The sequence below is a fragment of the Plantimonas leprariae genome, assembly GCF_008802405.1.
In the GTDB taxonomy this organism is placed as follows: Bacteria; Pseudomonadota; Alphaproteobacteria; order Rhizobiales; family Rhizobiaceae; genus Plantimonas; species Plantimonas leprariae.
In genome coordinates, this window is sequence record NZ_VZDO01000019.1 from 1 (window position 1) to 53,675 (window position 53,675).

The window sequence follows — 53,675 nt, forward strand, 5'->3', positions numbered from 1 at the left end:
GCGGCCGTCCTGTTCGCGACCGTGACCAACCAGGCCGCCCTGACCGCCGCAGACTTCTTCGTGATCTGACGTGACGATCCCGCTGTCGCCGGAGAACCGATCGGCCCCGCTTCGGCGGGGCTTTTCGTGCGCGGCCGCACTTTCGCGCCTTGGTCTTTCGCGGCTCCGGTCCGTTCCCGGCATGGCCGGAGACGCTGCTTTCGACAGATCGCACGACGGGATGGAGGCTGGGTTGCCGGCCGTCCCGGCCATGCCGGCGCTTGGATCGGCAGATCATCCGAAATCTACGGCCATCGACGCCGGAACAGGCTTCGCGAAAACTTCTCGGGGCCTCGGGGAATAATTCGCCGCTGCCGCCGGTTCCGTGCCCGTGGAACGGTGGGGCGGCAATCCGCCTCCCGCCGCTCCGCGGCAGCCGGTGAGCGGGCGGGTCTTCCACAGCCGGGACATCGTCGAGGGCGGACCGATAGCCGGCGTCGCGCGTAGCGGGCGCATGTCGGCGCGCAGCGTTGGCGGCCGGGTTCAGCTATTGCGAGGGGAGTTTTCCATGTCGAATGTCCATAGCGGCGCAACGGCCGGCGCCGGCGGAAGCGAGAGCGTTCCGCCCTCGGGCAAGGCGAACATCGACGCGCTGCTTGCCGGAACGCGCTGGACGGATACCGACCTCACCTACAGCTTCCCGACGCAGGGCGCGCTCTATTCCTATTATCCGAAGGGCGGCTTCGAATATTCGACCGTGCGGGGGCCGTGGCATGCCCAGCATGTCACCTTCACCGCCGCGCAGGCGGAGGCGGTGCGCTCGACCCTCGACATGGTCGCCTCCGCCACCGGCCTGTCCTTCACCGAGGTCGCGGAGTCGGCGACGAACCACGCGACACTGCGGTTCAGCCAGTTGAAGACCGTCTACGACAGCGACGCCCCGCCGATCCAGGACTTCGACTCGACCATGTTCCACGGTCCGGGCGCCAAGCCGGAATCCGGCGACGCCTGGTTCGACCAGGACAGCTTCTTCTTCGGCCCCCCGAACGGCGGCAACTTCGGCACGCTCACCATCATGCGCGGCGTCGCCGAAGGGCTCGGCCTCGCTCACAGCGGCCAAAGCTTCGACTTCTCGATCCTTTCCGGCTCGGCGCACTGGTTCGACTACGGCTCGACCGACCGGATGCCCCAGACCCTGATGCAGAACGACATCGCCGCCCTGCAGCACCTCTACGGCGCCGACTACACCACCCATGCCGGCGACACGACCTATTCCTGGAGCCAGGCCACGGGCGAGAGCTTCGTCGACGGCGTCGGCCAGGGCGCGCCGGGACGGAACTTCATCTACGGCACGGTCTGGGACGGCGGTGGCACCGATACCTACGACCTGTCGAACTACACGAGCGACCTCGACGTCGATCTCGCCCCCGGCGCCTTCTCGACCTTCTCCGCCGGCCAGCTCGGCGGCAGGTCGGGCTTCACGGCCGCCGGCAACGTCGCCAACGCGCTGCTCCACGACGACGACCCGCGCTCGCTGATCGAGAACGCGGTCGGCGGCTCCGGCAACGACCGCATCGCCGGCAACGTCGCCGCCAACGTGCTGACCGGCAACGCCGGCAGCGACACGCTGTCCGGCCGGGAGGGCAACGACACGCTGGACGGCGGCAGCGGCAACGACGCGCTCCTCGGCGGGGCCGGCAACGACACGCTGAAGGGCGGCTCCGGCAACGACATCCTCATCGGCGACAACCAGCCGGCGGGCATCGGCTTCGGCAGCGGCTCGATCGCGTGGAAGGTCGATACCAACGCGACCGCGTTCGAGCGGGCCCTCGACATCTCGAACAGCTTCTCGATCACCGACGATCCGTTCGTCACCGATTCCGGTACGGTACCGCACGTCACCATCCACTATTCCGCCGAGAAGACGGCCTGGACGCCCGATTACTACAAGGTCCACCTGAACGCCGGCACCACGCTGATCATGGACGTGGACGGCCTCGGTAACGCCTACAACAACATCGCGTTCTACGACGCGGCGAAGACGCAGCTTGCATATACCTACACCTATTCGCGCCTGGATCCCGGCACGACCGCCTATGGCGACAGTTTCCTGATCTATACGGTCGAAAAGACCGGCGATTACTATATCCAGCACGGCTCCATCGGAAAGCACGACCTCCACATCTCGGCGGAGGGTCCGGCGCCGCAGATCGGCCTGGGCAGCGGCACCGTCGACAAGCCGGCGAGCCTCGTTCTGTCGGGGCCCGATCTCAACTTCGACAGCAACAAGGTGCTGGACCTCACCAGCAGTTTCAGCCTCGCGGCGAACGCCGACATCGCCGACTCGACGACGGTACCGCACGTCACGGTGAACGCCTCGACCGGCGAGAACGGCGTCGACTTCTACCATGTCCGTCTTACCGCGGGCTCGGTGCTGACGCTCGACATCGACGCGACCGGCGGCCGGGCCACCAACACCAACCTGCGGCTCTACGATCTCTGGGCGAAGACCGGAGACGGCTTCGGCTTCGCCTACAACGACGACATGGGCGGGCCGCTCGATCCGGGCTCGGCGAGCGCGAGCGACTCGTTCCTGACCTATACGATCAAGCACAGCGGCGACTACTACATCCGCGTCGACAACTACTACAACACTGCCTACACGTACCAATTGCACGTCTCCGTCAAGGAGCCGGCCTTCGGGCCCGGCGGCGCGGGCGACGATACGCTTCAGGGCGGTGCGGGCGACGACACGCTCGTCGGCGGCGCGGGCCGGGACACGGCGGTCTACGATGGGAACCGTGCCGACTACGTCATCTCGCAGCGGCAGGCCGACGGCTCGATCACGGTGACGGGGAAAGGTTCCAGCGCCGGCGACGGCACCGACCGGCTGTTCGGCGTCGAGGCGGCACGTTTCAAGGACGGCACCGTCGATCTCGCCGCCGGCAAGTTCACGCCGACCGATCCCAGCTACGACGCGCCGAAGCTGGTGCTGTCGGGCGTGGCGGCGGGTGGGTCCGGCGGTGTCGTGGTGACGCTGGGCGGGCAGGCTCTGGCGGGCAAGACGGTGGAGTTCTTCGACGGCGCGGCGAAGCTCGGCTCGACCTCGGTCGACAACAGCGGCCGCTTCGCTCTGACCCTGTCCGAGCTGAAGCTGCCGGCCGGCGCCGCAACGGCGGAGCTGCGGCTCACCGCCAGGATCGCCGATGGCTCCGGCACGAGCAGCCCCGCGTCCGATCCTGTTGTAGTGGAGGTTGGCACGGGTGCGGGCCTCGCCGCCAAGCTGTCGAGCTATGCGGCGACGGGCGGGCTGGCGGCGGTGTTCATCACCGACGGCTCGAACCTTGTCTTCGGCTCGAAGGCGGCGCTGGATACGGCGCGCGGCGACTACGCCGCGGTCTTGGCGAAGGTGGTCGGCCCCTATACGCTGAGCGTCGAGACCACCGACGCCGCCGGCCAGCACTCCGACCTCTACCTCGCCGACGGCACGCTGAGGAAGAGCGTGCTGGTCGCCCCCGACGGCGCGCTGAAGGCGGCAGGCTACGCGGCGGACGGCAAAACCAAGATCACCGAATACGCGGTGCACGACGGGGTGCGCGAGGAGAAGCACTTCGCCGTCACCGGCAAGCCCTACGCCCGCGAAGACGCGGTCTACGACGCGGCGACCAACAAGCCGCTCGCGATCGACCGCTACGACGCGAACGGCCGGCACGTCTTCAGCGACGTCTTCGCGGCCGACCGCAGTCACGCCGTCACGGAATGGCTGGCGAACGGCGACACGCAGGTGCGCAACTACGACGCCAAGAGCCGGCTGACGGCGGAAAGGCTCAGCGACGGCGACGGCACGCTGGTGCGCACTCAGGCGCTCGCGGCAAACGGCTCGGGCGAGACGCACCGCTTCGACCGCGACACGGGGGTGGAAAGGAGCGCGACGCTGACGGCGGCGGACGGGAGCCGGGTCGAGAAGCTGGTGAACGTCGCGAGCCAGGCCTATGTCGAGCGGGACAGCCACTACGGCGCAAACGGCAAGCTCCTGTTCATCGACCAGCGAACGGCGGACGGGAGCCATGCGCAGTTCGCCAAGGCGGCGGGCCAGGTGCTGGTCTCGCATGCGGGCGTGGCCGACGCGTTCACAGCGTTCAAGGGTGGGGCGGACGCGTTCGTGTTCGCGCAAGGGTCCGGCCGGGACACGGTGGCGGGCTTCCAGGCGGGCTCGGGCGCCAACCACGACGTGCTGCGGATCGACGACAGCTACGCCTCGAACTTCGCCGACCTCTCGGGTCGGATCACGAAGAGCGGCGCCGACACGCTGATCAGCCTCGCCGCCGGCGACACCATCCTCCTCAAGACCATCGCACCCGCCACGCTCACGACGGAGAACTTCCTCTTCCAACACCACGATACGATCGGATGATCAGGCCGCGGTCGCCGGTCGGTGGATGAGGTGGGACGCCCGCGCGAGCAGGCGTCCCGACCATGTCAGGCCGCCTTCCGCGTTGCTTTCGGCTTGGCGGCGGGGCGATCGGCGTCCAGCTCGACGTCGACGTCGGGGCGCGAATAGCTGAGGCCATCGGCGATCTCGGTTAGAAGCGCGTCGGTCTTCTTCTCCTCCTCCAGCGTCTGGTCGAGCAGCGCGACGGCCTCGTCGTAGCCGAGCTTGCCGGCCCAGGTCTTCAAGAGGCCGTAGCGGGCGATCTCGTAGTGCTCGACGGCCTGCGCGCAGCCGATCAGGACCTGGTCGGCGGCGTCGGTCTCGCCGAAGTCCTCCAGGTCCTCCTCCATCTCGCCGACGATGCCCTGCATCGCCTCGCAGGTCTTCGCCCGCGCCGGCTTGCCGATGATCTCGAACACCTGCACGAGGCGCTCGACCTGCTCGGCGCTTTCCTCGGCATGGGTCAGGAACGCCTGCCGCAGTTCCTCCGACTCGGCCGCCTTCGCCGACTTCTTCAGCGCCTTCACCGATTGCTTCTCGGCATAGTAGACGTCCTTCAGGGTCTCGTGGAACGCGTCCGCGAGCGTCTTTTCGGTAGCCATGGGATTTCCCTGCATGCCCCGCCCGGCACCGCGCCGGGCGTCGTGTGGCAGAAGAAGCGAGCGCGGCCGGGAGTCGTTCCTGGGGAAACCGGGGATAACCCGGTTGCCGGCCACGCGAACATTCGGGGGAGGCGGCCTACTCCGCGACGCTCCTGACCTTCGCCGCCACGTCCTTCAGGCTGACCGTGCCCTTCTCGATGACCTTCGCGGCCGTCCTGAGCCGGTCGCGGTCGTCGGCCGTCAGTTCCCGGGCCGACAGGACGACGACCGGGATGTCGCGATGCGCCGGCCGGCTGCGCAGCGTCTGCAGGAAGGCGAAGCCGTCCATCACCGGCATCGTCAGATCGAGGATGATCGCGCGCGGCGGCGCGGCCTCGACCTTGTCCAGCGCTTCCCGGCCGTCGCCGGCTTCCGCCACCGTCCAGCCGTCGCGCTCCAGCGCCTGGCGCACGCGGGCGCGGGCATCCGGGTCGTCGTCGACCACCAGGACGTCGCCGCTCTCGTCGCGGAAACGGTCCATCACCTGCCGGAAGCTTTCCCACTTCACCGGCTTCGACACGTAGTCGTCGGCGCCGAGCGAGGAGGCGAGGGCGCGTTCGCTGACCAGCGTCACCATGATCACCGGGATCGCGGCGAGGTCGGGATCGGATTTCAGGCGGCCGAGCACCGTCCAGCCGTCCATGCCGGGCATCATGACGTCGAGGAGGATCGCGCGGGGACGCATCTCCTTCGCCAGCGCCAGGCCCGTCTCGCCATCGGCGGCGGTGATGGCCGCGAAGCCCTCGCGCGCCAGGAAGCGCGTCATCAATTCGCGCTGCACCGGGTCGTCGTCGACCACCAGCACGACCTTGCCCGGCTCGGCGACGGTTTCCATCGGCGGTTGGGCCGCGATGTCGGCTTCGACCGGCAGCTCCGGCTTCGCGTAGACCGCCGGCAGGCGCAGCGTGAACGTGCTGCCCCTGTTCTGCTCGCTCGTCACCGTGACGTCGCCGCCGAGCATGTCGCCGAAAGCCTTGGTTAGCGCGAGGCCGAGCCCGGTTCCGCCGAAGCGGCGGGTCGTCGAGGCGTCGGCCTGGCTGAAGCGCTGGAAGAGCTTGTCGAGCTGCTCGGGCGTCATGCCGATGCCGGTGTCGGCGACGCTGAAGCTGACGAGGTCCGCGCTGCGCTCGACGCCGAGGGTGATCGTGCCGCCTTCCGTGAACTTCGCCGCGTTGCTGAGAAGGTTCAGGAGGATCTGGCGCAGCTTGGTGATGTCGGTGGTCATCGTGCCCGCATCGTCGCCGACCTGGAGGACGAGGCGGTTGCGCTTCTTGTCGACCAGCGCGCCGGCGGTGGAGACAATGTCCCGGACGATCTCGGCGATGGCGAACGTTTCCGGATAGACGTCCATCTTGCCGCTCTCGACCTTCGACAGGTCGAGGACGTCGTTGATCAGGCCGAGGAGATGCCGCGCGTTGCTCTCGATCTTGCGAATGTCGACGGCGAGGTCCGCGCCTTCCGCGCCCTCCTCGACCTCCTCCTGCAGCAGTTCGGAATAGCCGATGATCGCCGAGAGCGGCGTGCGCAGCTCGTGGCTCATGTTGGCGAGGAACTGGCTCTTGGCGAGGTTCGCCTCCTCGGCGGCCTGCAGGGCCGTCGCCGCCGCCCGCTCCGCCATGATCTGCCCGGTCGTCTCGGCGCAGGGGCAGAACAGCCCGACGATGCTTCCCGCCTCGTCGTAGACGGGCGTGTAGGAGAAGGCGAAATGCGCCTCGTCGGTTCGGCCGTTGCGCTCGACGAACAGCGTGATGTCGTCCATGTGCACCGGCTCGCCGTCGAACACCTGGCGCACCAGCGGGTCGATGTCGGTCCAAATCTCGGCCCACACGTCGGCGAAGCGGCTGCCGAACGCCGCCGGGTGCTTGCTCTGCAGCATCGCCGCGTAGGCGTCGTTGTAGAGCATGATGCGCTCGTCGCCCCAGGCCATGAACATCGGCTGGCGGGCGTTCAGCATCAGTTCGACCAGGGTCTTCAGCGGACGCGGCCAGGCCGACGGCTGGCCGAGGGGAGACGAGGCCCAGTCGAAGCCGCGCATGCGGCCGGCCATCTCGCCAGCGCCGGCGAGGAAACGGGATGTCGTCATCGCGCGCACCCTTCCGAAGTCTGCTCCGCTCGCTTCATCGGGCGAGGATGGCGTCGATCTGGGTGACGAGTTTGGCGAAGTCGACGGGTTTGGGGTGGTAGTCGTCGCAGCCGGCGGCGAGCGTCTTCTCGCGGTCGCCGGACATGGCGTGAGCGGTGAGCGCGATGATCGGCATCCTCGGCAGAGAACTGTCCGAGCGCAGGGTGCGCGCCGCGGTCCAACCGTCCATCACCGGCAGGTTCATGTCGAGAAGGATGATGTCGGGGTTGGACGCCCGCGCCTTGTCCACCGCGTCCTGCCCGTCATGCGCCAGAACCACGTCGTAGCCCTTGCGCTTCAGCCGCCGCGACAGGAAATCCCAAATCTCCTCGTGATCCTCGACCAATAGTATCCGCGCCATCCGACAGCCCGATCCGGTTGAAGCTCCGGACCGGCGGCCGGAGCGCGATTCTTCTTCACACGGCAAAGCCGCCACCGGCGGGTGGCGGCTTCGATTTCGACTTTCGAGGCGCGGGATCAGCCCTGCAGCGGGCCGGCCGGGAAGGCATGACGCCGGCGGACCTCGCGCAGGCGCAGCTTGAGGGCCTGCACCGCGTCCTTGAACGACTGCATGACGATGCGTGCGCTGCGGTGCCCCTGGTGGTCGCCGCGCTCGAGGGCGCGCGCCAGCTTCAGCTTCTGGCGCTCGACATTGGCTTCGGCTTCGCGCACCCGGCGCTCGGCGCGTTCGATCCGGTTTTCCTGCAAACGCATGGCGGTCCCTTCCAGCGATGACATCGATCGTCAGGAGAAGGGCCGCGGCGCGCATTTGTTCCTTGAGCACTCTGCCGCAGTCGCGGGCGGCGTGTTTCGGGATGCGGCGCTATGCCCCGAACGCCGCGGCTCGAACATGCTACACCTCCGGAATGCCAGAGACATCCTTCGTACAGGTCTACGAATGTGCCGAAGGCAGGCGTCAGGCGTCGCACCGGGTGCCGATCGGCCTGTTCATGAACTACGCGCTGGAGCGCCTGTCGCCGGTCGAGATCATGCAGCTTCGGAACGACCTGGCGGTGCTCGGACGCTCGCGCATCGGCGGAACGAAGGGGCGCTGGCGCGAATACGAGATGGTCGGCAGCTAGCGCCGGCCGGAGCCTGTGGCGCGCCGCGAGACGAGCCCGGCGGGGGATGAATTAAAATCGCCGTCGGGGTTGTTATGATCGGCTTTCCGGTCCATCTTGCGAAAGTCGAAAGACGGCCGGATCATTTGGCCTCGCACCTTTGAAGGGTGCTTGTTCATCTTCTTTCCTTCGTTTTGTTCGATCTGGACGGTGCGCAAGTCGTGCGGGCCGCCGCTACAACTATGTTTCGAGAAAGGTTTCCCATGGCTACGGGAACCGTGAAGTGGTTCAACGCAACGAAGGGCTTCGGCTTCATCCAGCCGGATGACGGCGGTCAGGACGCCTTCGTGCACATCAGCGCTGTCGAGCGCGCGGGTCTCTCGACCCTCAACGACGGCCAGAAGGTCTCCTACGACCTCGTCCCCGATCGGCGCACCGGCAAGCAGTCGGCCGACAACCTTCAGGCGCTCTGATCGAGCGCCTTTTCCCATCGCGACCTCACCCGCATCGACCACGGATGTACTGGCGATAGCGGAGGGGTCGCACCGGTGCCGCGCGGGAAACGGCGCGGCATCACCCCACCCGGCGGCCGCGGCTGGCTTTTCGAGCCTTTCGCGCAGACCGCCCTATGTTTCGCATACGGGCGTCTTTTCGCCCTGCCGGGTTTCTCGCGCGACCGCGCGGCTTCGTCACGATTCCGGCCGACCGAAAGCGAACATCATGTTGCCCAACGATGCTGGCCGCGCCCGCGCCGAGGCCGTGTTCCGTCCCGACGACGGGCGGCACGAGAAGGGATCGGCGATGACGCTGATCGCCGAGCAGGCGCGAGCCACCGAAGACAAGACTGCGAGGCTGCGGGCGCTTCGCATGGAGCGCGAGGCGGCCGTCGTGCCGGAAGCGCCGAAACCCGCCCGCAAGACCGTGAAACGCGCCGCCCGCCGCTGAGGCGGCGACAGCGTTTTCCGAGAGCAGATTCATTCAGAGAAGGAGACCGCATGAAGGTGGACGTCCGCAACAACAACGTTGATCAGGCGCTGAAGGCGTTGAAGCGTAAGTTGCAGCGGGAGGGCGTCTTCCGGGAAATGCGGGCCCGACGCGCCTACGAGAAGCCGTCGGAGAAGCGCGTGCGGCAGAAGCAGGAAGCCATCCGGCGCGCCCGCAAGGCCGAGCGCAAGCAGGCGCAGCGCGAGGGGCTGCTGCCGATGCCGAAGAAGCGGGAATTGCCGGGTCGCGGCGGCAGGCCGCAGTTCGGCGCGCCGGCCCCGGCTGCCGGCCATTCCGACGCACCGAAGCAGGCCGAGTGAAGCGGCGGTGCGGCGCCTCTCCGGGTGCGACGACCTCCATCGCCGGCGCGTCGCCGGCATCGGATTGACGGAAACGACAGATGTCCAGACCTGAACTCGGCACCAAGCGTACCGATCCTGAAACGGGCCGGAAGTTCTACGACCTGAACAAGGATCCGATCGTCTCGCCCTATACCGGCACGTCCTACCCGCTGTCGTTCTTCGAGGCGCCGGCCCAGGCGCCGTCCCGGCGCACGGCCGCCGCGGATCGCCCCGTCCACCGCGAGGAGGTCGAGGTCGAGGACGAAAACGCGGACGAGCAGGACGAGGACGCCGACACCGTTTCGCTGAGCGACGTCGAGGACGACGAAGCCGAGGACACGAAGACGGAGTCCGTCGACATCGACGACGACGAGGACACCGGCAAGGACGACGATGACGACACGTTCCTCGCGCTCGACGAGGAAGACGATTCCGACGACGTCGAGGACCTCGTCGGCGAGCGCGACGAAGACGACCGATGACGGCATAGCCGTCGTCGACGCGCGACGGCACGTCCTTATGCTTCGCCTTCGAAATCGGCGAGCCGGTTGACGGCTCGCCCTGCGGCGTCGCGACGGCATTCCGTTGCCCGCTTCCGGCGTGTTTCTCCGACTGCGATCCCGTAGAACGCCGTGACCGGACGGATGTCGGCAACGCCCGCCGGACCGCGAGGTCTGGACGGCGGCGACGGCTTCGGCGAAGCTCCGGCCGGTCGAGGGAACGCAGCGAAGGCGCCGGCGATGAGGAACGATCCGCGCACGCACGGGCTCTGGGAGCGCTCCGCGCCGCCGGCACCGGCGACCGCGGCGCTCGAAGGCGACGTCACGGTGGATGTGGCGGTGGTCGGCGCGGGTTTCACCGGCCTCTCGGCGGCGCTGCATCTGGCGGAGGCGGGACGGGGCGTCGCGGTTCTGGAGGCGGAGGAGATCGGCTTCGGCGGCTCGGGGCGCAATGTCGGCCTCGTCAACGCCGGCATGTGGGTGATGCCCGACGAGGTGCCGGCGGCGCTGGGAGACGTCCACGGCGAGCGCCTGCTCGCGCTTCTCGGCGAAGCCCCGGCCGCGGTCTTCGAGCTCGTCGAAAAGCACGGCATCGACTGCGAGGCCGAGCGGCAGGGAACGCTGCATTGCGCCGTCGGCGAGAAGGGCCTTGCCGAACTGCGCGAGCGCGCCCGCCAATGGCAGCGGCGCGGCGCGGCGGTGCGTCTCTTGGGTGCCGAAGAGGCGGCGCGGCTGATCGGCACCACCGCCTATTCCGGTGCGCTTCTCGACATGCGCGCCGGCACGATCCAGCCGCTCGGCTATGCGCGCGGCCTTGCCCGGGCGGCGCTCGCGGCGGGCGCCGCGATCTTCACGCATAGTCCGGTTCGGACGGCGCGGGACGAAGATGGCGCCTGGACGCTTTCCGGCGACGCCGGCACGGTGCGCGCCCGGCACGTGGTGCTCGCGACCGACGCCTATGCGAGCGGGATCTGGCCGGAAATTCGGCAGGCGCAGGTGCATCTGCCCTATTTCAACCTCGCGACCGCGCCGCTTTCCGACAATCTCCGCCGTTCGATTCTGCCGGAACGGCAGGGCGCCTGGGACACGGCGGATATCCTTTCGTCCTTCCGCTTCGACCGGGCGGGCCGGCTCGTCTTCGGCTCGATCGGGGCGCTGCGCGGACCCGGCTCGACCGTCCATCGGAACTGGGGACGCCGGGCGATGGCGCGGCTCTTCCCGCAGCTCGACGGCGTCGGTTTCGAGCTGGAATGGTACGGCCAGATCGGCATGACCGAGAACAGCCTGCCGAGATTCTGTCGGCCGGCCCGCGACGTCGTCGCGTTCAGCGGCTACAACGGCCGCGGCATCGCGCCCGGCACGGTGTTCGGCCGCGCGCTGGCGCGGCTGGTCACGGGCGAGCTTGCCGTCGCGGACCTGCCGCTGCCGGAGACGGCGGCCCGGCCGGTGCGCTTCCGGGCCATGCGCGAAGCCTGGTACGAGATCGGCGCCGAGGTCGCACACGCGGCCGGTGCGAGGTTCTGAACGCTTGTCCCGGGCCGCTCCGTGCCCGGCACCGCATCGACGAGGAGACCGCATGCCCGACACCCTTTCCGCCGCATCGCTGCGGGACGAGACCGCCGCGATCCTGCGCCAGACGGCCGTCGCCGAAGCGGAGTTCGGCGGGGGAGGGCGCAGCGTCCGCTCGCCGATCACCGGCGAGGCGATCGCAAGCGTGCGGGACTCGACGGCGGACGAGGCGCGGGAGGCGATCGGCCGGGCCCATGCCGCCTTCCTCCGGTGGCGGCTGGTCCCGGCCCCGCGCCGGGGCGAACTCGTGCGCCTCCTCGGCGAGGAACTGCGCGCGCACAAGGAACTGCTCGGCCGCCTCGTCACGATCGAGGCCGGCAAGGTCGTCTCCGAGGGCCTCGGCGAGGTGCAGGAGATGATCGACATCTGCGACTTCGCGGTCGGCTTGTCGCGCCAGCTCTACGGCCTGACGCTCCCCTCCGAGCGCGCCGACCACCGCTTGCAGGAGCAGTGGCATCCCGCCGGCGTCGTCGGCGTCATCTCGGCCTTCAACTTCCCCGTCGCGGTCTGGTCGTGGAACGCGGCGCTCGCGCTCGTCTGCGGCGACCCGGTGGTGTGGAAGCCCTCCGAGAAGACGCCGCTGACGGCGCTCGCTACGCAGGCGATCTTCCGGAAGGCCGTCGAGCGCTTCGGCGCGGACGCGCCGGACGGGCTGTCCACGGTCCTCGTCGGCGACGCATCGGTCGGCGAGGCGCTGGTGGACGACGGCCGCGTGCCGGTCGTCTCCGCCACCGGCTCGACGCGGATGGGCCGCGCCGTCGGGCAGTGCGTCGCGGCGCGCTTCGGCCGCGCGATCCTGGAACTCGGCGGCAACAACGCCTCGATCGTGACTCCCTCTGCCGATCTCGACCTGACGCTCCGCGCCGTCGCCTTCGGGGCGATGGGCACCGCCGGCCAGCGCTGCACGACGCTCCGCCGCCTGATCGTGCATGAAAGCGTCCACGACGCGCTGGTGGCGAAGCTGAAGCGCGTCTACGAGACGATCTCGGTCGGCTCGCCGACGCAAAGCGATGCGCTGGTCGGGCCGCTGATCGACCGCGCCGCCTTCGAGGGCATGCAGAAGGCTTTGGATGCAGCGAAGGCTGCTGGCGGCACTGTCGTCGGTGGCGAGCGCGTCGACGTCGCGGGCGAGGACGCGTTCTACGTCCGGCCGGCGCTGGTGACGATGCCGGCGCAGACCGGACCCGTGGTGGAGGAGACCTTCGCGCCGATCCTCTACGTCCTGAAATATCGCGATCTCGACGAGGCGGTTGCCTTGCAGAACGGCGTGCCGCAGGGGCTGTCCTCGTCGATCTTCGCCACCGACATCCGCGAGGTCGAGCGGTTCCTCTCGGCGGCGGGCTCGGACTGCGGCATCGCCAACGTCAATATGGGGCCGTCGGGCGCCGAGATCGGCGGCGCCTTCGGCGGCGAAAAGGAGACCGGCGGCGGCCGCGAATCCGGCTCCGACGCGTGGAAGGCCTACATGCGCCGGCAAACCAATGCCGTGAACTACGGCCGCTCGCTGCCGCTGGCGCAGGGCGTCCGGTTCGACGTCGACGGCGGCTACGCCGAGGCGTGACGGCCGGCCGGCGGCTTCAAACTCCGGCGGAAACGCTCTAGAGGGTGTCGCCGGAAGCCGGAGCGAATACATGACCACCACCAGCGCCGCCCATCCGATCCACGGACACGGGATACCGCGCCAGACGCTCGGCGCGCTCCTGCTTCTCGTCGGCTGCGCGGCGACCGTCGGCACGGCGCTCGTCTTCCAGCACGGCTTCGGCTACATCCCCTGTGCGCTCTGCCTGGAGGAGCGCATCCCCTACTACGTGTCGGTGGCGCTCGCCGCGGCGGCGCTGCTCCTCGGCCGGGCCGGCGCCTCCACGGGCGTCGTTCGGGGCCTCATCGCCGCTGTGGGTCTGGCGATGGTCTGGAGCCTCTCCCTCGCCGTCTACCATGCCGGCGTCGAATGGCACTGGTGGGCGGGGCCCGCCGGCTGCGCCGCGGCGGGCGGCGCGGACCTCACCGGCGACCTCCTGTCGACGATCGACGCCGTGCATCCGCCCGCCTGCGATCAGGCGGCCGGGCGCTTCCTCGGCCTCTCCTTCGCCGGCTGGAACGCCGTCGCCTCGGTGATCCTCGGCGGCATCGCCTTCGCCTCGGCGCTGAAGCCGGCGAAGGCGTGAAACCTTACTCGGGATCGAGTTCCGAGTCCCAGTAGAGGTAGTCGAGCCAGCTCTCGTGCAGGTAGTTCGGCGGGAACAGCCGGCCGTTGTTGTGAAGGTCGTGCACCGTCGGCTGATAGGGCTTCTGGTGCGGCACCATGCCGGCCGCCTCCGGCATGTGCCCGCCCTTCTTCAGGTTGCAGGGCGAGCAGGCCGCAACGACGTTGTCCCAGGTCGTGAGGCCCCCCTTCGAGCGCGGGATCACGTGATCGAAGGTCAGCTCCTGCGGCGAACCGCAGTACTGGCACTCGAAGCGGTCGCGCAGGAACACGTTGAAGCGGGTGAAGGCCGGATGGCGCGGCGGCTTCACGTAGGTCTTCAGGCAGACGACGGAGGGCACCTTCATGGTGAAGGTCGGGCTCCGCACCGCCTGGTCGTATTCGGCGAGGATGTTGACGCGGTCGAGGAACACCGCCTTGATCGCGTCCTGCCAGCTCCAGAGCGACAGCGGGTAGTAGCTCAAGGGGCGGAAATCCGCATTGAGGACGAGCGCCGGCTGGAGCTGGTGGGGCGGGACTGCGATCGTCATGAGCCGACTCCTCGTACAAGGAGCTCCCGCTCAAGCCTCTTCGTGATCCGGGTGGCCGGCGCTTTCCGTCGCCCATCCTCCACTGGGAGGCTTACTGGAAACTCCTACGCATCAACTGCCTGGATTCTATGCTGTCCTATCGTGTCGCCTTTGTGAAGCCTTGGGGCTAGCGACGTTCTTGCGCACAGGGCGCGATCCACCGGCTTTCGCGGCCGCATCCGCCGCGGCCTCGGCCGGCGCGGCGTCGCGCCGCGTGACGGCGTGGTAGTAGCTCCAGAACAGCCGCGCCGCGATCGAGCGGTGTGGGCTCCAGGCCTTTGCGAGTTCGGCGACCGGCTTTTCCTTCGGCCGCCCCGGCAGCGCGCGCGCATGGCCCACCGCGACCTGGAGCGCGAGGTCGCCGGCCGGGAACACGTCCGGATGGCCGACCGCGAAGAGAAGGTAGCATTCCGCCGTCCAGACGCCGATGCCGGGGAGGGCCGCCAGTTCCGCCACCGCCTCGGATGCCGGGATGTCGCCGATGCGGTCGAGGTCGAGGCGGCCGTCCCGGACGCCTTCCGCTATCGCGATCGTGGTGCGCTGCTTCGCGGCGGAGAAACCGGCCGCGCGGTAGTCGGCATCGGTCAGCCGCAGGATCGCCGCGGCGTCGCTCGTGTCGACCAGCGCGGCGAAGCGGCCGAAGATCGCCCGGGCGCTGGCGGTCGAGACCTGCTGCCCGACGATCGTCGCGAGCAGCCCGTGGAGGCCGGCCGGCGTCTGCCGCAGCGGCACCTCGCCGGCGACCGCCGCCACGGCCCGCAAGGCCGGATCGAGCGCGAGGAGCGCCGCCAGCTCACGCGCGATGTCTGCTTCCGTGCGGATCATTCCTGGCTTCCCGCTTGAACCGCGGCTGAGATGGGCGTTTGCCTGGGGGCGATGCAACCCGTTTTCCGCTTCGCGCCGAGTCCGAACGGCGAGCTCCATCTCGGCCACGCCTATTCGGCGCTCCTGAACCATCGGCTGGCGCGGCAGGCCGGCGGCCGCTTCCTCCTGCGCATCGAGGACATCGACCGGGAACGCTGCCGCCCGGAATTCGAGCGGGGGATCGCCGACGACCTCCGCTTCCTCGGGCTCGACTGGGACGAGAGCCCACGCCGCCAGTCCGAGCATTTCGCCGACTATGCCGGCGCGCTCGACGCGCTCGTCCACGAAGGGCTCGCCTATCCGGCCTTTATGACGCGCGGCGAGGTGAAGGGCTTCGCCGCGCGGTTCGAGGAAAAGGAAGGCCGGCCGTGGCCGCGCGATCCGGATGGCGCGCCGCTCTATCCGGGCCTCGACCGCGCGCTCGACGCGTCCGAGCGCGAGCGGCGGTTGGCGGCTGGCGAACCTTTCGCCTGGCGGCTCGACATGAACCGTGCCCTCGGCATGCTCGAGGCCCTGACCTTTCGCGAGGACGGGGCGGACGGCGGACCGGCCGGGGAGGTGCGGGCCGAGCCGGAACTCTGGGGCGACGTCGTGCTGGCGCGCCGCGACGTGCCGACGAGCTATCACCTGTCGGTCGTGGTGGACGACGCGCTGCAAGGCGTTACGCATGTCGTGCGCGGCCGCGACCTCCTGCCCTCGACCTCGGTGCACCGCGTCCTCCAGGCGCTGCTCGGCCTCTCCGCGCCGCGCTATCGCCACCACGACCTCGTGCTCGACGAGGCCGGCCGCAAGCTCTCGAAGAGCGCCGGCGACACCTCGCTCCGCCAGCTTCGCGCCGCGGGCCTCGCGGCGTCGGACATCCGCCGGATGGTGGGACTGTAGCAACGGGATGCGGGGACGCCGCGCGCCCGCTATAGCGCGGCGATGCAGCGTCTCCTTCCCGTGATTCCCGCCGCCTTCGTCGTGCTCTGGTCGACCGGCTTCATCGGCGCGCGCTATGCCATGCCGCATTCCGAACCCTTCACCTTCCTGGCGCTCCGCTTCGCTCTCGCCCTCGCGATCCTTTCGCCCTTCGCGCTGGCCCGCCGCGCCCGGTGGCCGGCGGCGCGGGAAGCCCGGCATGCGGCGGTGGCCGGCGCGCTGATCCACGGCCTCTATCTCGGCGGCGTGTTCTATGCCGTGCGGCACGGGTTGCCGGCCGGCATCGCGGCGCTGATCGCCGGGCTGCAGCCGCTCCTCACCGCCTTCCTCGCGGGCGGCATGCTCGGCGAGCGGGTCGGGCCGCGGCAATGGCTCGGCCTCGCGCTCGGGCTCCTCGGCACGGTGCTGGTGATCCTGCCGAAGCTCGGCGGCCCGGCCTCCTACGGACCGCTGATGCTCGCGCCGGTGATTCTCGGCGTCGTCGCGATCTCGGTCGGCACCGTCTGGCAGAAACGCTTCGTCGCGGGCGTCGACCTCGCCGTCGGCACGGCACTGCAATATCTCGGCGCGCTGGTGCCGGTGACGCTCGGGGCCTTCCTCCTCGAAACGCGGGTGATCGATTGGACCGGCGAGTTCGTTCTCGCGCTCGCCTGGCTCGTCCTGGTCCTGTCGATCGGGGCGATCTTCCTGCTCCTGTTCATGATCCGGGAAGGTGCGGTGTCCCGCGTCTCCTCGCTCCTCTATCTCGTGCCGGGCGTCACCGCGGTGATGGCCTACGCCCTGTTCGGCGAATCGCTGAGCGCGATCCAGCTTCTCGGTCTGGCCGTCGCGGGGGTCGGCGTCGCGGCCGCGACGCGTCGCCGCAAAGCCGTGCCGCTCCCTTCTCGCTGACCGTCCGCGCTCGAAAGACGCCGCCTGCGAGCCTATATTCGAACCGTTCCACAAGGTCCCTCAATGTCCGGCTTCCTGTCCTTCCTCGCGCTCGGCCTGATGGCGGCGGTGCTCGCCGTCCTGCTCGCGGGCCTCGTCAACATGATGCGCAACGGACCCGGCAACGCCTCGCAGCGCCTGATGCGGGCGCGCGTCCTCCTGCAGGGGCTGGCGATCATCGTGATCGTCGGGGCGATCCTGATCGCGCGTTCGAAGGGTGGCTCCTGATGGTCAGGCTGAACCGCATCTACACCCGCACCGGCGACGACGGCACGACGGGGCTCGCCACCGGCGAGCGCCGGCTGAAATCCGACCTCCGGCTGGAGGCGATCGGCACGGTGGACGAGCTGAACGGCGCGCTCGGCCTCGCCCGGCTGGCGATGGCCGGCGAGGCGGACGCGATGCTGTCGCGCATTCAGAACGACCTCTTCGACCTCGGCGCGGACCTCGCGACACCCGAGACCGGCGAGCCTCTGCCCTACGAACGGCTCGCCGTGGTCGATGCGCAGGTCGAGCGGCTGGAGGCGGAGATCGACGCGATGAACGCGCGGCTCGAACCCTTGAAGAGCTTCATCCTGCCGGCCGGCACCCCGGCGGCGGCGCATCTCCACCTCGCCCGCACGATCGCCCGCCGGGCGGAGCGCGTGATGGTGGCGCTGGCGAAAATCGACGGGGAGGTCGTTTCCGGCGCGGCGATGCGCTACGTCAACCGCCTGTCGGACCATCTCTTCGTCGCCGCGCGCATCGCCAACGACGAGGGGCGGGCGGACGTTCTCTGGGTTCCGGGCGCTGGCCGCTGAACCGCAGCAACCGAGCGAGGCCAAAGCCAAGCGAATGACGGAAAACATCGGCACGGTCGGCGTGGTGGGCGCCGGACAGATGGGGGCGGGCATCGCGCACGCGGCGGCGCTGTCGGGCTACGACGTCGTGCTCTACGACCTGTCGGAGGAACGGGTGGCGAAAGGCCTGTCGATCGCCGCAAAGTCCTTCGACCGGCAGGTCTCGTCTGCCAAGATCGGTGGGGCCGAGAGGGACGCGGCGCTCGCCCGCATCCGCACCGCGACCGACGCCGGCGCCCTGTCGCGGGCCGATCTCGTGATCGAGGCGGCGACGGAGGACGAGGCCGCCAAGCGCAAGGTCTACGCCGCCATCGCACCGTCGCTGAAGCCGGGCGCGATCCTCGCCACCAACACCTCCTCCATCTCGATCACGCGGCTCGCCGCCGCCACCGACCGGCCGGAGCGCTTCCTCGGCATCCACTTCATGAACCCGGTGCCGGTGATGAAGCTCGTCGAGCTCGTGCGCGGCATCGCCACCGACGACGCGACCTTCGAGTCGGCGAAGCGCTTCGTCGCCACCCTCGGCAAGACGGTGACCGTGTCGGAGGATTTCCCGGCCTTCATCGTCAACCGCATCCTCCTGCCGATGATCAACGAGGCGGTCTACACGCTGCACGAGGGCGTCGGCTCGGTGGAGTCGATCGACACCGCCATGCGGCTCGGGGCGAACCACCCGATGGGGCCGCTGCAACTCGCCGACTTCATCGGCCTCGACACCTGCCTGTCGATCATGCAGGTGCTGCACGACGGGCTGGCGGACTCGAAGTACCGCCCGTGCCCGCTTCTGGTGAAATACGTCGAGGCCGGCTGGCTCGGCCGCAAGACCGGCCGCGGCTTCTACGACTACCGCGGCGAGACGCCCGTCCCGACGCGTTGAGCGCCGCTATCGCGCCTCAGGGCGTCTGGAGCAGGCGTTCCAGGTAGTCGCGTTCCATCTGCGGCGAGAGCTGGTCGCCGAGGCGCTTGCGGATCGCATCGAGGATGCGCCGGGCGCGCTGCGTGTCGATCTCGTCCGGCACCTCGACGTCCTGGCCGAAGTCCGGCCCTTCCGTCGAGCGCGGCCGGCCGAGCGGGTCGCGGTCGGAGCGCTGCTCGCCGCGGCCGTAGCCGCCGTTCATCTGGCCCTGCCGGCCTTCCTGGCCTTCGCCCGGCTGCTGGCCCATCGCTTCCTGCATCTGGCGCATCATGTCGCGCGCGCCGCGGCGCAGCGCCTCCATCGCCTCGCCCTGCCGGCCGACGGCGTCGCCGTCGTTGCCCTGCCCGAGCAACTCCTCGGCTTGGCCCATCGCCTTGCCGGCGTCGCCGAAGCCCTCGCCGGGTTGCATGCCCATGCCCTTCATCGCTTCCTGCAACTGCTGCAGTTCCTTGCCGAGCTGGTTCTGCTGCTTCTGCAGCTCGCCCAACTGCCGCTGCAGTTCCTCCGGGCTCATCGGCTGCTGCTGCTGGCCCTCGCCGTTCTGACCGGGCGGCGGCGGCTGCCCTTCGCCCATCTGTTCCTGCGCCTGCCGGCGGCCGAGCTCGAAGGTCTGGTCCTTCAGGGCCTGCTGCTTGCGCAGCAGCTCGCCGAGCTTGTCCATCTGCTGCTGCATAGGGTTCCGCTGGCCGCTCTGGCCCTGCTGCCCCTGCATCGGCCGCGACGCCTGCAGGTTTTCCATCATCTGCTGCATCTCGGCGAGAAGCTGCTGCGCGGCGTCCTTGGAGCCGGACTTCGCCAGATCCTCGATGCGGTCCATCATCTTCTGGAGATCCTGCGGGCGGATCTCCTGCATGTTGCCGGACTGCAGCTCCTGCTGGCTGAGCGGCGGCCGGTTCCGCATCTCTTCCGCCAGTTGCTGCATGTATTCCTGCATCGCCTGCCGCAGCTCGGCCATCAGCTTGTCGATCTGCTCGTCGCTCGCGCCGTTCTTCAGCGCGTCCGACAGCGCCTGCTGCGCGTCCTTCAAGCGCCGCTCGGCATCCGACAGGTTGCCGTCCTCGAGCCCGAGCGCGATGCGCCACAGGAAATCGACGGCCGAGATCAGCACCTCCTCGTTGCCGGCCGCGTTGGCGATGCGCGAGCGCGCCGCCTGCAGCGCCACCTGATTGCCGGCGGAAACGCCGTAGTCCTGCCCGCGCAGCGTCACGGCATCCAGCATCTCGGCGACGCGCGGCGCGGCGTTGGCATCGAGCGCCAGCATCCGCCGCTGCTCGATCACCGCCAGCGCCAGCGGATTGGTGAAGCGGCGCTCCGGCAGGACGATGGTCTTCGTTTCCGAGCGGCCGGTCTGGCCGGCATCGTCGGTGGCGGCGAGCCGGAGCGTCACCGTCGAGCCGGCATAGGGATTCTCGGTGAGGTCGCTCGACGTCCGGCCGTTCGCCTCGCCCTTGGCGCGGCGCGGCATCGACAGCTTGACCTCCGGCAGGCCGAACAGCGGCCGCGCCAGCGGCGAAGGCTTGTCGCGAAGCTGCATCTCGCCCTTGCCCTGACCCGCGCCGTAGTCGTCGGTGACCTTGAAGGCGAGTTCCAGCGCGCCGGAGCGGCCGCGCAGCGGTTCGTTCGCGAAGGCGATCACGGGCGGCTTGTCCGGCGTCACCTGGAACCGCCAGTTCCCGAGGGTGCGGAAGCTGGTGGCAAGCTCCGCCCGCCCGCTGGCGCGCAAGGGGAACTCGAAGGAACCGCTCTTCGGCGGCGGCGCGTCGGTTACCGGAGCGGCGTTCGGGGCCGGCGGGGCCGCGGCAGGCGCCACCGGCTGCGCCGCGCCGCCGCCGTCGGGCGCGAAGGTGAGCGCGGCATCGGTGCCGTCCGACACGCGCACCGACAGGACGCTGCCGGCCGGCACCTCGACCGGCGCGGCGGGATCGGCGAGGCCGGCGAGGTAGAGCGGCGGCCGGCCGGTATAGCCGGGCGGCGTCACCCAGGCGTCGACGCGCGCGGCGAACGCGGCCGGGGCCGCACCCGGCCGGACGAGCGCGTCCGCGACGCGCCCGCCGCCGGGCCCGAGCGAATAGGCGAAGGCCGTGACGAGCAGCAGCGCCACGACGGCACGAAGACCATAGGGGTCGAGGCGCTCGGTCCGGGTCCGGAGGCCGCCGGACACGGCGGAGCCGAGCCGCGCCGCCATGCGGCGCTGATGCTCGCGCCAAAGCGCGAGGGCGAAGGGATCGGCCGCGCCGCCGGCACTGGCACGGTCGCTCTGCGTGCGCAGCGGCCGGTGCCGGAACAGGCTCGACTGCTCGATGCGCGCGTCGACCGCCTCGCCGGTCGGCAGGCGGACGCGGCGCGCGGCCCAGAGCACGGCGAGAGCGAGGAGCGCGAAGAGGGCGAGAAGCCCGAGGCGCGGCGCGGCGCCGAGCCGGTCGAGCAGCCCGAACCAGGCGATGCTGAGGAACAGGGCGGCGAGGCCGAGAAGCCGGAAAACGGTCGGCCAAGCGGCCTCGGCGACGAGCGCGAGGAAAGCCGCGCGCCGCGTCGAGCGGAGACGCGCCGTCTCGTGCCTGTCGTCGCCGTCCGGTCGGTCCGCCATCCGTGCTCCCGCAGTTCGGCCGCGCCCGCGGCCGTCGATCGGGAAGCCTAGCAGGTTTTGAGGCGAAGACGAGGCGACGGGACCCGCCGCGTCGCCGCACCGGATCATAAGAGCGTGTGCGGCTTCGCTATTTCGCCTCGGCGAGCCAGGGGGGCAGCCGGTCGAGCCCGATGAGGTCCTCGATCCGCTGGCGGGGGCGAACCGCGAAGAACGAGCCGCCCTTCACCAGCACTTCCGGCACGAGGGGCCGCGTGTTGTAGGTGCCGGACTGCACCGCGCCGTAGGCTCCGGCGGTCATCAGGGCGAGGAGGTCGCCGGCCGCGACCGGCGGCAGTGGCCGGTCCTTCGCCAGGAAGTCGCCGCTCTCGCAGACGGGCCCGACCACGTCGGCGACGACGGTATCCGCGTCCTTCGCCGCCGCGACCGGCCGGATGTCGTGCCAGGCGTCGTAGAGGGTCGGGCGCACGAGGTCGTTCATCGCCGCGTCGACGATCACGAAGCGCTTCGCCTCCGCTTCCTTCACGTAGAGCACCTTCGTGACGAGGATGCCGGCATTGGCGACGAGAAGCCGCCCCGGCTCGAAGATCACGGTCGCGTCGAGGTCGCGGACATGCCGCTTGACGATCGCCGAATAGGCGTCCGGCTCCGGCGGCGGCTCCTCGGCCAGCCGGTAGGGCACGCCGAGCCCGCCGCCGAGGTCGACATGGTGGATCGCGTGGCCGGCGGCCCGCAGATCGCGCACCAGCCCGGCGAGGCGCGCGAAGGCGAGGTCGAAGGGTTCGAGCTCGGTGATCTGCGAGCCGATATGCATATCGATGCCCGAAACGCGGATGCCGGGCAGCGTCGCGGCGCGAGCGTAGATCTCGATCGCCTTGGCGAAGTCGATGCCGAACTTGTCGGACTTCTTTCCCGTCGAGATCTTGGCGTGGGTGCGCGCGTCGATGTCCGGATTGATCCGAAACGACACCGGCGCTTGCCTGCCGAGCGCGTCCGCCCGCGCCGACAGGAGCTCCAGTTCCGGCTCCGATTCGACGTTGAAGCAGAGAATGCCCGCATGCAGCGCCTGATCCATCTCGTCGGCCGTCTTGCCGACGCCGGAGAACATGATCTTCTCCGGCGCGATGCCGGCTTGGAGCGCGCGGGCGAGTTCGCCGCCGGATACGACGTCGGCCCCGGCCCCGAGGTCCCCGAGCGTCCGGATCACCGCCTGGTTCGAGTTCGCCTTCATCGCGAAGCAGACGAGCGCGTCGATGTCGGCGAAGGCTCCGGCGAAGACCTCGTAGTGCCGCGTCAGCGTCGCGGTCGAATAGCAGTAGAACGGCGTGCCGATCTCCGCCGCGATGCGGGGAAGGTCGACCTCCTCCGCATGGAGGACGCCGTCGCGGTAGTCGAAATGGTTCATCGCTTGGCTGCGCCTCAGTTCAGGAGGCCGTCCAGGAGGAAGCGCCGCTTCGACTGGCCGGGATTGGCCGAAACCTCGGCGGGGGTGATGCGCAGGTCGCTGCCGCCGCCCGACGTCACGCGGTTCGAGCGCTGGAAGTTCTGGAGGCTCGCCGGGTTGTTCTCCTCGACCGAGCCGCCGATCGTCGAGGCGCTGTTCCGCGGCGCGACGGGCAGGTTCTTGCGCCCGCAGCCGGCGATGGCCAGCGTCGCCACGAGCGCGACGAGCAGCAGCGTCGCACCGCCGCCATGTGTTCCAGTCCGCATCGCCCCGCCTTCACGTCATCGAATGCTTCGAAAGCCCCGCCGCCTTCATAACCGGCCGCGCGGAGAAAATCACGCGCGAGCCGCCAGCCGTTCGCGCCAGGCGGCGATCTCGCGCCGGACGTTCGCCGGCGCGGTGCCGCCGAAGCTGGTGCGGCTGCGGACGGAGGCGTCGACGCCGAGCACACCGTAGACCGCGTCCGTGATGCCGGGATGGAGGGTGCGCAGCGCGTCGAGCGACAGGTCTTCGAGGCCCGTGCCGGCGCTTTCCGCCAGCGCCACGGCGCGGCCGGTGACGTGGTGCGCCTCGCGGAAGGGCAGGCCCAGCTCGCGCACCAGCCAGTCGGCGAGGTCGGTCGCGGTGGAGAAGCCGTGCCCGGCGGCGCGGCGCATGGCGCCCGCGTCGACGCGCATGTCGCGCACCATGCCGGCCGCCGCCGAGAGCGAGAGCGCAAGGCTGTCGATCGCGTCGAAGACCTGCTCCTTGTCCTCCTGCATGTCCTTGGAATAGCTGAGCGGCAGGCCCTTCATCACGGTGAGGAGCGAGACCAGCGCGCCGTTGACGCGTCCGGTCTTGGCGCGCACCAGCTCGGCGGCGTCGGGATTGCGCTTCTGCGGCATGATCGAGGAGCCGGTGGAGAACGAATCGGACAGCCGTACGAAGCCGAACTGCGGCGTCGACCAGATCACCAGCTCTTCGGCGAAGCGCGACAGGTGGGTCGCCGCGATCGCCGCGACGCTCAGGAACTCCAGCGCGAAGTCGCGGTCGGAGACCGAATCGATCGAGTTGCGGGTCGGACCGCCCGAAAAGCCGAGCGCCGCCGCCGTCATGTGCCGGTCGACCGGGAAGCCGGTGCCGGCGAGTGCCGCGGCGCCGAGCGGCGATTCGTCCATGCGGGCGATCGCGTCGCGGCAGCGCGTGCGGTCGCGCGCGAACATCTCGACATAGGCGAGGCAATGGTGGCCGAAGGTGACGGGCTGGGCGACCTGGAGATGCGTGAAGCCCGGCATCACCGTTTCGGCATGCTCCTCGGCCCGGTCGAGGAAGGCCTCGATCAGACGGCCGAGCGCGCCGTCCGTCTCGGCGAGAGCGCGCTTGACGTGAAGCCGGAAATCGACCGCCACCTGGTCGTTGCGCGAGCGCGCCGTGTGGAGGCGTCCGGCCGCCGGGCCGATCAGCTCGGCGAGCCGCGCCTCGACGTTCATGTGGATGTCCTCGCGCTCGCGGGAGAAGGCGAAGCTGCCCGCCTCGATCTCGGCGAGGATCGCGTCGAGGCCGCGCTGGATCTCGGCCTCGTCCGCGGCAGGGATGATGCCCTTGGCGGCCAGCATCGCCGCGTGCGCCTTGGAACCGGCGATGTCTTCGGCGTAGAGACGCTGGTCGAAATCGATGGACGCGTTGATCGCCTGCATGATCGCGGCGGGCTTGGCGGCGAAGCGGCCGCCCCACATCTCGTTGCCGGAATCAGGCTTCGGCTTGTCGTCCATGAAAACCGCTCGAAAGGTTCGTCAGACCGATGTCCGACCGTGGTAGTGAAGCATCGGCGAAGACCCGGGGCCGCCGGATCGTCTCGCTCGTCGCCCTGTCGCTCGTCGCCGGGGCAGCAGTTGGGGCCGTCGGCGTATACGTCGCGGAAACGCGCTCTGGCAACGCGGCCGCCGCCAACTGTCCGCTGGACGACGGGCTCAAACAGGCGATCGACGCCGCCGCCCGCGGCGAGGTCGCGGCCGTCCACGCGCTGGACGCGCCGTTCGACGCGCGGACGATCGCCTTCAAGGACGGAAGCGGCGCGGCGAAGCGCGTCGCCGACTATGCCGGGAAATCGCTGCTCCTGAACCTCTGGGCGACCTGGTGCGTGCCGTGCCGGGCGGAGATGCCGGCGCTGGACGCCCTGGAGCGACAGAAAGGTGGGACGGACCTCGCGGTGCTGCCGGTCAACGTCGACGTCGGCGGCGACGAGAAGCCGAAGGATTTCTATGCCGAGACCAACCTCACCGCGCTGCCGTTCCTGCGCGACGAAACGATGGGCGTCTTCAACGACCTGAAGGGGCAGGGGCTCGCGATCGGCCTGCCGGTCAGCCTTCTCGTCGACAAGGCGGGCTGCGCGCGGGCCGCGATCACCGGGCCGGCGGAATGGGCGAGCCCGGACGGCCTCGCGCTGATCGACGTGCTGAAGAACGGCAAGGCCTGAGCCTTCAGGAGGCGTAGCGCAGTTCCGGTTCGCCGTAGCCGCTCGTCAGGGCCTTCGCGACCTCGACCCGGATCGCCGCGACCGTGAACGGCTTGTCGACGACGCCGACGATGACGCGGGCCAGATCCTCGGCGGCCTCGCGCTGCTCGGCATAGCCGGTCATCAGGAGGATCGGCAGGGCCGGCCATTCCGCGGAGACCGCGTGCGCCAGCTCGATGCCGGTCATCGACGGCATGCGGATGTCGGACAGCACGAGGTCGAAGGCATTGCCGCCTTCCGCCTGCAGGCGTTCGAACGCGATCTCGCCGTCCTCGCAGGCGACGACGTCGTGGCCTTCGAGGCGGAGCGCGCGCGACACGAGATGCCGCACGCCGTCATCGTCCTCCGCCACCAGTATTCTCGCCATTCCACTCGCTGCCGGCTTCTTGGTTCCGGTCCCTGTTTGTTCCGGAGGGGCCGCACGGACGACCGCTCGAACACCGGTTCTCGCACGAGAAGCTTGCGTCTGGCTTAACCGGCGTCGGTCAGTCCACCACTCGGCCGACGAAGGGCAGTTCGCGGAAGGCGTGGCCGACATCCATGCCGTAGCCGACGACGAAATGGTCCGGGCATTCGAAGCCGACATAGTCCGCATCGATGCCCACCTTCCGCTTCACGCTCTTGTCGAGGAGCACGGCGAGCTCCACCGTCTTCGCGCCGCGCGACAAGAGAAGGTCGCGGGCGAACTGCAGCGTCCGGCCGGACTCGAGAATGTCGTCGATCATCACCACGGTGCGGCCCGAGACGTCGGTCTCGACGTCGCGCAGGACCTTGACCTCGCCGCCTTCCGTTCCCCCGCCGTAGCTCGACAGCGAGATGAACTCGACCTCGGGCGCGAGCTTGGCCGCATGGAGGGCGCGGATGAGGTCGGCGGCGAAGACGAAGGAGCCCTTCAGGACGGCGACCGCGAGGATCTCGTCGCCCGTTCCGGCCGGGTGGCGGCTCGCGATCTCCCGCGCGATGCGGGCGATCTCGGCGGCGATCTCCCGTTCGGTGAAGAGCGGCTCGATCTTGCGGTTGCGCACGACGATCATGGCGTCAGGGTCGGCTCCAGTCGTTGCCGGCGAGGGAAACGCCGACCGTTGCCGCGGTGGTAGCCGAGGGAACGGCGAGCGTCGAGTGGAAGAACAGCGAGCGGCCGGGCGCGAGCAGCCGGGCGCTCGGCCGCACGGTACGGCTGAAGCCCGGCGCGCCGACGATCAGCGCCGGCACGGTGCGCGCCTCGGCCGAGACGTTCCGGATGCGCCCTTCGATCTCCAGCACCGCGGCGCCGCCGTGCGACGCGACGCTGCTGCGGGTTTCCGCGAGCGCGAAGGCGGGCGCCCGAATCGCCGCCGGCGCGGGACGCTCGGCGCGCGCCGCGGGGAGAAACGCGGCACCGGCGATGGCGAGCATCGCCACGCAACTGGCCGCGGCGAGCATCCGCCGCCGGCCGGGAAGGCCGAGGCGGCGAGGTCCCGCCGTCGCGCCCGGCCAGCGGACGCTGCCCGGAAACACGAGGTCCGGGCGGAACGGCCGGACGGTGCGCGGGAACGGCGGCGGCTCGCTCGCCGAGGGCCGGTTGTCGTTGATCGGCGGCTCGGCCGGACGCACGCGCGCCCCGGCCACCCGTCCGATCACCACGGCTTCCCCGTCGATCACCGGCGGCTCCGCCGTCCGGCGGGTGCGGCGCGCTTGCATGGGCTGGCCCCCTCGAAGGCGAAAAGTTCACGAAGGGTTAAGCCTTCATGGTTAACGGAAGCTGAAGCGCCCGCCGGGACCACGGCCCGAAATCGACACGAAGCGGCGCTTGGTGAAGGGGAACGCTCGCAAGGAGGCGCGGTGATTCGGTTCGAGAACGTGGGGCTCCGCTACGACATGGGGCCGGAAGTGCTCCGGGATCTCTCCTTCGAGATCCGGCGGCAGTCGTTCCAGTTCCTGACCGGGCCGTCCGGGGCGGGCAAGACCAGCCTGCTCCGCATGCTGTTCCTCGCCTTGAAGCCGACGCGCGGCCTGATCACCATGCTCGGCCGCGACGTCTCGACGCTGGCGCGCTCCGACCTGCCGGCGATCCGCCGCCGCATCGGCGTCGTGTTTCAGGACTTCCGCCTCCTCGACCACCTGACGACCTACGAGAACGTCGCGCTGCCGCTCCGCGTCCGGGGCAAGGCGGAATCGAGCTACCGCCAGGACGTCGTCGACCTGATCAAATGGGTCGGGCTCGGCGAGCGGATGAACGCGCTGCCCGTCGTCCTTTCCGGCGGCGAGAAGCAGCGCGCCGCGATCGCGCGGGCCCTCATCGACCAGCCGGACGTCCTCCTCGCCGACGAGCCGACCGGCAACGTCGACCCGCCGCTGGCCAAACGCCTGCTCCGCCTGTTCATGGAGCTGAACCGCACCGGCACCGCCGTGGTGATCGCGACGCACGACCTCGCCCTGATGGACCAGGTCGAGGCGCGGCGGCTGATCCTCCATGACGGGAGGCTGGAAATCTATGACTGACGCCGCCCGCCCGGCCGCCGAGGCGACGAAACCGGCAGCGCGCCGCGACGCGCCGGCGAAGACCCGCCCGACGCCGATCGTGCCGCCCGCCAACGTCGCGGGGCGCGCCCTGATGACCGTTATCGGCATCATGACCTTCCTCGCCAGTTTGACGCTCGGCGCGGTGACGCTGATCTCCGATACCGCTTCCGTCTGGGAATCGCAGATCTCGCGCGAGGTGACGGTGCAGGTGCGGCCCGACGACGGGCTCGACATGGCGGCGGCCCTCGACACGGTGCGCAAAGTCGCGCTCGGCATCCCCGGCGTCGCCAGCGCGGAAGCCATGACCGACGACGCGACCTCGCGCCTGCTCGAACCCTGGCTCGGCGAAGGGCTCGACCTCGACGAACTGCCGGTGCCGCGCCTCGTGCTGATCGGCATCGACGAACGCGCCCCGCCGGACTTCGCGGCCTTGCGCGCCCGGATCGTCGCCGCCGTGCCGCAGGCGAGCCTCGACGACCACCGCGCCTGGGTATCGCGCCTCGTCGCCATGGCGAACGCCACCGTCGTCGTCGGCGTCGCCATCCTCCTGCTCGTCGTCGTCGCCACCGTGCTGACCGTCGTCTTCGCGACGCGCGGCGCGATGAGCGGCAACCGGCACATCGTCGAGGTGCTGCATTTCGTCGGCGCGCGGCCGGCCTTCATCGCCGGCGAGTTCGAGCGGCACTTCCTGAAGCTCGGCCTCTACGGCGCGCTGGCGGGCGGCGTCTGCGCCGTCCTCGTCTTTCTTGGCATGGGCCTCTGGACGCGCTCGAACCAGGCGACGCCGGAGGCCGACCAGATCAGCGCGCTGTTCGGCTCCTTCGCCATCGGCTGGACCGGCTATGTCGGCGTCCTGCTGACGGTCGCGGCGGTCGGCGGCATCACCGCGGTCACCTCGCGCCTCACCGTCACGCGCCAGCTCGCGGCCATCGACATGCTCTCGCCGGTGGAAAGCTGACGCAAACGGCGGGAGCCTGCCACGGTTCTGGCGCGTTATCGTCCGATAAGGAACCGGAAAGGGTTTGAGGCCAGATTGGGGTTAACGCTTCGCAAGGGCGACCGCCGCAACATGACGCCGCTTGAACAGACGATCGGGAGCATCGGGCCGGCGGCCGCGCACGACGCGCGGCCCCGCACCCGCTCGCTCCGGCGTCTCCTGCGGCGCGGCGCGTTCGCCCTGGTGCTCGGCTCCACCTTCGCGGCGGGCTATCTCGCCGGCGGCTTCGTGCGCTTCGCGCAGGAAGTGTCGGAATTCTCCCGCGCCGCCGCGATCGGGCGGGCCGACGGCATCGTGGTGCTGACCGGCGGCGCGCTCCGGCTCGACCAGGCGATGGACCTCCTGAAGGACGGCAAGGCGCGGCGGCTCCTGATCAGCGGCGTCAATCCCGGCACCAGCGCGCGGACCCTGTCGAAGCTGACCGCCACCGACCGCCGCTTGTTCGACTGCTGCGTCGACCTCGACTACGCCGCGCTGAACACCGTCGGCAACGCCGAGATGACCGACCGCTGGGCGCGGCGGCAGGGATTCGACGACCTGATCCTCGTCACCAGCGACTACCACATGCCGCGCACGCTCCTGGAATTCGAGCGCTTCGCCCACGTGCCGGTGATCAAGCCCTATGCCGTGGCGCGGGCCGACCTCTGGCAGGAGGGCGGCGGCATGCCGAGCGCCCGGGGCGTGAAGGTGCTCTTCGTCGAATACGCCAAGCTTCTCGCCACGCGCCTGCGCATGGCAGCCGGCATGGAGGCCTCGCCCGCCGCGGTGGACGAGACGGCGCGAAGCTTCGACCGCCGCGCCTCCTGACCGGCGCGGCCCTTCCGCTTCCCCGCCGAATGGTGCATTCCTCCGCGCCGCCCGCCGCCCCCGGGCCCGAGGGAAACGCCAGCCATGCCAGCCATCCGCCGATGACCGCCCTTCGCTCGGCCGCGTTCGGGGTGCTGCTCTACGGCTACCTGATCCTTTTCCTCGTCGTGTTCCTGCCGGTCTTCCATTTCTCCGGCGACGATTTCGCCTGGAATGCGACGCGGCGCTGGGGCCGCTCGGCGATGCGGCTGCACCGCTTCGTGGTGGGCACCGATGCGGTGTTCGAGGGGCTCGGCAACGTGCCGGCCGGCGCGGCGATCGTCGCGTCCAAGCACCAGTCCTACTGGGAAACGCTCGGCTTCGTGACCGTCCTCGACCGGCCGGCCTTCATCCTGAAGAAGGAGCTGATGCGGCTGCCGCTGTTCGGCACCTACATGCGCCGGCTCGGCATGATCCCGGTCGACCGGACGCGCCGCGGCGCGACCATGCAGTCGATGATGGAGGGCGCGCGCCGGGCCGCGGCGCAAGGCCGGCCGATCGTGATCTTTCCGGAAGGCACGCGCACGAAGCCGGGCGTTGCCGCCGATCCGCGGCCGGGCGTCTTCTTCCTTTGCGACGAGCTGAAGGTCCCGGTGATCCCGGCGGCGCTGAATTCCGGCCTCTACTGGCCGCGCGACAAGGGCCTCTACCGGCCGGGCACGATCCGCGTCCGCTTCCTGCCCGCCCTGCCGCAGGGGCTGGCGCGCCCCGACTTCCTCCAGCGGCTGAAGCGGGACATGGAGGGCGCGGCGCTCGAGCTTCTCGCGCGGGCGCATGCCGACGACCCGGACCTGCCGCTGCCGCAGGCCGCCGCCGAGGCGCTGGCGGGCGAGACGCTTCAGAGCCGCGCGACCACCGCTTCCAGCCAGCGGTCGGTGAGCCCCAGCCCGACGATCTCGGCGAACGAGGAGCGGACATAGTCGGCGTTCGCGCCGGAGCGCCCGTGCGAACCGGAAACGATGCGGGCCGCGTCCTCGACGCCGATCCGGCCGGCATATTGCGAATGGCCGCGGTCGGCGACGAAGGTCAGCGCGTGGATGCGCCGCCCGTCGAAGGTCGCCACCGCCAGCGTCGTCTCGCGGTAGACGCCGGTGACGAGCTCGCGCTCGCGCAGATAACCGACCGTCGCCTCCGCCTGCCCCGCCGCCACGCGGAACGCCATGCCGATGCACGAGCCGCCCCGGTCGAGGCCGAAGACGAGGCCCGGCCGCTCCGGCGTGCCCCGATGCACGAAGGAGCGGATGCAGAGCGAGCGATGGTAGCCGCCGAGCCGCGCCTTGACGCGCTCCTCGAAGGCGAAGCCGGGTTGCCAGATGAGCGAGCCGTAGCCAAAAACCCAAAGATCGGCGGTCATGGATCCGCGCAATAGGGACATTCCGGCATGACCACAACCGCCGCCGCGAAACCGGGGCGCTCGCGCCGCGCCTTCGGCTGGATCGCAGCGATCGTCGTGATCCTGGCGCTCGCGCTGACGGGGGCTTGGTACTACGCGGCGAACCGGCTCGACGCGTCGGTCCGCGCCGCGATCGAGGCGGCGGCCGGCGGCGGCACGGCGATCGGTTGCGACAACAGGGAAGTGTTCGGCTACCCGTTCCGCATCGGGCTGCGCTGCGCCGCGACCGGCATGGAGGTGCCGGCGAAGGGCATCCGCGCCTCCGCCGGGGCGCTCCGCACCGCCGCGCAGCTCTACCAGCCGACGCGCGTCGTCGCCGAGCTCGACGGGCCGCTCCTTCTCGACCTGCCGACCGCGCCGCCGCTCGACATCCGCTGGCGGCTGCTGGATTCCAGCGCGCGCTTCTCCTTCGACGGCCTGCAGCGGCTCGACGTCGTGGTGGAGGCGCCGGACGTGGCGCTGGCCGATCCCGCCGGGGCGCGCTCGCCGCTCCTCGCCTCGAACCATCTCGAAGCGCATGCCCGCCGGAACGGCGCCGACCTCGACGTCGCCTTCTCGAACAGCGGGATCGCGGCGGCGCGGCCGGGCTACGAGGCGCTGCCGCCCTTCGACCTCGCCGCCGATCTCACCGTCGCGGGCGCGGCCGGCTGGATGGCCGGCGAGCGGCCGGGGAACACCTTCGGCGAAGCGCTGCGCGGCCGCTCGGGCACGCTCCGCTCGCTGGCGCTGCGTTCCAGCGCGCCGGGCAACCCCGCCGCCGAACTGTCGGGGCCGTTCGCCGTCGACCGGGAAGGCCGCGTTTCTGGCCGCTTCAGGGTGGCGATGAGCGATCCGGCCGCGATCGCCGACCTTGCCGGGCGCTTCGTGCCGGAGTTCGGGGGGCTCGCCGGCACGCTCGCTTCCGGCATCGGCATGGTGGGCCGGCAGGAGAACGGGCAGACGGTGATCGAGATCGACGTCAAGCGCGGCAAGGCCTCGCTCGGCTTCATCCCGCTCGGGCGCATCCCGCCGCTCGAGTGAGGTTCAGCGCGACTGCGGCGTGCGCCCGAAGTTCGGAGCTGCCGTGTCCTGGCCGGCCTCGACGATGGAGCGGCGGATGGCACGGGTGCGGGTGAAGAGGTCGAACAGCATATCGCCGTCGCCCCAGCGGATCGCGCGCTGCAGCGAGGCGAGATCCTCCGAGAACCGCCCGAGCATCTCCAGCACCGCCTCGCGGTTGGTCAGGAAGACGTCGCGCCACATCGTCGGGTCGGAGGCCGCGATGCGGGTGAAGTCGCGGAAGCCCGAGGCGGAGAACTTGATGACCTCCTGCTGCGTCACGGTCTCGAGGTCCGCCGCCGTGCCGACGATGTTGTAGGCGATGAGGTGGGGCAGGTGGGAGACGATCGCGAGCACGAGGTCGTGGTGCTCCACGGACATTCGTTCGACGCGTGCGCCGAAGGCTCGCCAGAGCGCGGCGAGACGCTCGCTTGCCTCCTCCGACGTTTCCTCCAAGGGCGTCAGGATCGTCCAGCGGTTCTCGAAGAGTTCGAGAAAGCCGGAATCGGGACCTGAGTTCTCGGTGCCCGCAAGCGGGTGTGCGGGCACGAATTGCGCATGCTTCGGCACATGCGGACGCATCGCCGCGATTACCGCGCCCTTTACCGAACCGACGTCGGAAACGATCGCGCCGGGTTTCAACGCGTGGGCGATCGATTGCATCACCGGACCCGAGGCGCCGACGGGGACCGAAAGAATGACGAGATCGGCGTTCCGTACCGCGTCCGCCGGGTCGGAATGATAGCTCGTGCCGAGCTCCAACTCCTCGGCGCGCCTCAGCGTGTCCTCGCCACGCGTCGAGATGGCGACGTGGGCCGCAAGGCCCCGCTCGCGGATATTGATGGCGATCGACGAGCCGATATGCCCGATGCCGATCAACGCGACCTTCTCGAAGAGGGGCTCGGTCATGCCGCCAGGAACTCCTTCAGCGCCGCGACGACGCCGCGATTGGCCTCTTCCGATCCGATCGTCATCCGCAGCGCGTTCGGCAGGCCGTAGGACGAGACGCGGCGGAGGATGTAGCCCCGCGCCGTCAGGAAGGCGTCGGCGTCGGCCGCCGTCCGGCCGGCGGCTTCCGGGAAGTGGATCAGCACGAAGTTCGCGACGCTCGGCGCGACGTCGAGCCCGAGCGCGCGGATTTCGGCGCTCACCCGCTCCAGCCACTCGGCATTGTGCGCCACCGCCTTCGCCACGTGCTCGCGGTCGCGGATCGCCGCCGCGCCCGCCACCATCGCGGCGAAGTTGATGTTGAAGGGCGGGCGGATGCGCTCCACCGCGTCGACGATCGCCTCCGGCGCATACATCCAACCGATCCGGAGCGACGCCAGGCCGTAGATCTTCGACATCGTGCGGGTCATCACGACGTTGCCGCTGCCGGACACGAGTTCCATGCCGGACTCGTAGTCGTTGCGGCGCACGTATTCCGCATAGGCGGCGTCGAGGACGAGGAGGACGTGCCCCGGCAGCCCGGCATGGAGACGGCGAACCTCGTCGAAGGGCAGGTAGGTGCCGGTCGGGTTGTTCGGATTGGCGAGGAAGACGATCCTCGTCCTCGGGCTAACGGCCGCCAGCATCCGGTCGACGTCGGCGCGGAGGTCGGTTTCCGGCACGACCACCGGCGTCGCGCCGTTCGAGCGCGTGTAGATCTCGTAGATCGAGAAGGCGTGTTCCGTGTAGATCGCCTCGTCGCCGTCCGCGAGATAGGCGGCGCAGAGGAACTGCAGCAACTCGCCCGAGCCGTTGCCGCACAGGATGTTGCGCGGGTTCAGACCGTGCACCTCGGCGATCGCCTCGCGCAGCAGGGTGGACTGCCCGTCCGGATAGATCTCCAGCCTGTCGGCAAGGCCCGCCAGCGCCTCCCGCACGCGCGGCGAAGGGCCGAGCGGCGTCTCGTTGGCCGAAAGCTTGTGGAGCCTGACGCCGGCCGGCGCCTTGGACTTGCCCGGCACGTAGGCCGCGATGTCCAGGATGCCCTTGCGCGGAACGGGCCGGCTCGCCGCGGTCGACATGGCGGAAATTCCCGAAAAGAAAGGGCGGATCAGCCGTCCACCCGGAGCGGTGCCGCATAGCCGCCGACCGCGCGGATGTCGAGACCGGCGTCTTCCAGCAGCGCCGCGTCGCGCGCCGCGACGAGGATGGAGCCGTTCGCGCTCGCCAGCGTCTCGACGCCCGGAAGCTCGGCTGGGACCTTGCCGCGGACGGCGTAGCAGCCGACCTCGAACGGCACCGGATCGGCGAGCGGCGGAGCCAGCACCAGCGCGCGCACCCGGTTTCCCGAGCGCTGGAGGAACGGCAGCCGCGCCACGACCTGCGCCTGTTCGAGGCCGTTCCACCAGGCGGTCGCCGCACGGTCGAGGAGCACGAGGCCGAGCTTGTCGGTGCCGCCATCCTCCAGCCACGAAACCACGTCCGCCGCTCTGTTCTCGACTTTCAGCGGCACGGTGAAGCCGAAGGTGAAGCGCGCCGTCTCGACCGCCCCGACCGGATCGCCGTCGGCGCCGACCGACACGGTGAAGGGGGCCTGCAGCGCGGTGAAGGTCGAGATGATCTCGCGCCAGAGATGCTCCACGGCGCCGAGCGGCAGGTTGCCGGTGTGGCGGGCGGCGAGCCGCCGCATCATGTCGGCCTCGCGCCCCGGCCGGAAGGCCGCGCCGCTCTTCGCGGTACCCTTCACCTCGATCAGCTCGTCGATCACGGTGGCGCGCTGGATCAGGAGGCGGTGGACGGACTCGTCGATCGCGTCGATCATGGCGCGCAGCTCGCCGAGCCGATGCGGGTCGCCCCCCTTCGCTTCCGTCATGGCGCTGCCCTCTCCTGTCTGCCGGACGCTGTAAAGGCTGGAGAGTGCCATGCAAAGGGTGGGCCGGCTTGCATTGGGGCCGCGCTCGTGATGTCTGGCCGCCACACCGACGAAAGCTCAAGCACCACCGCCATGACCATCCAGGTCGCCGCCCGCATCGAGGACATCGAGGACGCCGCCGCGCGGGAAGCCCGCGCGCCCTCCAGCCTCGTCATGCGCTTTTCCGCCGACGAGCCGCTGCGGCTCGACGCCGGCCGGGAGCTCGCGCCGTTCCAGATCGCCTACACGACGGCGGGCGAGCTGAACGCCGCGAAGTCGAACGCCATTCTGGTCTGCCATGCCCTCACGGGCGACCAGTACGTGGCATCCCGCAACCCGGTCACCGGCAAGCCCGGCTGGTGGGAAACCTTGGTCGGGCCGGGCAAGCCGATCAACACGCGGAAATATTTCGTCGTCTGCTCCGACGTCGTCGGCGGCTGCATGGGCTCGACGGGGCCCGCCGCGATCGATCCCGCGACGGGCGAGCCCTACGGCATCACGCTGCCCGTCCTCACCATCCGCGACATGGTGCGGGCGCAGGCGATGCTGATCGACCGGCTCGGCATCGACACGCTCTTCGCCGTGGTCGGCGGTTCGATGGGCGGCATGCAGGTGCTCGAATGGGCGGTCAGCTACCCGACCCGTGTCTTCGCGGCGCTGCCGATCGCGACCGGCGCGCGCCATTCCTCGCAGAACATCGCCTTCCACGAGGTCGGGCGGCAGGCCGTCGTCGCCGATCCCGAATGGCGCGGCGGGCGCTACATCCTCGAAGGGTCGCGGCCGCACAAGGGCCTCGCCGTCGCCCGGATGGCGGCGCACGTCACCTACCTTTCGGAAGCCGCGCTCGCCCGCAAGTTCGGCCGCAACCTCCAAGACCGCGAGGCGCTCGGCTTCGGCTTCGACGCGGATTTCCAGATCGAGAGCTACCTCCGCCACCAGGGCATGACCTTCGTCGACCGCTTCGACGCGAACTCCTACCTCTACCTCACCCGCGCCATGGACTATTTCGACATCGCGGCCGACTACGGCGGGCGGCTGGCCGACGCGTTCCGCGGCTCGCGGACCCGCTTCTGCCTGGTGTCCTTCACCTCCGACTGGCTGTTCCCGACCGGGGAAAGCCGCGCCGTCGTCCACGCGCTGAACGCGGTCGCGGCTTCCGTCTCGTTCGTCGAGGTGGAGACGGATCGCGGCCACGACGCCTTCCTGCTCGACGAGCCGGTGATGTTCGACGCGATCCGGGGTTTCGTCTCCTCGGCCGCCCGGGCAAGGGGGCTGTGAGGCGATGACCGACACGCTCATCGCCACCGCGCCCGTTCCGACCACCGCGACGGTGGAGGAACCGGCGGGCGGTCGCGTCGACCTCCAGGTCATCGCCGATCTCGTCGCGCAGGGCAGCCGCGTCCTCGACGTCGGCTGCGGCGACGGGGCGCTGCTCGCGATGCTGCGCGACAAGCGGCAGGTCGACGGGCGCGGCATCGAACTGAGCCAGGCCGGCGTCAACGAATGCGTCGCGCGCGGCCTGTCGGTGATCCAGGGCGATGCCGACCGCGACCTCGTCCACTACCCGGACGGCGCCTTCGACTACGTGATCCTGTCGCAGACGATCCAGGCGACGCGCGAGCCGAAGACCGTGCTCGCCGAACTCCTGCGCATCGGCGAGCGGGCGATCGTCTCGTTCCCGAACTTCGGGCACTGGACGATCCGGCTGCAGCTCGGCCTCCACGGGCGCATGCCGGTGACGCGGAACATCTCCTACGCCTGGTACGAGACGCCGAACATCCACTTCTGCACGATCCGCGACTTCGTCGCGCTCGCCGGGGAGCTCGGGGCGCGGATCGAGACTTCGGTCGCGCTCGACGCGGAAGGGGGGCGGCTCGGCCGCAAGCTCCCCTGGGGCCTCTGGAACCTCTTCGGCCAGCAGGGCGTCTTCGTGCTCAGCCGGTGAGCGCGCCCTACAGGTTCACCGTCTGCATGCCGGCATCCGCGTAGCGCTGGCCGGTCGCCACGTCCTTCGGGAAGGCGGCGTCGAGTTCCTCAAGGTCGGCCGCCGAGAGCGTGAGGCCGACGCCCTCGACGTTCTCCTCCAGGTAGCGGACGCGCTTGGTGCCGGGGATCGGCACGATGTCTTGTCCTTGCGCCAGCACCCAGGCGAGCGCCACCTGCGCCGCCGTGGCGTCGTGCTGCCTCGCCACCGCATTCACCGCGTCGACCAGCTTCAGGTTCTTCGCGAAGTTCGCTTCCGAGAAGCGCGGCGCGTTGCGGCGGAAGTCGTCCGCGGCGAGGTCGTCGCGCGACTTGATCTGCCCCGTCAGGAAGCCGCGTCCGAGCGGCGAATAGGGCACGAAGCCGATGCTCAAGCTTCGGCAGAGCCCGAGGAGTTCCTCCTCCGGCTCGCGGCTCCAGAGCGAGTATTCCGTCTGCAGCGCCGCGATCGGATGCTCCTTCACGGCGCGGCGGATCGTGGCGGGGCCGGCCTCCGACAGGCCGAGATGCATCACCTTGCCGGCGCGGACCAGTTCCCCCATCGCGCCGACGGTCTCCTCGATCGGAACATTCGGGTCGACGCGGTGCTGGTAGTAGAGGTCGATGTGATCGACCCCGAGGCGTTTCAGCGAGGCGTCGCAGGCCTGACGCACGTAGTCCGGCCGGCCGCTGATCCCGAGTCGCTCGCCCTTCGGTCCGCGGACGTTGCCGAACTTCGTCGCCAGCACCACGCCGTCGCGGCGGTCGCGGATGGCCTTCCCGACGAGTTCCTCGTTCTTCCCGACGCCGTACATGTCGGCCGTATCGAGGAAGTCGACGCCGAGATCGAGGGCGCGGTGGATGACGCCGATCGATTCCCGCTCGTCACCCGCGCCGTAGAACTCCGACATGCCCATGCAGCCGAGCCCGACCGCCGAGACGGAAAGGTCGCCGAGTTTGCGCGTGTCCATGGCATCACCCCTTCGTTGAGGCGCGGTGACCTAGGGCACGGCGGCGCTTCGTCAGCGGCTGTAACCGGCGCCCTGCGGCACGAGCACCGGCCGGACCAGGCGTCGCCGCTCGCGCCGGGCGTTGGCGACGGGGATGCCGCGATAGACCTGCTTCGTCGCGTCGACGATGGTGACGCCGGCGAAGAGCGGCCAGGCCCGCCGGCCGAAACCCTCCAGCCCCGCCGCGAAGCCGAGCAGCGAGCGCCGGCGGAACGGCGGGAAGTGCAGCGCCTCGGTCGCCCTGACCGGCGTGAACAACGCCTCGCGCAGGAGCCGCGCGAGCTGGCCGCGCGACCAGGGACGCCCGGAGCCGAAGGGCGTGTGGTCGAACCTCGTCCAGACGCCGCGCCGGTTCGGCACGACGACGACGACATGGCCGCCGGGCGCGAGCACGCGCCAGATCTCGCTGAGGAACTCCGGCGGGCTTTCGGCGAATTCCAGCGCATGGACGACGAGCACCCGGTCGACGGACGCGTCGCCGAGCGGCAGTTCCTCGATGTTCACCAATGCGGTCTGGGAAGGGCCGCCGAGCGGCCAGGGGATCGCGCCCTGCGCCGCCGGCATCAGTGCCACGGCGCGCTCGCAGTCCGGCCCGAAGCGGTCGAGGAACGGCACCGCGTAGCCGATGCCGACCAGCCGCTCCTCGCGGATCGGGTGCCAGAGCGGCGTCAGCGCGGCGGTGATGGCGCGCTCCGCGGCGACCCCCAGGCGCGAATCGTAGAACTCACGCAGCTCCAGGATGTCGGCATTGAGGTTCAGCGGCGCGGTCGGTCCGCTCATGCGGCGCCCGCGGAACGGGGCCGGGTTCGATTCGCGGCTTCGCGCGCTAGGTTGGCGTTTCGCATCGCCATCGTCATGCCGGATCCGCCATGCCCCGCGCCATCGTCCGCCAGTTTCCTTGCCGAAGCGACAATTTCGGCGTTTTGGTCCATGATCCGGCGAGCGGCAAGACCTTGTCGATCGACGCGCCGGAAGAGCGGCCGATCCTCGACGCGCTGGAGCGCGAGGGCTGGCGGCTCGACACGATTCTCACGACCCACCACCACGCCGACCATGTCGAGGCGAACGGGGCGTTGAAAGCCCGGTTCGGCTGCGAGATCGTCGGGCCGGCGAAGGAGCGCGCGAAGATCCCCGGCATCGACCGGACGGTGTCGGGCGGCGACCGGTTCCGGATCGGCGAATTCGCCATCGAGGTCATCGACACGCCCGGCCACACGCTCGGGCACGTGTCCTACTTCCTGCCGGATGAGAAGCTCCTCTTCGCCGCCGACACGCTGTTCTCGCTCGGTTGCGGCCGCCTGTTCGAGGGCGATCCGGCGACGATGTGGGCCTCCCTGCTTCGCCTCCGGGAACTGCCCGACGACACGATGCTGCATTGCGGCCACGAATACACCGCGACCAACGCCAGATTCGCCGTGGACGTCGACCCCGGCAACCCGGCGCTCCGCAACCGCGCCCTGGAAGTGGAGCGGCTGCGCGTCGCGCGCGAGGCGACGCTGCCCGTCCAGCTCGGCCAGGAGAAGCTGACGAACCCGTTCCTGCGCGCCGACAATCCCGAGCTCCAGGCCGAGATGGGGATGAGCGGCGCCGATCCGGTGGAGGTGTTCCGCACTTTGCGCGAAAGGCGGAACGGTTACTGATGGCGGCGGATGCGCAAGGCCTTATCCGGCAACTCGGCCTTCAGCGTCACCCGGAGGGCGGCTGGTATCGCGAGACCTTCCGCGACGAGAACGCCGATAGCGACGGCCGGGCGTTCTCGACCGCGATCTATTATCTGCTGGAGGCCGGCGACACATCGGAATGGCACCGCGTCACCGACGCGGCGGAGGTCTGGCACTGGTATGCCGGCGCGCCGCTGGTAATCACCGTCTCGCCGAACGGGCACGACGCGTCGGCGCGCCACCTGGGGCCGGACGTGGCGCACGGGCAGCACCCGCAGTTCGTGGTGCCGGCCGGCTGGTGGCAGACGGCGACGAGCCTCGGCGCCTTCACCCTCGTCGGCTGCACGGTGGCGCCGGCCTTCCGCTTCGAGAGCTTCGAGATGGCCCCACCCGACTGGCGCCCGACGCCGCGCCCGCCCGAAGGCCGCTCGCAATCTTGACGTCCGAGAGGCTGCATCCGATTGTAACGACCGACGTGACGACAACCGGATGATCGTCGGATTTCGAGACGCCGAGACCGAACTCGTCTGGTCGGGTCGTCGAAGCAGAAAGCTGCCGTCCGACATTCAAACCGTCGCTCTGCGGAAACTTCGGATGATCAACGCCGCCAGGAGATTGCAGGATCTGGCGGTACCTCCGAACAACCGGCTGGAAGCGCTGAAGGGTGATCGTGCAGGCGAGTACAGCATCCGCGTCAACCGGCAATGGCGCATCTGCTTCGTTTGGACGGAAGGAGGAGCGGCCGATGTCGGTATCGTCGACTATCACTGACGAGCTTCTGCAAAATCCGAGCCCGGGCGAGATTCTCGTCGAGGAATTTCTGGAGCCCTTAAAGCTCGGCCGAGACGCGCTCGCACGGGCGACCGGCATTTCGCTGCGTCGGATCAACGAGATCGCGGCGGGGAAGCGTGCGATCACGGCGGACACCGACTTGCGTCTCGCCCGCTACTTCGGGCTTTCGGACGGGTTCTGGCTCGGCCTGCAGGCGGAACACGACCTTTTGGATCGGCGACGTCTCATCGAGAAGGAGCTTGCGGCGATCGAGCCTATCGGACGAGCGGCCTGACTCAGCGGCACCCGAACATCGGCAGCGCTGCGAGGGCCGCGCCGGCGGTGATGAGCGCCGCCGCGAGGAGGAGGGCGGGCGAGGTCTCGGCTTCTCCTGCCGCCGCCAGGGCCAGCGTCGAGAGCAGCGGCGCGGCGTAGCTCGCGGCGCCGAGCAGCTGCACGTCGCCGCGCTTCATGCCGACGTCCCAGAGATAGAAGGCCGCGCCGACCGGCAGAAGGCCGAGCGCCGCGACCGCGAGCCACTCCGCCGCCGAGCCTGGCCAGACGGTCGGTTCGAACAGGAGGTGGCACCCGAGCGAGAGCACGGCGGTCGCCGCGCAGAAGCCGCAGACGATGCCGCTCGGCACGCTGCCGAAGCGCCGCGACAGCAGGGAATAGCCGGCCCACGTCAGCGCGCAGCCGAGCGCGAGCGCGTAGCCGAGGGCAAAGCGTCCCGAGAAGCCGGAGACGCCGCGCCCGCCGAGGATCGTCCCGGCCCCGGCGAGGGCGACCAGGGCGCCCGCGACGTGCCAGGCCCGCAGCCGCTCGCCCGGCAGGGCGGCGGAGCCGAGGACGATCAGCAGCGGCCAGAGATAGGCGATGAGGCTGGCCTCGGCGGCGGGCGCCGCGCGCAGCGCCGCGAAATAGAGCGCGTGGTAGCCGAACAGGCCGCCGACGCCGACGATCCAGACGCGGGGCGGCTGCCGGAAGGTAGCGCGAAGCTCGGCCGGCGAGGGGCGGCGGGCGAGGAGCCAGGCGACGCCCACCAGCGTGCCGAGCGCGAAGGTCAGGCTGGCCAGCTGGAACGGCGGCACCGAACCGCTCCGCGCCGTGAGAAGCGCCAGCAGCGACCACATCAGGATCGCCGCGAAGCCGGCGAGCGTCGCGCCCCCGCGGCCGTGCCGGCCGGCCATCCCCTTCACGGCTTGGCGAAGACGGCGGCGCGGAAGGTGAGGGGGCCGATCTCGGTCGGCACCTTGGCGTAGACCGGCGCGAAGATGCCGGTCTTGCCGACCGGCGCGAACCAGATCTCCATCGTCTGCTTCGCGATGAACTGCACGCCCTTCGAGGTCGGCTTGTAGCCGCTGATCGGCTCGACGCGCGCGGTGCAGACCACCGCGTCGCCCTCGAAGCCGTCGGTCGAGAACGGCTGGCGGCCGGCGGGCGCGAACCGCATGTCGAGCCGCGACCAGCCGTCGAAGAACGGCAGCGTGCGGGCGCAGAGGCCGTCCGACGACCGGCCGGCCTTGATCATCAGCCCGGTCAGCGGGTCGACCACCGAGCGGAGCTGGTTCTGAGTGACGGGAATAAAGTCCTTGCTCGCCGGGGCCTCCGGCTCGGCGGTGACGCTCGTCACGCGGCCCGAGCGGAAGGCGATGCTGGAGCGGAAGTGCTTCCGGTTCGAGGTGTAGTCGAGGTCGTAGGTCCCGGCCACGAGGCGGTCGGCGGCGATCCGGCCGGAAACGCGGCTCGTGCCCTTCACCGTCGACACGATGTCGGCGAGCCCGGTCGAGGTGAGCGTGCCGTCCACCGTGTAGCTGCCGCCGTCGATCCGGGTGACGAAGCTGGCGCGGCCGACCGGCAGGCCGATCAGTCCCACCGTGTAGCGGGTCGAGAGCGCCGGCGCCTCGGCCATGGCCGGCGGCGCGGGGAGCCCGAAGGCGGCGACGAGGCACAGGGCGCCCGGCAGGAGTCTCAGCAGCATGCGCCGTTCTCGAATTCGATCGGTGCGGGAATTGCTTCCCATGACATTTTCCGGGACCAGTGGAAAGGGCTCGCGATGCCCGCGCCGGTCCCGCGCGGTTGACCTTCGCGGCGGGTCCGGCTATGGAGCCGGCGATTTCCCGATCACGTTCCCGTGGGAGTTGACCGCGCCGTCCGTCCGGCGGCGCGCTTCCCGGCGGGTTTGACGGCTTGGAACGCTTTTGAGGATCTGATCAATGTCGCGCGCCTGCGAACTCACCGGCAAGGCCGTCCAGTACGGCAACAATGTCAGCCACGCGAACAACAAGACGCGTCGGCGCTTCCTGCCGAACCTGTCGAACGTCACGCTGATCTCCGACGCCCTCGGCCAGCGCGTCCGCCTGCGCGTCAGCGCGCACGGCCTGCGCTCGGTGGAGCACCGCGGCGGCCTCGACGCCTTCCTCCTGAAGGCGAAGGTCGAGGAGCTGTCGCCGAAGGCCCGCATCCTGAAGCGCCAGATCGCCAAGAAGCTCGCCGCCGAGAGCGCGCCGGCCGCCGCTTCCGCCTGATCGACCGGACCGGCGCGGGCGCGCGAGCGCCCCGCCGCTTCCGAGCTGGTTCCATCACCCAGGATAAAAAAATGCCTGCCGTCCGCTCCTATCTCGCGCCCGTCGCGACGATGGCGCTCGTGGTTCTCGCCTCGAACATCCTCGTCCAGTTCCCGATGGCCGGCCATCTCGGCCGCCTGCAGCTCGCGGACGTGCTGACCTGGGGCGCCTTCACCTACCCGTTCTCGTTCCTCGTGACGGACCTGTCGAACCGCTGGTACGGCCCGCGCTTCGCGCGCCGCGTCGTCTATGCGGGCTTCGCGGTGGCGGTCGCGGCTTCGATCCTCGCCCCGCCGGTCCTGTTCGATCTCGGCCTGCTCGAATTCGCCGCGACCGGCGATCGGCTGGTGCGGATCGCGCTGGCCTCCGGGGCCGCCTTCCTGCTCGCGCAGCTCCTCGACGTCTTCGTGTTCAGCCGCCTGCGGCAGGACCGCTGGTGGCGCGCGCCGGCCTTCGGCTCGCTCGCCGGCTCGGTGCTCGACACGACGGTGTTCTTCACGGTCGCCTTCGCGCCGTTCTTCGCCTTCGCGGGACCCGGCGACGATTTCGCGGCGGCCTCGGCCCCGCTCTTCGGCGTCCTCGCAGACGAAGCGCCGCGCTGGGTGTCCTGGGCGCTCGGCGATTTCTGCGTGAAGCTCCTCATCGCCGTCGTAGCGCTGATCCCCTACCGTGTCCTGATGCAGCGCGTCCTGCCGTACCGGACGCCGCAGGCCGCCTGACCGTCGTCAGTTCGATTCGGCGGCGCCTTCCGCCAGCCTGAACTCCAGGAACAGGTTGCGCTGCAGGAACGAGCCGTTGTCGTCGGATACTAGGACGACGCGCGTCGAACCATCCGTCGCTTTATAGACGTCGAGCCCTTCCATGTTGTCGATCTCCTCGGCGAGGTCGGCCTGGATCAGCACCGGCCCGTCGACCAGCGCACCCGGCCGGATTTCGCCTCCGGGAATGCGGCGGATGCGCATGCCGACATGCGTGAAGCCCTGGTAGCGCCGCTCCAGGAGGAGGAAATCGCCATCGGGCAGGAACGCGCCGTCGGTCGCCGACCACGCCTCGTCGCGGCGGATGGTGAAGACGCCGCCGCCGTCGCCGAGAATCGCGGCGAAGAAATTGCCCGCCATGTCGATCGAGCGCTCCGCGACGGCGACGAGCCGGCCGCCGAGCGGAGAGTTCGCGGGCGAGCGGGCCAGCGCCTCGATCCCGGCGTTGATCCGCAGCTCCTTCCGCGGGATCGGCAGCGGCAGGAAGCGCGGCCGCGACAGAAAAGGCGAGCGCGCATCGGCAAAGGCCGCGATGCGGTGGTTGCGCTCGAAGGCGACGACCGCATCGCCGTTCGCGTCGATCGCGAGGCCTTCGGCGTCGGCGTCGCCCTTGCGCGGGGATGCCTGGCCGCCGGGATTGAGGATGGGGCTGAGCCTGGCATCCCGGATGCCGGTCGGCCGGCCGTCGCCGTCCCGCGTGATCGTGCCGGCGAACCACCAACCGGTGTCCTCCACCGCCAGGAAGCGGTCCTGGTCCAGCATGCGGATCGCGGAAACGCCCTTGAGATCGGAACTCCTGCTCGAATAGGAGAAGCCGCCGACATATTCGAGCCCGCCGAAGCGGGTGGCCGCGGAGTTGCGGTCGAAGCTCCGGATGACGCGGGACGCGACGTCGATCCCGGTCGGGCCGGGCGGCAGCGAACCGGGCGCCATCAGGACGGCAGTGCCGAAAAGCAGCAGCGCCACGACGCCGCCGCGGCGAACACGCTGCCTCAACGGCGAAGCCCGCCGCCCGCCGCGCGGCGAAGGCTCGTTCGGCCCCCGCCGCCGGTCTGCTCGCTCTCGAACAGCGCCGCAAGCTGCTCGGTCATCGCGCCGGCCAGTTCCTCGGCGTCGACCAGCGTCACGGCGCGGCGATAGTAGCGCGTCACGTCGTGGCCGATGCCGATCGCCAGGAGCTCGACCGGCGAGCGCGTCTCGATTTCCTCGATCACCGCCCGGAGGTGCCGTTCGAGGTAGTTGCCGGGGTTCACCGACAGCGTCGAATCGTCCACCGGCGCGCCGTCCGAGATCATCATCAGGATGCGCCGCTGCTCGGGCCGGGCCATCAGCCGCGAATGCGCCCAGATCAGCGCCTCGCCGTCGATGTTCTCCTTCAGCAGCCCCTCGCGCATCATCAGGCCGAGATTGCGCCGGGCGCGCCGCCAAGGCGCGTCGGCCGACTTGTAGACGATGTGGCGGAGGTCGTTCAGCCGGCCGGGGCGCGGCGGCTTGCCGTTCTTCAGCCAGTGCTCGCGCGCCTGGCCGCCCTTCCAGGCCCGCGTCGTGAAGCCGAGCACCTCCACCTTCACGCCGCAGCGCTCCAGCGTCCGGGCGAGGATGTCGGCGCAGGTCGCCGCCACCGTAATCGGCCGGCCGCGCATCGAGCCGGAATTGTCGATCAGCAGCGTCACGATCGTGTCGCGGAATTCGGTGTCCCGCTCCATCTTGTAGGACAGCGGCTGCGTCGGATCGATCACAATGCGCGACAGGCGGGCCGGGTCGAGATAGCCCTCTTCGAGATCGAAGTCCCAGGAGCGGTTCTGCTGCGCCATCAGCCGGCGCTGCAGGCGGTTCGCGAGGCGCGCGACGACGCTGGAAAGCGAGACGAGCTGCTTGTCGAGGAAGGCGCGCAGGCGGTCGAGCTCCGCCTCGTCGCAGAGCTCCTCCGCGCCGACCATCTCGTCGAAGGCGCCCGTGAAGACGCGGTAGTCGGCGGCGTCGAGCAGGCTGCCCGGCGGCGGGTTCGGCCGGCGCGCCTCGCCGGGCGTCTCGGAGTCGGGGTCGTCGTCCTCGGTCGGATCGTCGGCGGTGACTTCCGAATCCTCGGCCTCCGCCGCGTCCTCGCTCTCGCCCTGCGCTTCCGTCTCCTCGGCCTTGGCGTCCTCGGCCCCGGCGTCCTTCTCGGAGCCCTCGTCCTCCTCGTTCCGCGTCTGCGAGTCGCCCTGTTCCTCGTTCTCGGTTTCCTCCTCGCTGTCGTTCTCGCGGCCGAGCTCCTCCGCCATGTCCATGGCGGTAAGGAGGTCGCGCACGAGACGGGCGAAGCCGTTCTGGTTCTCGATTGTCTCGCCGAGACGCTCCAGCCGCGGACCGGCCTTCGCCTCGATCCACTCGCGCCAGACGTCGACCAGCGCCTCGGCGCTCTTCGGCACCGGCCGGCCGGTCAGCTTCTCGCGCACCATCAGCGCGACGGCGTCCTCCAGCGGCGCCTCGGCGCGGTCGGTGACGTCGTGGAGGTTCGAGCGGAAGTAGCGGTCCTCGATCATCGCGGCGAGGTTGTCGCCGACGCCCTCCATCGCGTTCGCGCCGATCGCCTCGACGCGGGCCTGCTCGACGGCGTCGAAGACCGCCCGCGCCGCCTTGCCGTCCGGCGAAAGCGTCGCGTGAATCTTGGCGTCGTGCCTAGCGCGGCGGAGCGCCATCGCGTCGGAAAGCCCGCGCGTCACCGAGACGTCGTTGACCGTGGCGCGCTTCGGCAGTTCGGGCAGCCGCGCCTTCTGGCCGGTCAGCCCCGGCCGCTCGTTGCCGTAGGTGATCTCGAGTTCCGGATCGCCGGCGATGGCGCGCATGCAGCCGGCGATCGCGCGCCGGAACGGCTCGCGGTCCGGGCTTCCCGCCCTCGGATTCTGCTTGGCGTTGTCGCCCCGGCCTGCCACGTGTCGCCCGTCAGTCCAGAACGACGTTCGCCGCCGATTCCGGCAGTTCCTGCCCGAAAGCGCGCTGGTAGAACTCGGCGACCAGCGGGCGCTCCAGGTCGTCGCACTTGTTGAGGAAGGTCAGGCGGAAGGCGAAACCGACGTCGTTGAAGATCTCGGCGTTCTCCGCCCAGGTGATCACGGTGCGCGGGCTCATCACCGTCGAGAGGTCGCCGTTGACGAAGGCCGAGCGCGTCATGTCGGCGACGCGCACCATCTTCGACACCGTCTGCCGGCCGTCCTTGGTGTCGAAGTGCTTGGCCTTGGCGAGGACAATGCCGACCTCATTGTCGTGCGGCAGGTAGTTCAGCACCGTCACGATCGACCAGCGGTCCATCTGCGCCTGGTTGATCTGCTGCGTGCCGTGATAGAGGCCGGTCGTGTCGCCGAGGCCGACCGTGTTGGCGGTGGCAAACAGGCGGAAGGCCGGGTGCGGCTGGACGACGCGGCTCTGGTCGAGGAGAGTCAGCCGGCCGGAGGATTCCAGCACGCGCTGGATCACGAACATCACGTCCGGGCGGCCGGCGTCGTACTCGTCGAAGACCAGCGCGACGTTGTGCTGGTAGGCCCAGGGCAGGATGCCGTCGCGGAACTCCGTCACCTGCAGGCCTTCGCGCACCGTGATCGCGTCCTTGCCGACGAGGTCGATGCGGGAGACGTGGCTGTCGAGGTTGATGCGGATGCAGGGCCAGTTGAGACGGGCCGCGACCTGCTCGATATGCGTCGACTTGCCGGTGCCGTGATAGCCGGCCACCATGACGCGGCGGTTCCTGGCGAAGCCGGCGAGAATCGCCAGCGTCGTCTGCGGGTCGAACAGATAATCGGGATCGATTTCCGGCACGTGCTGATCCGGCTCGCGGAAGGCCGGAACCTTCAACGGGCTGTCGAAGCCGAACATCTCGCGGACGGAGATCGTGGCGTCGGGCATGCCCGCCACTTCCTTGACCGCTGCACTCATCGCACCTCCAGAGCCGCCGCGCGCAAGCACGCGGAAGCCGAAATTCGAAAAACGCCCCGGCCTAAAGCCGCGCGGCCGGAACGGCAAGCCTCGAATTGGCGCGGGACGTCGATCGCGACAGGGGCCGGACGATCCGCCTCAGCCGTTTCAGCAGAAGCCGGACTGCTTCAGAAGCTTGTAGGCCTGGATCACCTCGCGCAGCCGGTCCTCATGGCCGCGGTCGCCGCCGTTGGAGTCCGGATGGTACTGCTTCACCAGCGCCTTGTAGCGGGCGCGGATTTCGGTTGCCGGCGCTTCGGGGGCAAGATTCATCGTCTCGAAGGCCTTGGCTTCCAGCGAGCGCACCGGCTTCGGCCGCCGGCGCTCGGCCGCGGCACTCTCCTCGAAGAGGTTGAACGGATCGCGCGTCCGGCCGCTCCAGCGCCGGCCGGCGGCGCGCGGCGGCGGCTGGCCGGCGGGGGACGCGCCCTTGTCGGCGCCCATCGTCCAGGTCGGGCGATGGCCGGTCATCGCGTCCTTCAGGTAGGACTGGATGTCCTTGTCGTTCAGGCCTGAGAAGTAGTTGTAGCTCTTGTTGTACTGGCGGACGTGGTCGACGCAGAAGTGCAGGTACTGCCCCTCGTGGTCGCGCCCGCGCGGCGCCTTGTAGATGCCCGGCTCCTCGCAGCCCTGCCATTCGCACACGGGCGCCTTCGCCTTCTCGGCCACCTTGGCGTCCGGCCGGATGCGGATTCCGTCGAAGAGTTTGGAGTCGAGCTTCATCGCGCTTTCGATTATGGGGCCGGGCGGGAAGGCGAACAAGAATTGACAGACGGGCAAAAACCCGCCTTGCCTCCGCCGAAGCTGCGGCCGGACGGCGCAGGGGGAGAACGAGCGGATGGCGACCTATTCCCGCGAGACGATCGAGGCGAAGCTTGGCGAGGCGTTCCGGCCGGAACGGTTGGAGGTGATCGATGAAAGCCATCTCCATGCCGGCCACCACCATGTGGCGAGCGGCCACCACGCCGATTTCGACGGCTCGCCCGGCACGCACTTCCGGGTGCGGATCGTGGCGGAAGCGATGCGCGGCCGCTCCCGCATCGCGCGGCACCGCCTGGTGAACGAGACGTTGAAGGCGGAACTCGAGGCCGGCGTCCACGCGCTGGCAATCGAGGCCGCCGGGCCGGGCGAGCCGACGCGCTGGTGAAGAGCTTCGCCGGCTAACCTTCGGCCAGCTCGTCGGCGAGGAAACGCTCGACCGCCTGCCGCTCGACGTCGCGCGCGACGAAGCTTTGCCCGATGCCGTGCGTCAGGATGAAGGTGAGGCGGCCGCGGCTGACCTTCTTGTCCTGCCCGATCGCCGCCATCAGATCCGGCACGGTTGGCTGCGGTCCTGGAATCTCCGAGATGCGGGTCGGCAGCCCGGCGGCTTTCAGATGCGCCTCGGCGCGGCCGGCGTCCTGCCCGCTGCAGAGACCTTCGCGAACCGAGAAGCGGTGCGCCAGCGCCATGCCGATCGAGACGCCCTCGCCGTGGACGAGCCGGGCCGGGTCGTAGCGGACGGCCTTTTCCAGCGCGTGGCCGAAGGTATGGCCGAGGTTGAGGAGCGCCCGTGCGCCGGCCTCCTCGCGCTCGTCGGCCGCCACCACCGCCGCCTTGGCGCGGCAGCTTTCCGCGATGGCGCGGATGCGCGCCGGGCCGCCGGCAAACACGTGCGTGCGGTTCGCCTCCAGCCATTCGAAGAAGTCCGGCCGGTCGATCAGCCCGTATTTCGCGACCTCGGCATAGCCGGCCCGGAACTCGCGGTCGACAAGCGTGTCGAGCACGCCCGTGTCGGCGAGGACGAGCGCGGGCTGGTGGAACACGCCGACGAGGTTCTTGCCCTGCGGCGAATTGATGCCGGTCTTGCCGCCGACGGACGAGTCGACCTGCGCGAGGAGCGTCGTCGGCACCTGCACGAAGCGCATGCCGCGCCGGACGATCCCCGCCGCGAAGCCGGCGAGGTCGCCGACGACGCCGCCGCCGAGCGCGATCACCGCATCGCCGCGCTCCAGCCGCGCCTCGATCACCGCTTCCGCGACCGTCTGGAGGTGGGAGTAGGATTTCGTCGTCTCGCCGGGCGGCAGCACCACCGTCGCGTGGTCGATCCCGGCGGCCCGGAGCGAGGCCTGCAGCTTCGGCAGATGCAGCCCCGCCACCGTCTCGTCGGTGACGACGGCAGCGCGGATGCCGGGCAGGCGGGCGGCGATCTCGGCGCCGGCGCGGTCGAGCAGCCCTTCGCCGATCAGGATGTCGTAGGAGCGGTCTCCCAGCTCGACCCGGACGGTTTCCACGTTCGAACTCACGCGCTCACCGCCACGGAGACGGGATCGAGATGCCGGTCGAGGGCTTCGACGATCTCCTCCGCCACGGTTTCCCGCTTCACCTGCCGCGAATGGACGGTGATGTCGGCGAGACCGTAGACCGGATAGCGCGTCTCCATCAGGCGCCGCATCGTCTCGCGCGGGTCGCCGGTCTTCAGGAGCGGCCGGTTGTTGCGCCGCATGACGCGCTCCATCAGCGTGTCGAGATCGGCATTCAGCCAGACAGTGACGGCGCGGGTCGCGAGAACGCTCCGCGTTTCCTCCGACATGAAGGCGCCGCCGCCGGTCGCCAGCACTTGCGGCCCTTCCGCGGCGAGGCGGGCGACGATGCGGCGCTCCAAGGCGCGGAATTCGTCCTCGCCATAAGCCGCGAAGAGTTCCGGGATCGTCATGCGCGACACCGCCTCGATCTCGGTGTCCGTGTCCTGGAACGGCACGTCGAGGCGCTGCGCCAGCCGCCGCCCGACGGTGGACTTGCCGGCGCCCATCAGCCCGATCAGCACGACCGAGCGACGCCCAAGCCGCGACGCGATGTGCCCACCAGCCGTTTCGATCGATCCGTTCCTGTCCACGCGGCCAACTCTCCTCGCCCTCACCGGGAACAGCAAATGCGGGGGTGCGTCAAGCTCTGGTGCCGCGGCGACACAGCCGGCACGCCACGGTGAGGCGGGCCCCGATCCTCGGCTTGCGCGGAAGCGCATGTTCGGACATGAAAATTCGACCAGCTTCAGCAGCGCCAGCGGGGAAGGCGGCCGGCATCCCATGCCCACTCTCGTCCGACTCCTGACGGTGCTCGCCTTCGCCGCCGCCGCCGTTTTCGCGGGCATGGCGGCGCTCGTCTACCTCGTCGAGCCGACGCCGCGCCGCATCGTGGTGGACGTGCCGCTCAACCTTCCCGTGCCCGGCACCGGCGTCGCCGCCGGCGGCGGCAGCCTGCAGCCTTGAACGCGGCCTTCCGCGACGCGAGCGGCATCGAGACCTTCCTCGAGATGATGGCGGCGGAGCGCGGCGCGGCGGAGAACACGCTGCAAGCCTATCGGCGCGATCTCGACGACGCTTCGGCCTTCCTCGGGGGCAAGCGCGGCGGCAGGCTCGTATCCGCCTCGGCGGATGATGTCCGGGCCTATGTCTCGCATCTGGCCGCCCAGGGTTTCGCCGCCTCCAGCCAGGCGCGGCGGCTGTCCTCGCTCCGGCAGTTCTTCAAGTTCCTCTACGCGGAGGGCATGCGCGGCGACGACCCGATGGGGCCGATCGAATCGGCGCGGAAGGGCCGGCCGCTGCCGAAGATCATGAGCGAGGCGGAGGTCGACCGCCTGATCGAGGCGGCCGAGGCGGAAGCCGGGCGGGACGATCTCTCCCCGGCCGCGCTGATGCGGGCGAAGCGCATGCATGCGCTGGTCGAGCTCCTTTACGCGACGGGCCTGCGCGTCTCGGAACTCGTCTCGCTGCCGCTCTCGGTGCTGCGCGCGAAGTCCCGCGTCATCGTCGTCACCGGCAAGGGCAACAAGGAGCGCATGGTGCCGATCGGCGAGCGGGCGCGCGATGCGCTCGTCGCCTTCGCGGAGGCCGCCCGCGCCGCCGCCGGAGGGCCGAGCGACGATCCCTGGCTGTTTCCGGCTTTGTCGGAAAGCGGACACATGACGCGTCAGGCCTTCGCGCGGGACCTGAAGGACCTGAGCCTCCGCGCCGGCCTGCCACCGTCGCGCATCTCGCCGCACGTGCTGCGCCACGCCTTCGCCAGCCACCTTCTGCAGAACGGCGCGGACCTTCGCGCCGTGCAGGAACTGCTCGGCCACGCCGACATCTCGACGACGCAGATCTACACGCATGTCCTGGAGGAGCGGCTGATCCGCCTCGTCACGGACCATCACCCCCTGTCCGAAGTCAGCCGCGACTGATCGGCGGGCCGGGAGGGAACCTCGCGGCCCATCGCTTCCTTGACAGCATCGCCCGCCTGTCTCAAGCGAAGCCGATGCACAACTACCTCGACTTCGAAAAGCCGGTCGCCGACCTCGAAAGCCAGATCATCGCCCTGAAGGGGATCGGGGCGGGCGGCGAGAGCGTCGACGTCAGCGAGGAGATCAACCGGCTGGAAACGCGCTCGCGCGACGCGCTCGCCGATCTCTACCGCAAGCTGACGCCCTGGCAGAAGACGCAGGTCGCCCGCCATCCCGACCGCCCGCACTGCGTCGACTATCTGAACGCCCTCGTGTCCGACTTCACGCCGCTCGCCGGCGACCGCTACTTCGCCGAGGATCACGCGGTGATCGCCGGGTTCGGGCGCTTCGACGGCCAGTCGATCGCGGTAATCGGGCAGGAGAAGGGCTCCGACACCCAGACGCGGCTGAAGCACAATTTCGGCATGGCGCGGCCGGAGGGGTACCGGAAGGCGGTGCGGATCATGAAGCTCGCCGAGCGCTTCGGCATTCCGCTCCTGACGCTGGTCGACACGGCCGGCGCCTATCCCGGCATCGGCGCGGAGGAGCGGGGGCAGGCGGAGGCCATCGCCCGCTCGACGCAGACCTGCCTCGACCTCAAAATCCCGCTGGTCTCGGTGGTGATCGGCGAAGGGGGGTCCGGCGGGGCGATCGCCATCGCCACCGCCAACAAGGTCCTGATGCTGGAGCACGCCGTCTACAGCGTCATCTCGCCGGAAGCCGGCGCGTCGATCCTCTGGCGCGACGCGACGCGGGCCCGCGACGTCGCGCAGGCGATGAAGATGACCGCGCAGGACCTGAAGGGCTTCGGCATCATCGACGAGATCATCCCGGAGCCGGTCGGCGGCGCCCATCGCGATTCGGAGAAGGTGATCGCCGACACGGCGGACCGCGTGCGCGTCGCGCTCGGCGAGCTCGTGCCGCACGACGGCGAGACGCTGTGCCGCCAGCGCCGCGAAAAGTTCCTCGCCATCGGCCGTACGCTGTAGATTCGGCGCGATTCCGCGCCGGGCGTTGCGCTCCGGCAACGCTTCGCTCTTCCACAGCCTGAGGCGCTTGCGCCACAATGCCGCCACGCGCGTCCGCGAGGGCGTGCGGCCGGGGAGGCGATCTCCGCGCGGGGCACCGCGGTTAACGCCTCCTTAACTTCCGCCGCGCGAAAAGAACGATCGTTCTTGGCCCGCGGCGAGCGGGGAAGGCTTGAGGGGTTGTCGAGGATGCGGGTCGGACGATTTGCGAGAGCCGCTGCGCTAGTCGCGACGCTCGTCGCGATGAGCGCCTGCCAGAAAGGCGGTGCCGACCTCGGCGCGCTCCTCGGCGCGAGCGCGCCCGTGCCGCCGAAGCTCGTGAAGGAGATTCAGGCGAAGAGCATGGGCGTCAAGTCGCCCATCCTGGTCCGCCTCTACAAGGAGGAGTCGCAGCTCGAGGTCTGGAAACAGGCCAACGATGGCAAGTTCGCGCTCCTCAAGACCTACGCGATCTGCGCCTGGTCCGGAAAGCTCGGCCCCAAGCGCACGGCCGGCGACCGGCAGGCGCCGGAAGGCTTCTACAACATCACGCCGGGCCAGATGAACCCGACGTCGAACTACCATCTCGCCTTCAACGTCGGCTATCCGAACCAGTTCGACCGCGCCAACGGCGGCACCGGCGAGCACCTGATGGTGCATGGCTCCTGCAACTCGTCCGGCTGCTACGCCATGGACGACTGGCAGATGGAGGAACTCTACGCGCTGGCCCGCGAGGCCTT

At 70.0% G+C, this 53,675-nt stretch carries 61 protein-coding genes (1 of these 61 running past the window's edge); 33 read left to right on the top strand and 28 right to left on the bottom strand.

Going from position 1 to position 53,675, the window contains the following annotated elements; genetic code table 11:
* A partial coding sequence (locus F6X38_RS23795; RefSeq protein WP_210248900.1) for a hypothetical protein occupies positions 1-252 on the bottom strand: 252 nt, incomplete at its 3' end.
* A gap of 295 nt (positions 253-547) precedes the next feature.
* Between F6X38_RS23795 and F6X38_RS24165 the strand changes: the two genes are divergently transcribed.
* Positions 548-4,393, top strand: coding sequence for a M10 family metallopeptidase C-terminal domain-containing protein (locus F6X38_RS24165; protein ID WP_202618033.1), 3,846 nt, complete (start codon positions 548-550; stop codon positions 4,391-4,393).
* A gap of 65 nt (positions 4,394-4,458) precedes the next feature.
* On the opposite strand, the gene F6X38_RS19240 is transcribed toward F6X38_RS24165, so the two are convergent.
* The 4 genes from F6X38_RS19240 to F6X38_RS19255 form a co-directional block, all read right to left on the bottom strand.
* Entirely contained in the window at positions 4,459-5,013 is a 555-nt protein-coding gene (locus F6X38_RS19240; RefSeq protein ID WP_150972566.1) for a YciE/YciF ferroxidase family protein, read from the bottom strand.
* A 136-nt stretch (positions 5,014-5,149) separates the two neighbouring features.
* Positions 5,150-7,135 carry a response regulator gene (locus F6X38_RS19245; RefSeq protein ID WP_150972568.1) on the bottom strand — a complete coding sequence of 662 codons (1,986 nt, stop codon included), beginning with the start codon at positions 7,133-7,135 and terminating at the stop codon, positions 5,150-5,152.
* 34 nt (positions 7,136-7,169) lie between these two features.
* The gene (locus tag F6X38_RS19250; RefSeq protein ID WP_150972570.1) at positions 7,170-7,535 is read right to left on the bottom strand and encodes a response regulator; all 366 of its coding nucleotides are present in this window, start codon (positions 7,533-7,535) and stop codon (positions 7,170-7,172) included.
* Positions 7,536-7,651: 116 nt separating this feature from the next.
* Positions 7,652-7,912 carry a hypothetical protein gene (locus F6X38_RS19255; protein WP_150972572.1) on the bottom strand — a complete coding sequence of 87 codons (261 nt, stop codon included), beginning with the start codon at positions 7,910-7,912 and terminating at the stop codon, positions 7,652-7,654.
* Between the two features lie 128 nt (positions 7,913-8,040).
* Between F6X38_RS19255 and F6X38_RS19260 the strand changes: the two genes are divergently transcribed.
* The 8 genes from F6X38_RS19260 to F6X38_RS19295 all read left to right on the top strand — a co-directional run bounded on the left by F6X38_RS19260 (position 8,041) and on the right by F6X38_RS19295 (position 13,794).
* A complete protein-coding gene (locus F6X38_RS19260; RefSeq protein WP_150972574.1) occupies positions 8,041-8,256 on the top strand; it encodes a hypothetical protein in 216 nt (71 codons plus the stop codon).
* 242 nt (positions 8,257-8,498) lie between these two features.
* A complete protein-coding gene (locus F6X38_RS19265) occupies positions 8,499-8,708 on the top strand; it encodes a cold-shock protein (protein ID WP_150972576.1) in 210 nt (69 codons plus the stop codon).
* A 247-nt stretch (positions 8,709-8,955) separates the two neighbouring features.
* Positions 8,956-9,180, top strand: a complete 225-nt coding sequence (locus tag F6X38_RS19270) for a hypothetical protein (protein WP_150972578.1) — start codon at positions 8,956-8,958, stop codon at positions 9,178-9,180.
* Positions 9,181-9,230: 50 nt separating this feature from the next.
* Positions 9,231-9,539, top strand: coding sequence for a 30S ribosomal protein S21 (gene rpsU, locus F6X38_RS19275; RefSeq protein ID WP_150972580.1), 309 nt, complete (start codon positions 9,231-9,233; stop codon positions 9,537-9,539).
* Between the two features lie 80 nt (positions 9,540-9,619).
* Positions 9,620-10,042 (top strand): TIGR02300 family protein, encoded by a 423-nt coding sequence (locus tag F6X38_RS19280; RefSeq protein WP_150972582.1) that lies wholly within the window; start codon positions 9,620-9,622, stop codon positions 10,040-10,042.
* Between the two features lie 258 nt (positions 10,043-10,300).
* Positions 10,301-11,584 carry an NAD(P)/FAD-dependent oxidoreductase gene (locus tag F6X38_RS19285; protein ID WP_150972584.1) on the top strand — a complete coding sequence of 428 codons (1,284 nt, stop codon included), beginning with the start codon at positions 10,301-10,303 and terminating at the stop codon, positions 11,582-11,584.
* Between the two features lie 52 nt (positions 11,585-11,636).
* A complete protein-coding gene (amaB, locus tag F6X38_RS19290) occupies positions 11,637-13,190 on the top strand; it encodes an L-piperidine-6-carboxylate dehydrogenase (RefSeq protein ID WP_150972586.1) in 1,554 nt (517 codons plus the stop codon).
* Between the two features lie 70 nt (positions 13,191-13,260).
* On the top strand, positions 13,261-13,794 hold the full coding sequence (locus tag F6X38_RS19295; protein WP_150972588.1) for a disulfide bond formation protein B: 534 nt from the start codon (positions 13,261-13,263) through the stop codon (positions 13,792-13,794).
* 4 nt (positions 13,795-13,798) lie between these two features.
* On the opposite strand, the gene F6X38_RS19300 is transcribed toward F6X38_RS19295, so the two are convergent.
* The gene (locus F6X38_RS19300) at positions 13,799-14,362 is read right to left on the bottom strand and encodes an HNH endonuclease (protein WP_150972590.1); all 564 of its coding nucleotides are present in this window, start codon (positions 14,360-14,362) and stop codon (positions 13,799-13,801) included.
* Between the two features lie 126 nt (positions 14,363-14,488).
* Entirely contained in the window at positions 14,489-15,226 is a 738-nt protein-coding gene (locus tag F6X38_RS19305; RefSeq protein WP_150972592.1) for a DNA-3-methyladenine glycosylase family protein, read from the bottom strand.
* 30 nt (positions 15,227-15,256) lie between these two features.
* Between F6X38_RS19305 and gluQRS the strand changes: the two genes are divergently transcribed.
* The 5 genes from gluQRS to F6X38_RS19330 all read left to right on the top strand — a co-directional run bounded on the left by gluQRS (position 15,257) and on the right by F6X38_RS19330 (position 18,832).
* On the top strand, positions 15,257-16,147 hold the full coding sequence (gene gluQRS, locus F6X38_RS19310; RefSeq protein WP_246191450.1) for a tRNA glutamyl-Q(34) synthetase GluQRS: 891 nt from the start codon (positions 15,257-15,259) through the stop codon (positions 16,145-16,147).
* A gap of 42 nt (positions 16,148-16,189) precedes the next feature.
* Complete coding sequence (locus tag F6X38_RS19315) at positions 16,190-17,077, top strand: DMT family transporter (RefSeq protein ID WP_150972594.1); 888 nt, start codon at positions 16,190-16,192, stop codon at positions 17,075-17,077.
* A gap of 63 nt (positions 17,078-17,140) precedes the next feature.
* The gene (locus F6X38_RS19320) at positions 17,141-17,344 is read left to right on the top strand and encodes a twin transmembrane helix small protein (protein WP_202618034.1); all 204 of its coding nucleotides are present in this window, start codon (positions 17,141-17,143) and stop codon (positions 17,342-17,344) included.
* Positions 17,344-17,916, top strand: coding sequence for a cob(I)yrinic acid a,c-diamide adenosyltransferase (locus F6X38_RS19325; protein ID WP_150972597.1), 573 nt, complete (start codon positions 17,344-17,346; stop codon positions 17,914-17,916). The genes F6X38_RS19320 and F6X38_RS19325 overlap by 1 nt, the downstream gene beginning before the upstream one ends.
* 34 nt (positions 17,917-17,950) lie before the next feature.
* Positions 17,951-18,832 carry a 3-hydroxybutyryl-CoA dehydrogenase gene (locus F6X38_RS19330; protein ID WP_150972599.1) on the top strand — a complete coding sequence of 294 codons (882 nt, stop codon included), beginning with the start codon at positions 17,951-17,953 and terminating at the stop codon, positions 18,830-18,832.
* Between the two features lie 16 nt (positions 18,833-18,848).
* Here F6X38_RS19330 and F6X38_RS19335 read toward each other — a convergent pair whose 3' ends face one another.
* The 4 genes from F6X38_RS19335 to argH form a co-directional block, all read right to left on the bottom strand.
* The gene (locus tag F6X38_RS19335) at positions 18,849-21,458 is read right to left on the bottom strand and encodes a TIGR02302 family protein (protein WP_150972601.1); all 2,610 of its coding nucleotides are present in this window, start codon (positions 21,456-21,458) and stop codon (positions 18,849-18,851) included.
* 127 nt (positions 21,459-21,585) lie between these two features.
* Entirely contained in the window at positions 21,586-22,860 is a 1,275-nt protein-coding gene (gene lysA, locus F6X38_RS19340; protein ID WP_150972604.1) for a diaminopimelate decarboxylase, read from the bottom strand.
* A 14-nt stretch (positions 22,861-22,874) separates the two neighbouring features.
* Positions 22,875-23,165, bottom strand: coding sequence for a hypothetical protein (locus F6X38_RS19345; protein WP_150972606.1), 291 nt, complete (start codon positions 23,163-23,165; stop codon positions 22,875-22,877).
* A 69-nt stretch (positions 23,166-23,234) separates the two neighbouring features.
* A complete protein-coding gene (gene argH, locus F6X38_RS19350; RefSeq protein WP_150972608.1) occupies positions 23,235-24,650 on the bottom strand; it encodes an argininosuccinate lyase in 1,416 nt (471 codons plus the stop codon).
* Between the two features lie 29 nt (positions 24,651-24,679).
* Here argH and tlpA point away from each other — a divergent pair, with 29 nt between their 5' ends.
* Positions 24,680-25,354 (top strand): thiol:disulfide interchange protein TlpA, encoded by a 675-nt coding sequence (gene tlpA / locus F6X38_RS19355; RefSeq protein WP_150972609.1) that lies wholly within the window; start codon positions 24,680-24,682, stop codon positions 25,352-25,354.
* Positions 25,355-25,358: 4 nt separating this feature from the next.
* On the opposite strand, the gene F6X38_RS19360 is transcribed toward tlpA, so the two are convergent.
* The 3 genes from F6X38_RS19360 to F6X38_RS19370 form a co-directional block, all read right to left on the bottom strand.
* Complete coding sequence (locus F6X38_RS19360; RefSeq protein ID WP_150972611.1) at positions 25,359-25,760, bottom strand: response regulator; 402 nt, start codon at positions 25,758-25,760, stop codon at positions 25,359-25,361.
* Positions 25,761-25,878: 118 nt separating this feature from the next.
* Complete coding sequence (gene hpt, locus F6X38_RS19365; RefSeq protein ID WP_150972613.1) at positions 25,879-26,427, bottom strand: hypoxanthine phosphoribosyltransferase; 549 nt, start codon at positions 26,425-26,427, stop codon at positions 25,879-25,881.
* 4 nt (positions 26,428-26,431) lie between these two features.
* Entirely contained in the window at positions 26,432-27,073 is a 642-nt protein-coding gene (locus F6X38_RS19370) for a hypothetical protein (protein ID WP_150972615.1), read from the bottom strand.
* A gap of 141 nt (positions 27,074-27,214) precedes the next feature.
* Between F6X38_RS19370 and ftsE the strand changes: the two genes are divergently transcribed.
* From ftsE to F6X38_RS19390, 4 genes are all read left to right on the top strand, one after another.
* Complete coding sequence (gene ftsE / locus F6X38_RS19375; protein ID WP_150972617.1) at positions 27,215-27,874, top strand: cell division ATP-binding protein FtsE; 660 nt, start codon at positions 27,215-27,217, stop codon at positions 27,872-27,874.
* Positions 27,867-28,853, top strand: a complete 987-nt coding sequence (locus F6X38_RS19380; protein WP_150972619.1) for a cell division protein FtsX — start codon at positions 27,867-27,869, stop codon at positions 28,851-28,853. Before ftsE ends, F6X38_RS19380 begins: the two co-directional genes overlap by 8 nt.
* 111 nt (positions 28,854-28,964) lie before the next feature.
* Positions 28,965-29,699 carry a YdcF family protein gene (locus F6X38_RS19385; RefSeq protein ID WP_150972630.1) on the top strand — a complete coding sequence of 245 codons (735 nt, stop codon included), beginning with the start codon at positions 28,965-28,967 and terminating at the stop codon, positions 29,697-29,699.
* 101 nt (positions 29,700-29,800) lie between these two features.
* Positions 29,801-30,658, top strand: coding sequence for a lysophospholipid acyltransferase family protein (locus tag F6X38_RS19390; RefSeq protein WP_150972632.1), 858 nt, complete (start codon positions 29,801-29,803; stop codon positions 30,656-30,658).
* Here the strand turns inward: F6X38_RS19390 and F6X38_RS19395 are convergent.
* A complete protein-coding gene (locus F6X38_RS19395) occupies positions 30,577-31,092 on the bottom strand; it encodes a gamma-glutamylcyclotransferase (RefSeq protein ID WP_150972634.1) in 516 nt (171 codons plus the stop codon). The two genes, F6X38_RS19390 and F6X38_RS19395, sit on opposite strands and share 82 nt — an antisense overlap.
* Positions 31,093-31,119: 27 nt before the next feature.
* On the opposite strand from F6X38_RS19395, the gene F6X38_RS19400 reads away from it, so the two are divergent.
* Positions 31,120-32,151, top strand: a complete 1,032-nt coding sequence (locus F6X38_RS19400; RefSeq protein ID WP_150972636.1) for a DUF2125 domain-containing protein — start codon at positions 31,120-31,122, stop codon at positions 32,149-32,151.
* Positions 32,152-32,154: 3 nt separating this feature from the next.
* On the opposite strand, the gene F6X38_RS19405 is transcribed toward F6X38_RS19400, so the two are convergent.
* The 3 genes from F6X38_RS19405 to pheA are packed head-to-tail and all read right to left on the bottom strand — an operon-like array spanning position 32,155 to position 34,969.
* Entirely contained in the window at positions 32,155-33,078 is a 924-nt protein-coding gene (locus tag F6X38_RS19405; protein WP_150972638.1) for a prephenate/arogenate dehydrogenase family protein, read from the bottom strand.
* Entirely contained in the window at positions 33,075-34,178 is a 1,104-nt protein-coding gene (gene hisC, locus F6X38_RS19410; protein WP_150972640.1) for a histidinol-phosphate transaminase, read from the bottom strand. Before hisC ends, F6X38_RS19405 begins: the two co-directional genes overlap by 4 nt.
* Before the next feature lie 29 nt (positions 34,179-34,207).
* Positions 34,208-34,969, bottom strand: a complete 762-nt coding sequence (pheA, locus tag F6X38_RS19415; protein WP_150972642.1) for a chorismate mutase — start codon at positions 34,967-34,969, stop codon at positions 34,208-34,210.
* 132 nt (positions 34,970-35,101) lie between these two features.
* Between pheA and metX the strand changes: the two genes are divergently transcribed.
* Together metX and metW are read left to right on the top strand one after the other, a co-directional pair.
* Positions 35,102-36,286, top strand: a complete 1,185-nt coding sequence (metX, locus tag F6X38_RS19420) for a homoserine O-acetyltransferase MetX (protein ID WP_150972643.1) — start codon at positions 35,102-35,104, stop codon at positions 36,284-36,286.
* Positions 36,287-36,290: 4 nt separating this feature from the next.
* A complete protein-coding gene (gene metW, locus F6X38_RS19425) occupies positions 36,291-36,953 on the top strand; it encodes a methionine biosynthesis protein MetW (protein WP_150972645.1) in 663 nt (220 codons plus the stop codon).
* Positions 36,954-36,960: 7 nt separating this feature from the next.
* Here the strand turns inward: metW and F6X38_RS19430 are convergent, their stop codons facing one another.
* Entirely contained in the window at positions 36,961-37,941 is a 981-nt protein-coding gene (locus F6X38_RS19430; RefSeq protein WP_150972647.1) for an aldo/keto reductase, read from the bottom strand.
* Positions 37,942-37,992: 51 nt separating this feature from the next.
* Positions 37,993-38,760, bottom strand: coding sequence for a class I SAM-dependent methyltransferase (locus F6X38_RS19435; protein ID WP_150972649.1), 768 nt, complete (start codon positions 38,758-38,760; stop codon positions 37,993-37,995).
* An 89-nt stretch (positions 38,761-38,849) separates the two neighbouring features.
* Between F6X38_RS19435 and gloB the strand changes: the two genes are divergently transcribed.
* Genes gloB through F6X38_RS19455 form a run of 4 tightly spaced genes read left to right on the top strand, consistent with a single transcriptional unit; the run spans position 38,850 to position 40,707 of the window.
* The gene (gloB, locus tag F6X38_RS19440; protein WP_150972651.1) at positions 38,850-39,620 is read left to right on the top strand and encodes a hydroxyacylglutathione hydrolase; all 771 of its coding nucleotides are present in this window, start codon (positions 38,850-38,852) and stop codon (positions 39,618-39,620) included.
* Entirely contained in the window at positions 39,620-40,081 is a 462-nt protein-coding gene (locus tag F6X38_RS19445; protein ID WP_150972653.1) for a cupin domain-containing protein, read from the top strand. The genes gloB and F6X38_RS19445 overlap by 1 nt, the downstream gene beginning before the upstream one ends.
* Positions 40,082-40,130: 49 nt before the next feature.
* Positions 40,131-40,412: a type II toxin-antitoxin system RelE/ParE family toxin gene (locus F6X38_RS19450; RefSeq protein WP_150972655.1), complete on the top strand. Its 282-nt coding sequence runs from the start codon at positions 40,131-40,133 to the stop codon at positions 40,410-40,412.
* Positions 40,387-40,707, top strand: a complete 321-nt coding sequence (locus tag F6X38_RS19455) for a HigA family addiction module antitoxin (RefSeq protein ID WP_150972657.1) — start codon at positions 40,387-40,389, stop codon at positions 40,705-40,707. Before F6X38_RS19450 ends, F6X38_RS19455 begins: the two co-directional genes overlap by 26 nt.
* 1 nt (position 40,708) lies before the next feature.
* Here F6X38_RS19455 and yddG read toward each other — a convergent pair whose 3' ends face one another.
* Positions 40,709-41,602: an aromatic amino acid exporter YddG gene (yddG, locus tag F6X38_RS19460; RefSeq protein ID WP_150972659.1), complete on the bottom strand. Its 894-nt coding sequence runs from the start codon at positions 41,600-41,602 to the stop codon at positions 40,709-40,711.
* 5 nt (positions 41,603-41,607) lie between these two features.
* Complete coding sequence (locus tag F6X38_RS19465; RefSeq protein WP_150972661.1) at positions 41,608-42,393, bottom strand: DUF3108 domain-containing protein; 786 nt, start codon at positions 42,391-42,393, stop codon at positions 41,608-41,610.
* A 235-nt stretch (positions 42,394-42,628) separates the two neighbouring features.
* Here F6X38_RS19465 and rpmB point away from each other — a divergent pair, with 235 nt between their 5' ends.
* Both rpmB and F6X38_RS19475 read left to right on the top strand, forming a co-directional pair.
* Positions 42,629-42,940 (top strand): 50S ribosomal protein L28, encoded by a 312-nt coding sequence (gene rpmB, locus F6X38_RS19470; RefSeq protein WP_150972663.1) that lies wholly within the window; start codon positions 42,629-42,631, stop codon positions 42,938-42,940.
* Between the two features lie 71 nt (positions 42,941-43,011).
* Positions 43,012-43,698: a queuosine precursor transporter gene (locus F6X38_RS19475; RefSeq protein ID WP_202618035.1), complete on the top strand. Its 687-nt coding sequence runs from the start codon at positions 43,012-43,014 to the stop codon at positions 43,696-43,698.
* A 6-nt stretch (positions 43,699-43,704) separates the two neighbouring features.
* Here F6X38_RS19475 and F6X38_RS19480 read toward each other — a convergent pair whose 3' ends face one another.
* From F6X38_RS19480 to F6X38_RS19495, 4 genes are all read right to left on the bottom strand, one after another.
* The gene (locus F6X38_RS19480) at positions 43,705-44,733 is read right to left on the bottom strand and encodes an esterase-like activity of phytase family protein (RefSeq protein ID WP_246191451.1); all 1,029 of its coding nucleotides are present in this window, start codon (positions 44,731-44,733) and stop codon (positions 43,705-43,707) included.
* Positions 44,730-46,652: a cobaltochelatase subunit CobT gene (gene cobT / locus F6X38_RS19485; protein ID WP_150972665.1), complete on the bottom strand. Its 1,923-nt coding sequence runs from the start codon at positions 46,650-46,652 to the stop codon at positions 44,730-44,732. Before cobT ends, F6X38_RS19480 begins: the two co-directional genes overlap by 4 nt.
* A gap of 10 nt (positions 46,653-46,662) precedes the next feature.
* Positions 46,663-47,649 (bottom strand): cobaltochelatase subunit CobS, encoded by a 987-nt coding sequence (gene cobS, locus F6X38_RS19490; RefSeq protein WP_150972667.1) that lies wholly within the window; start codon positions 47,647-47,649, stop codon positions 46,663-46,665.
* 147 nt (positions 47,650-47,796) lie between these two features.
* Positions 47,797-48,411, bottom strand: coding sequence for a J domain-containing protein (locus F6X38_RS19495; RefSeq protein WP_150972669.1), 615 nt, complete (start codon positions 48,409-48,411; stop codon positions 47,797-47,799).
* Between the two features lie 115 nt (positions 48,412-48,526).
* Here F6X38_RS19495 and F6X38_RS19500 point away from each other — a divergent pair, with 115 nt between their 5' ends.
* Entirely contained in the window at positions 48,527-48,835 is a 309-nt protein-coding gene (locus tag F6X38_RS19500) for a BolA family protein (protein ID WP_150972671.1), read from the top strand.
* Between the two features lie 13 nt (positions 48,836-48,848).
* Here the strand turns inward: F6X38_RS19500 and aroB are convergent, their stop codons facing one another.
* Entirely contained in the window at positions 48,849-49,973 is a 1,125-nt protein-coding gene (gene aroB / locus F6X38_RS19505) for a 3-dehydroquinate synthase (RefSeq protein ID WP_150972672.1), read from the bottom strand.
* Entirely contained in the window at positions 49,970-50,563 is a 594-nt protein-coding gene (locus tag F6X38_RS19510) for a shikimate kinase (RefSeq protein ID WP_246191452.1), read from the bottom strand. Before F6X38_RS19510 ends, aroB begins: the two co-directional genes overlap by 4 nt.
* Positions 50,564-50,753: 190 nt before the next feature.
* Here F6X38_RS19510 and F6X38_RS19515 point away from each other — a divergent pair, with 190 nt between their 5' ends.
* From F6X38_RS19515 to F6X38_RS19530, 4 genes are all read left to right on the top strand, one after another.
* Complete coding sequence (locus F6X38_RS19515) at positions 50,754-50,936, top strand: histidine kinase (protein ID WP_150972676.1); 183 nt, start codon at positions 50,754-50,756, stop codon at positions 50,934-50,936.
* On the top strand, positions 50,933-51,889 hold the full coding sequence (xerD, locus tag F6X38_RS19520; protein WP_150972678.1) for a site-specific tyrosine recombinase XerD: 957 nt from the start codon (positions 50,933-50,935) through the stop codon (positions 51,887-51,889). Before F6X38_RS19515 ends, xerD begins: the two co-directional genes overlap by 4 nt.
* Before the next feature lie 74 nt (positions 51,890-51,963).
* Positions 51,964-52,917: an acetyl-CoA carboxylase carboxyltransferase subunit alpha gene (locus tag F6X38_RS19525; protein ID WP_150972680.1), complete on the top strand. Its 954-nt coding sequence runs from the start codon at positions 51,964-51,966 to the stop codon at positions 52,915-52,917.
* A 282-nt stretch (positions 52,918-53,199) separates the two neighbouring features.
* Positions 53,200-53,675, top strand: the beginning of a protein-coding gene (locus tag F6X38_RS19530; RefSeq protein ID WP_210248901.1) for a L,D-transpeptidase family protein. 484 nt of this gene lie beyond the right edge of the window; only the first 476 of its 960 coding nucleotides appear in the window; it begins with the start codon at positions 53,200-53,202; its stop codon lies beyond the right edge, outside the window.

Coding starts and splice junctions, on each gene's coding strand:
- F6X38_RS24165 (WP_202618033.1), top strand. CDS start 548: ATGTCGAATGTCCATAGCGGCGCAACGGCCGGCGCCGGCGGAAGCGAG.
- F6X38_RS19240 (WP_150972566.1), bottom strand. CDS start 5,013: ATGGCTACCGAAAAGACGCTCGCGGACGCGTTCCACGAGACCCTGAAG.
- F6X38_RS19245 (WP_150972568.1), bottom strand. CDS start 7,135: ATGACGACATCCCGTTTCCTCGCCGGCGCTGGCGAGATGGCCGGCCGC.
- F6X38_RS19250 (WP_150972570.1), bottom strand. CDS start 7,535: ATGGCGCGGATACTATTGGTCGAGGATCACGAGGAGATTTGGGATTTC.
- F6X38_RS19255 (WP_150972572.1), bottom strand. CDS start 7,912: ATGTCATCGCTGGAAGGGACCGCCATGCGTTTGCAGGAAAACCGGATC.
- F6X38_RS19260 (WP_150972574.1), top strand. CDS start 8,041: ATGCCAGAGACATCCTTCGTACAGGTCTACGAATGTGCCGAAGGCAGG.
- F6X38_RS19265 (WP_150972576.1), top strand. CDS start 8,499: ATGGCTACGGGAACCGTGAAGTGGTTCAACGCAACGAAGGGCTTCGGC.
- F6X38_RS19270 (WP_150972578.1), top strand. CDS start 8,956: ATGTTGCCCAACGATGCTGGCCGCGCCCGCGCCGAGGCCGTGTTCCGT.
- rpsU (WP_150972580.1), top strand. CDS start 9,231: ATGAAGGTGGACGTCCGCAACAACAACGTTGATCAGGCGCTGAAGGCG.
- F6X38_RS19280 (WP_150972582.1), top strand. CDS start 9,620: ATGTCCAGACCTGAACTCGGCACCAAGCGTACCGATCCTGAAACGGGC.
- F6X38_RS19285 (WP_150972584.1), top strand. CDS start 10,301: ATGAGGAACGATCCGCGCACGCACGGGCTCTGGGAGCGCTCCGCGCCG.
- amaB (WP_150972586.1), top strand. CDS start 11,637: ATGCCCGACACCCTTTCCGCCGCATCGCTGCGGGACGAGACCGCCGCG.
- F6X38_RS19295 (WP_150972588.1), top strand. CDS start 13,261: ATGACCACCACCAGCGCCGCCCATCCGATCCACGGACACGGGATACCG.
- F6X38_RS19300 (WP_150972590.1), bottom strand. CDS start 14,362: ATGACGATCGCAGTCCCGCCCCACCAGCTCCAGCCGGCGCTCGTCCTC.
- F6X38_RS19305 (WP_150972592.1), bottom strand. CDS start 15,226: ATGATCCGCACGGAAGCAGACATCGCGCGTGAGCTGGCGGCGCTCCTC.
- gluQRS (WP_246191450.1), top strand. CDS start 15,257: ATGGGCGTTTGCCTGGGGGCGATGCAACCCGTTTTCCGCTTCGCGCCG.
- F6X38_RS19315 (WP_150972594.1), top strand. CDS start 16,190: ATGCAGCGTCTCCTTCCCGTGATTCCCGCCGCCTTCGTCGTGCTCTGG.
- F6X38_RS19320 (WP_202618034.1), top strand. CDS start 17,141: ATGTCCGGCTTCCTGTCCTTCCTCGCGCTCGGCCTGATGGCGGCGGTG.
- F6X38_RS19325 (WP_150972597.1), top strand. CDS start 17,344: ATGGTCAGGCTGAACCGCATCTACACCCGCACCGGCGACGACGGCACG.
- F6X38_RS19330 (WP_150972599.1), top strand. CDS start 17,951: ATGACGGAAAACATCGGCACGGTCGGCGTGGTGGGCGCCGGACAGATG.
- F6X38_RS19335 (WP_150972601.1), bottom strand. CDS start 21,458: ATGGCGGACCGACCGGACGGCGACGACAGGCACGAGACGGCGCGTCTC.
- lysA (WP_150972604.1), bottom strand. CDS start 22,860: ATGAACCATTTCGACTACCGCGACGGCGTCCTCCATGCGGAGGAGGTC.
- F6X38_RS19345 (WP_150972606.1), bottom strand. CDS start 23,165: ATGCGGACTGGAACACATGGCGGCGGTGCGACGCTGCTGCTCGTCGCG.
- argH (WP_150972608.1), bottom strand. CDS start 24,650: ATGGACGACAAGCCGAAGCCTGATTCCGGCAACGAGATGTGGGGCGGC.
- tlpA (WP_150972609.1), top strand. CDS start 24,680: ATGTCCGACCGTGGTAGTGAAGCATCGGCGAAGACCCGGGGCCGCCGG.
- F6X38_RS19360 (WP_150972611.1), bottom strand. CDS start 25,760: ATGGCGAGAATACTGGTGGCGGAGGACGATGACGGCGTGCGGCATCTC.
- hpt (WP_150972613.1), bottom strand. CDS start 26,427: ATGATCGTCGTGCGCAACCGCAAGATCGAGCCGCTCTTCACCGAACGG.
- F6X38_RS19370 (WP_150972615.1), bottom strand. CDS start 27,073: ATGCAAGCGCGCCGCACCCGCCGGACGGCGGAGCCGCCGGTGATCGAC.
- F6X38_RS19380 (WP_150972619.1), top strand. CDS start 27,867: ATGACTGACGCCGCCCGCCCGGCCGCCGAGGCGACGAAACCGGCAGCG.
- F6X38_RS19385 (WP_150972630.1), top strand. CDS start 28,965: ATGACGCCGCTTGAACAGACGATCGGGAGCATCGGGCCGGCGGCCGCG.
- F6X38_RS19390 (WP_150972632.1), top strand. CDS start 29,801: ATGACCGCCCTTCGCTCGGCCGCGTTCGGGGTGCTGCTCTACGGCTAC.
- F6X38_RS19395 (WP_150972634.1), bottom strand. CDS start 31,092: ATGACCGCCGATCTTTGGGTTTTTGGCTACGGCTCGCTCATCTGGCAA.
- F6X38_RS19400 (WP_150972636.1), top strand. CDS start 31,120: ATGACCACAACCGCCGCCGCGAAACCGGGGCGCTCGCGCCGCGCCTTC.
- F6X38_RS19405 (WP_150972638.1), bottom strand. CDS start 33,078: ATGACCGAGCCCCTCTTCGAGAAGGTCGCGTTGATCGGCATCGGGCAT.
- hisC (WP_150972640.1), bottom strand. CDS start 34,178: ATGTCGACCGCGGCGAGCCGGCCCGTTCCGCGCAAGGGCATCCTGGAC.
- pheA (WP_150972642.1), bottom strand. CDS start 34,969: ATGACGGAAGCGAAGGGGGGCGACCCGCATCGGCTCGGCGAGCTGCGC.
- metX (WP_150972643.1), top strand. CDS start 35,102: ATGACCATCCAGGTCGCCGCCCGCATCGAGGACATCGAGGACGCCGCC.
- metW (WP_150972645.1), top strand. CDS start 36,291: ATGACCGACACGCTCATCGCCACCGCGCCCGTTCCGACCACCGCGACG.
- F6X38_RS19430 (WP_150972647.1), bottom strand. CDS start 37,941: ATGGACACGCGCAAACTCGGCGACCTTTCCGTCTCGGCGGTCGGGCTC.
- F6X38_RS19435 (WP_150972649.1), bottom strand. CDS start 38,760: ATGAGCGGACCGACCGCGCCGCTGAACCTCAATGCCGACATCCTGGAG.
- gloB (WP_150972651.1), top strand. CDS start 38,850: ATGCCCCGCGCCATCGTCCGCCAGTTTCCTTGCCGAAGCGACAATTTC.
- F6X38_RS19445 (WP_150972653.1), top strand. CDS start 39,620: ATGGCGGCGGATGCGCAAGGCCTTATCCGGCAACTCGGCCTTCAGCGT.
- F6X38_RS19450 (WP_150972655.1), top strand. CDS start 40,131: ATGATCGTCGGATTTCGAGACGCCGAGACCGAACTCGTCTGGTCGGGT.
- F6X38_RS19455 (WP_150972657.1), top strand. CDS start 40,387: ATGTCGGTATCGTCGACTATCACTGACGAGCTTCTGCAAAATCCGAGC.
- yddG (WP_150972659.1), bottom strand. CDS start 41,602: ATGGCCGGCCGGCACGGCCGCGGGGGCGCGACGCTCGCCGGCTTCGCG.
- F6X38_RS19465 (WP_150972661.1), bottom strand. CDS start 42,393: ATGCTGCTGAGACTCCTGCCGGGCGCCCTGTGCCTCGTCGCCGCCTTC.
- rpmB (WP_150972663.1), top strand. CDS start 42,629: ATGTCGCGCGCCTGCGAACTCACCGGCAAGGCCGTCCAGTACGGCAAC.
- F6X38_RS19475 (WP_202618035.1), top strand. CDS start 43,012: ATGCCTGCCGTCCGCTCCTATCTCGCGCCCGTCGCGACGATGGCGCTC.
- cobS (WP_150972667.1), bottom strand. CDS start 47,649: ATGAGTGCAGCGGTCAAGGAAGTGGCGGGCATGCCCGACGCCACGATC.
- F6X38_RS19495 (WP_150972669.1), bottom strand. CDS start 48,411: ATGAAGCTCGACTCCAAACTCTTCGACGGAATCCGCATCCGGCCGGAC.
- F6X38_RS19500 (WP_150972671.1), top strand. CDS start 48,527: ATGGCGACCTATTCCCGCGAGACGATCGAGGCGAAGCTTGGCGAGGCG.
- F6X38_RS19515 (WP_150972676.1), top strand. CDS start 50,754: ATGCCCACTCTCGTCCGACTCCTGACGGTGCTCGCCTTCGCCGCCGCC.
- F6X38_RS19525 (WP_150972680.1), top strand. CDS start 51,964: ATGCACAACTACCTCGACTTCGAAAAGCCGGTCGCCGACCTCGAAAGC.